Origin of the sequence: Mycolicibacterium sichuanense, assembly GCF_033741125.1 — a bacterium.
Taxonomy (GTDB): domain Bacteria; phylum Actinomycetota; class Actinomycetes; order Mycobacteriales; family Mycobacteriaceae; genus Mycobacterium.
The window spans coordinates 343950-389194 of the sequence record NZ_JAWQPU010000007.1 but is presented as its reverse complement, the minus strand read 5'-3'; the positions used below and the strand labels follow the sequence as shown (position 1 = coordinate 389194).

46 protein-coding genes (1 of these 46 only partly in view) are annotated in these 45245 nt (G+C 67.4%); 32 read left to right on the top strand and 14 right to left on the bottom strand.

All coding sequences use genetic code 11. The features are described from left to right. Positions 1–265: 265 nt before the first annotated feature. Positions 266–1279, top strand: coding sequence for a serine hydrolase domain-containing protein (locus tag SBI80_RS22420; protein ID WP_318977022.1), 1014 nt, complete (start codon positions 266–268; stop codon positions 1277–1279). A gap of 69 nt (positions 1280–1348) precedes the next feature. Here the strand turns inward: SBI80_RS22420 and SBI80_RS22415 are convergent, their stop codons facing one another. Next, on the bottom strand, positions 1349–2029 hold the full coding sequence (locus SBI80_RS22415) for a CPBP family intramembrane glutamic endopeptidase (RefSeq protein ID WP_318977021.1): 681 nt from the start codon (positions 2027–2029) through the stop codon (positions 1349–1351). 508 nt (positions 2030–2537) lie between these two features. Then, positions 2538–3356: a helix-turn-helix transcriptional regulator gene (locus tag SBI80_RS22410; protein ID WP_318977020.1), complete on the bottom strand. Its 819-nt coding sequence runs from the start codon at positions 3354–3356 to the stop codon at positions 2538–2540. An 86-nt stretch (positions 3357–3442) separates the two neighbouring features. Between SBI80_RS22410 and SBI80_RS22405 the strand changes: the two genes are divergently transcribed. The 4 genes from SBI80_RS22405 to SBI80_RS22390 all read left to right on the top strand — a co-directional run bounded on the left by SBI80_RS22405 (position 3443) and on the right by SBI80_RS22390 (position 8270). Next, positions 3443–4183 carry an SDR family oxidoreductase gene (locus SBI80_RS22405; protein ID WP_318977019.1) on the top strand — a complete coding sequence of 247 codons (741 nt, stop codon included), beginning with the start codon at positions 3443–3445 and terminating at the stop codon, positions 4181–4183. A 259-nt stretch (positions 4184–4442) separates the two neighbouring features. Then, positions 4443–5096, top strand: a complete 654-nt coding sequence (locus SBI80_RS22400) for a (2Fe-2S)-binding protein (protein ID WP_318977018.1) — start codon at positions 4443–4445, stop codon at positions 5094–5096. Position 5097: 1 nt separating this feature from the next. Beyond that, entirely contained in the window at positions 5098–6075 is a 978-nt protein-coding gene (locus SBI80_RS22395; RefSeq protein WP_413232777.1) for an FAD binding domain-containing protein, read from the top strand. Further along, positions 6072–8270, top strand: a complete 2199-nt coding sequence (locus SBI80_RS22390) for a xanthine dehydrogenase family protein molybdopterin-binding subunit (RefSeq protein WP_318977016.1) — start codon at positions 6072–6074, stop codon at positions 8268–8270. Before SBI80_RS22395 ends, SBI80_RS22390 begins: the two co-directional genes overlap by 4 nt. A gap of 19 nt (positions 8271–8289) precedes the next feature. Here SBI80_RS22390 and SBI80_RS22385 read toward each other — a convergent pair whose 3' ends face one another. Beyond that, the gene (locus SBI80_RS22385) at positions 8290–8931 is read right to left on the bottom strand and encodes a TetR/AcrR family transcriptional regulator (RefSeq protein ID WP_318977015.1); all 642 of its coding nucleotides are present in this window, start codon (positions 8929–8931) and stop codon (positions 8290–8292) included. 86 nt (positions 8932–9017) lie between these two features. On the opposite strand from SBI80_RS22385, the gene SBI80_RS22380 reads away from it, so the two are divergent. After that, the gene (locus tag SBI80_RS22380; protein ID WP_318977014.1) at positions 9018–9383 is read left to right on the top strand and encodes a hypothetical protein; all 366 of its coding nucleotides are present in this window, start codon (positions 9018–9020) and stop codon (positions 9381–9383) included. A 9-nt stretch (positions 9384–9392) separates the two neighbouring features. Here SBI80_RS22380 and SBI80_RS22375 read toward each other — a convergent pair whose 3' ends face one another. Next, the gene (locus tag SBI80_RS22375) at positions 9393–9824 is read right to left on the bottom strand and encodes a MarR family winged helix-turn-helix transcriptional regulator (RefSeq protein ID WP_318977013.1); all 432 of its coding nucleotides are present in this window, start codon (positions 9822–9824) and stop codon (positions 9393–9395) included. Between the two features lie 68 nt (positions 9825–9892). Between SBI80_RS22375 and SBI80_RS22370 the strand changes: the two genes are divergently transcribed. Continuing rightward, positions 9893–10897, top strand: a complete 1005-nt coding sequence (locus SBI80_RS22370; RefSeq protein ID WP_318977012.1) for an amidohydrolase family protein — start codon at positions 9893–9895, stop codon at positions 10895–10897. A gap of 629 nt (positions 10898–11526) precedes the next feature. Here SBI80_RS22370 and SBI80_RS22365 read toward each other — a convergent pair. After that, a complete protein-coding gene (locus SBI80_RS22365) occupies positions 11527–12468 on the bottom strand; it encodes an SDR family oxidoreductase (protein WP_318977045.1) in 942 nt (313 codons plus the stop codon). A gap of 181 nt (positions 12469–12649) precedes the next feature. Between SBI80_RS22365 and SBI80_RS22360 the strand changes: the two genes are divergently transcribed. Further along, complete coding sequence (locus SBI80_RS22360; RefSeq protein WP_318977044.1) at positions 12650–13519, top strand: helix-turn-helix transcriptional regulator; 870 nt, start codon at positions 12650–12652, stop codon at positions 13517–13519. 13 nt (positions 13520–13532) lie between these two features. Here the strand turns inward: SBI80_RS22360 and SBI80_RS22355 are convergent, their stop codons facing one another. Continuing rightward, positions 13533–14435 (bottom strand): helix-turn-helix transcriptional regulator, encoded by a 903-nt coding sequence (locus SBI80_RS22355; RefSeq protein ID WP_318977011.1) that lies wholly within the window; start codon positions 14433–14435, stop codon positions 13533–13535. A 763-nt stretch (positions 14436–15198) separates the two neighbouring features. Here SBI80_RS22355 and SBI80_RS22350 point away from each other — a divergent pair. Continuing rightward, entirely contained in the window at positions 15199–15387 is a 189-nt protein-coding gene (locus SBI80_RS22350; RefSeq protein WP_318977010.1) for a hypothetical protein, read from the top strand. 335 nt (positions 15388–15722) lie between these two features. Beyond that, complete coding sequence (gene lysE, locus SBI80_RS22345) at positions 15723–16322, top strand: L-lysine exporter (protein ID WP_318977009.1); 600 nt, start codon at positions 15723–15725, stop codon at positions 16320–16322. A 9-nt stretch (positions 16323–16331) separates the two neighbouring features. Here the strand turns inward: lysE and SBI80_RS22340 are convergent, their stop codons facing one another. Together SBI80_RS22340 and SBI80_RS22335 are read right to left on the bottom strand one after the other, a co-directional pair. Further along, the gene (locus SBI80_RS22340; protein WP_318977008.1) at positions 16332–16571 is read right to left on the bottom strand and encodes a hypothetical protein; all 240 of its coding nucleotides are present in this window, start codon (positions 16569–16571) and stop codon (positions 16332–16334) included. Between the two features lie 48 nt (positions 16572–16619). Further along, positions 16620–16964 carry a deoxyribodipyrimidine photolyase gene (locus SBI80_RS22335; protein ID WP_318977007.1) on the bottom strand — a complete coding sequence of 115 codons (345 nt, stop codon included), beginning with the start codon at positions 16962–16964 and terminating at the stop codon, positions 16620–16622. Positions 16965–17026: 62 nt separating this feature from the next. Between SBI80_RS22335 and SBI80_RS22330 the strand changes: the two genes are divergently transcribed. From SBI80_RS22330 to SBI80_RS22270, 13 genes are all read left to right on the top strand, one after another. Then, a complete protein-coding gene (locus SBI80_RS22330) occupies positions 17027–18121 on the top strand; it encodes a phenylacetate--CoA ligase family protein (RefSeq protein ID WP_318977006.1) in 1095 nt (364 codons plus the stop codon). A 2-nt stretch (positions 18122–18123) separates the two neighbouring features. Next, a complete protein-coding gene (locus tag SBI80_RS22325; protein WP_413232776.1) occupies positions 18124–19491 on the top strand; it encodes an aldehyde dehydrogenase family protein in 1368 nt (455 codons plus the stop codon). Between the two features lie 74 nt (positions 19492–19565). Further along, a complete protein-coding gene (locus SBI80_RS22320) occupies positions 19566–20210 on the top strand; it encodes a hypothetical protein (protein WP_318977005.1) in 645 nt (214 codons plus the stop codon). A gap of 68 nt (positions 20211–20278) precedes the next feature. Next, entirely contained in the window at positions 20279–21259 is a 981-nt protein-coding gene (locus SBI80_RS22315) for an ABC transporter substrate-binding protein (RefSeq protein WP_318977004.1), read from the top strand. A 12-nt stretch (positions 21260–21271) separates the two neighbouring features. Beyond that, entirely contained in the window at positions 21272–21964 is a 693-nt protein-coding gene (locus tag SBI80_RS22310; protein WP_318977003.1) for a queuosine precursor transporter, read from the top strand. Beyond that, positions 21964–22590: a 5-oxoprolinase subunit B family protein gene (locus tag SBI80_RS22305; protein ID WP_318977002.1), complete on the top strand. Its 627-nt coding sequence runs from the start codon at positions 21964–21966 to the stop codon at positions 22588–22590. The genes SBI80_RS22310 and SBI80_RS22305 overlap by 1 nt, the downstream gene beginning before the upstream one ends. A gap of 7 nt (positions 22591–22597) precedes the next feature. Next, the gene (locus tag SBI80_RS22300) at positions 22598–23476 is read left to right on the top strand and encodes a 5-oxoprolinase subunit C family protein (RefSeq protein ID WP_318977001.1); all 879 of its coding nucleotides are present in this window, start codon (positions 22598–22600) and stop codon (positions 23474–23476) included. A gap of 9 nt (positions 23477–23485) precedes the next feature. Then, a complete protein-coding gene (locus tag SBI80_RS22295; protein ID WP_318977000.1) occupies positions 23486–24031 on the top strand; it encodes a GNAT family N-acetyltransferase in 546 nt (181 codons plus the stop codon). A 151-nt stretch (positions 24032–24182) separates the two neighbouring features. Continuing rightward, the gene (locus SBI80_RS22290; RefSeq protein WP_318976999.1) at positions 24183–25331 is read left to right on the top strand and encodes a uroporphyrinogen-III synthase; all 1149 of its coding nucleotides are present in this window, start codon (positions 24183–24185) and stop codon (positions 25329–25331) included. Next, entirely contained in the window at positions 25328–26017 is a 690-nt protein-coding gene (locus SBI80_RS22285) for a sirohydrochlorin chelatase (protein WP_318976998.1), read from the top strand. The genes SBI80_RS22290 and SBI80_RS22285 overlap by 4 nt, the downstream gene beginning before the upstream one ends. Before the next feature lie 70 nt (positions 26018–26087). Next, on the top strand, positions 26088–26711 hold the full coding sequence (locus SBI80_RS22280; RefSeq protein WP_489685611.1) for a TetR/AcrR family transcriptional regulator: 624 nt from the start codon (positions 26088–26090) through the stop codon (positions 26709–26711). Positions 26712–26775: 64 nt separating this feature from the next. Continuing rightward, a complete protein-coding gene (locus SBI80_RS22275; RefSeq protein WP_318976997.1) occupies positions 26776–28662 on the top strand; it encodes a S9 family peptidase in 1887 nt (628 codons plus the stop codon). Next, complete coding sequence (locus tag SBI80_RS22270; RefSeq protein WP_318976996.1) at positions 28659–29528, top strand: hypothetical protein; 870 nt, start codon at positions 28659–28661, stop codon at positions 29526–29528. Before SBI80_RS22275 ends, SBI80_RS22270 begins: the two co-directional genes overlap by 4 nt. On the opposite strand, the gene nirD is transcribed toward SBI80_RS22270, so the two are convergent. From nirD to SBI80_RS22250, 4 genes are all read right to left on the bottom strand, one after another. After that, the gene (gene nirD, locus SBI80_RS22265) at positions 29525–29878 is read right to left on the bottom strand and encodes a nitrite reductase small subunit NirD (protein WP_318976995.1); all 354 of its coding nucleotides are present in this window, start codon (positions 29876–29878) and stop codon (positions 29525–29527) included. The genes SBI80_RS22270 and nirD overlap by 4 nt on opposite strands. Continuing rightward, positions 29875–32403, bottom strand: a complete 2529-nt coding sequence (nirB, locus tag SBI80_RS22260; RefSeq protein ID WP_318976994.1) for a nitrite reductase large subunit NirB — start codon at positions 32401–32403, stop codon at positions 29875–29877. Before nirB ends, nirD begins: the two co-directional genes overlap by 4 nt. 108 nt (positions 32404–32511) lie before the next feature. Continuing rightward, entirely contained in the window at positions 32512–32892 is a 381-nt protein-coding gene (locus SBI80_RS22255) for a hypothetical protein (RefSeq protein ID WP_318976993.1), read from the bottom strand. 54 nt (positions 32893–32946) lie between these two features. Beyond that, complete coding sequence (locus tag SBI80_RS22250; RefSeq protein ID WP_318976992.1) at positions 32947–33708, bottom strand: isocitrate lyase/PEP mutase family protein; 762 nt, start codon at positions 33706–33708, stop codon at positions 32947–32949. An 81-nt stretch (positions 33709–33789) separates the two neighbouring features. Between SBI80_RS22250 and SBI80_RS22245 the strand changes: the two genes are divergently transcribed. From SBI80_RS22245 to SBI80_RS22225, 5 genes are all read left to right on the top strand, one after another. Further along, positions 33790–34119 (top strand): Rv0250c family protein, encoded by a 330-nt coding sequence (locus SBI80_RS22245; protein WP_489685610.1) that lies wholly within the window; start codon positions 33790–33792, stop codon positions 34117–34119. A gap of 48 nt (positions 34120–34167) precedes the next feature. Then, positions 34168–34989, top strand: a complete 822-nt coding sequence (locus SBI80_RS22240) for a succinate dehydrogenase subunit SdhC (RefSeq protein WP_318976990.1) — start codon at positions 34168–34170, stop codon at positions 34987–34989. A gap of 47 nt (positions 34990–35036) precedes the next feature. Beyond that, positions 35037–36959 carry a fumarate reductase/succinate dehydrogenase flavoprotein subunit gene (locus tag SBI80_RS22235; protein WP_318976989.1) on the top strand — a complete coding sequence of 641 codons (1923 nt, stop codon included), beginning with the start codon at positions 35037–35039 and terminating at the stop codon, positions 36957–36959. Between the two features lies 1 nt (position 36960). After that, positions 36961–37710: a succinate dehydrogenase/fumarate reductase iron-sulfur subunit gene (locus SBI80_RS22230; RefSeq protein WP_318976988.1), complete on the top strand. Its 750-nt coding sequence runs from the start codon at positions 36961–36963 to the stop codon at positions 37708–37710. A gap of 75 nt (positions 37711–37785) precedes the next feature. Next, a complete protein-coding gene (locus tag SBI80_RS22225) occupies positions 37786–37947 on the top strand; it encodes a hypothetical protein (protein ID WP_318976987.1) in 162 nt (53 codons plus the stop codon). A gap of 7 nt (positions 37948–37954) precedes the next feature. On the opposite strand, the gene SBI80_RS22220 is transcribed toward SBI80_RS22225, so the two are convergent. Continuing rightward, on the bottom strand, positions 37955–38449 hold the full coding sequence (locus tag SBI80_RS22220; protein WP_318976986.1) for a flavin reductase family protein: 495 nt from the start codon (positions 38447–38449) through the stop codon (positions 37955–37957). Between the two features lie 173 nt (positions 38450–38622). On the opposite strand from SBI80_RS22220, the gene SBI80_RS22215 reads away from it, so the two are divergent. From SBI80_RS22215 to SBI80_RS22200, 4 genes are all read left to right on the top strand, one after another. Further along, positions 38623–40356 carry an AMP-binding protein gene (locus tag SBI80_RS22215; RefSeq protein WP_318976985.1) on the top strand — a complete coding sequence of 578 codons (1734 nt, stop codon included), beginning with the start codon at positions 38623–38625 and terminating at the stop codon, positions 40354–40356. A 28-nt stretch (positions 40357–40384) separates the two neighbouring features. Beyond that, positions 40385–41035, top strand: coding sequence for a GAP family protein (locus SBI80_RS22210; RefSeq protein WP_318976984.1), 651 nt, complete (start codon positions 40385–40387; stop codon positions 41033–41035). A gap of 147 nt (positions 41036–41182) precedes the next feature. Further along, positions 41183–42262 carry a PE-PPE domain-containing protein gene (locus tag SBI80_RS22205; RefSeq protein WP_318976983.1) on the top strand — a complete coding sequence of 360 codons (1080 nt, stop codon included), beginning with the start codon at positions 41183–41185 and terminating at the stop codon, positions 42260–42262. Positions 42263–42304: 42 nt separating this feature from the next. Then, the gene (locus SBI80_RS22200; RefSeq protein WP_318976982.1) at positions 42305–43897 is read left to right on the top strand and encodes an HNH endonuclease signature motif containing protein; all 1593 of its coding nucleotides are present in this window, start codon (positions 42305–42307) and stop codon (positions 43895–43897) included. A gap of 3 nt (positions 43898–43900) precedes the next feature. Here the strand turns inward: SBI80_RS22200 and SBI80_RS22195 are convergent, their stop codons facing one another. Continuing rightward, positions 43901–45245, bottom strand: partial view of an MMPL/RND family transporter gene (locus SBI80_RS22195; protein WP_318977041.1) — the 3' end only. It continues 1676 nt past the right edge of the window; the window shows 1345 of its 3021 coding nt (coding positions 1677–3021); its start codon lies off the right edge, out of view; it ends in the stop codon at positions 43901–43903.

Below are 45245 nucleotides of genomic sequence, written 5' to 3'. Positions count from 1 at the left end.
GACGCGCCGTGGGTTTCCCCGGCGACTGTTCCTTCGGCATACCTGCATCCTCGTTTCCAAGGTCAGGAGCCTCCGGGATTTCCAGGGCGTTTCAGATTGGCTTCCCACGGTGCGAATCGCCAAACTCCCAACCGCGAAGATGGCCGTCCGAACGCAGGACGTCGCGGTCCACTACAGTCACGCTGCATGGCATCGCGTCTGTACCGCGCCGGGCATGCGGCCATCCGAACTAGCCAAACCGGGCTTGGCGCAACGGGTTGCCGTCGTGAGTAGTGAGGCGCGGGAGGCTCCGGCACTCGGACCAGCAAGGGGTGACCGGTCGCTGATCGAGCGGATCGAACCCCTGGCACGAGCCGCCGGAGTTCGCGACCGCATCAGCGTCGTTCACCTTCGAGACGGCGTACACCGTGCTGCGCACTTTGGGGCGGGGCCCGATACCGAATACGAAATCGGCTCCATCACCAAGACGATGACTTCGCTGCTCTTCGCCGACGCCGTCGACAACGGCAGGTTGAAGGCCGACACCGCGGTTGGAAGCCTGCTCGACCTGGGCAGCAGTCACGCCGCCGGGATCACACTCGAAGAACTCGCCAGCCACCGCTCGGGGCTGCCGCGAATCGCCGACGGATTGAGAGACCGCGCCAAGGCGATCGTTGCCGTCCTGCGCCACCGCAACCCCTACACCGCCGACCTCCCCAGACTGCTCACCCACGCGCGGGCGGCCAAGCTCACCGCGAGGAGCCAGTTCTCGTACTCCAACCTCGGCGCGGCACTACTCGGCCAAGCGCTCGCCACCCATGCCGCAACCGACTACCCAGACGTGCTGGACCGTCACCTGTTCACCCGCATCGGCATGACGCACTCGACCGTCCCCTTGACCAGTCGCGACCTACCCGTGTGCGCAGTCACCGGGTGGAACGCGAACGGTACGCGCGAGCAGGCATGGACATTGGGCGCTTATGCACCCGCTGGAGGAGTGCGCTCGACGCCGGCCGACATGGCCAGCTACGCACAGGCATTGCTCGATCGCACGGCGCCGGGGCTCGGCGCCCTGGAACCCCGTTGGGCAGCTGATGGCCAGAGCAGGGTGGGGTACGCGTGGCTCACCGATCGCATCGACGGGGTGGACGTCACCTGGCACAACGGCGCGACGGGAGGCTTCGCCAGCATGCTGGCCCTCGACCGCGACCATTCCGCGGCGGTGATCGTGCTGGCGAACACCGCCGTTGCAGTCGATGACATCGCGATCGCCCTCCTACTAGATGCACGCGGCGGGTAGCGATTCGCCATCGGTCGGTTCCCGTCAATCACGTCGTTCTGGCCGTCGTCCTCGAGCAAGGCGATGGGGTCAGAAACCCAAGCCTTGGAGGATGAACGAGGAGGAGTTGTACGTGGCATGCACGATGAGGCTTGGCCAGATCGATCCGGTGCGCCAGTAGAGGTAGGTGCTACCGAGCGACATGGCGGCGGCGGAGACGAAGACCACGTTGGGACCGTGGGCGAGGGCGAAGATCAGGGTGGTGCCGATGATCATGACCCAGGGTCCCCAACGGCGCAGGAAGCTCGCGACCACCCCGCGAAAGAGCAGTTCCTCACCGATCGGCTCGATGATGCCGCCGAGCAGCATGACGCCGAGGAAGGAAGCCGGGCCTCCAGTGACGGCCGAGTGGTAGTCGGCCTGCGTGTCGTCGTCCGGGAACAAGGGCGTGAGCACGAGAATCGAGAGCAGCGATGCCACGCCCATGGACACCAGCCCGACCCCAACCCCGACGAACAGCCAGGCGGGGCGCACGCGCCGAAACCCAAACGCACTCAGCGGTATACGCCCTACGAAGAGTGCGGCTGCGAGGGCCAGCGCCGGGACAATGGCCGACAAGGCGAGCTGAGCCAGACCGGACGGCTTCGGCGGAAGGGCGAGCAGATAGAGGCCAAGGCCCCCGGCGAGGTAGAGCACGACGGCGGTAACGCCCGCGGCGATGAGCTCGGGCCAGCCGACGGTCCGAGTGCGGGGTACGGCGGTGGTGGTCACGGTTCGTTCCTGTCATCTGGGAAGTGTTGGCTTCTTGCGGTCACCGAACCCAGTGAACGACCTGCCCTTGGGTCAGGGTCAAGTCCAGAGTCCTCTCAGGACTCGTCGCGACGCTGGATCATCGAGTGGGCGAGGGCAAGCGCTCGGAGTTGCCCCCCGTTGAACGCCACCGCGGCGGCCAAACGGAGCGCCTCCTGGGCGAGGGAAAGAAACCCTGATAGAAGAGGGGGCGACGCTCAGTTGGTCGAGCGATCGTCGCCATCGGTTCGCCGCTATCGAGGGTGCGGCCGAGGCAGCGGTGGTAATCACTAACAGGTGGCTGCACCGAAAGTGACCCAAAGTCCGGATGCCGGGACAACCACCGCGTGACCCGCGGATAGAAGACTTGCGATCGGTGCAATACGTTTTTGCATTGCCATGGGCCTGGACCTACATGGTCAGCGTCGTCATGGATGACGCCGGCGTGCGGCGCGCCCCCGTGATGACGCGTTCGACTCTCTTCTCCGGTTCACAATCTCGACAGGGTCGATAGTGCCGACTGCGTTCGCGTGCCGGGCTCGGCGGTGAAGAGCACCAACGAGGTGTCCGAGTCCGGAATCGCGAGTAAATCGCAGTGCATCTCGATCGGCCCCACGACTGAGTGCTTCATCCTCTTGATCTGATGACGTGGTAGCACTACGTCGACCTGGTGCCACAGATCCTCGAATTCCGAACTCCGAAGACGTAACTCAGCGATCAAACTGCTGATGCCGTCGTCGCGTGGATATCGTGTCGCGGCCAGGCGCAATTGACTCACGGCGAAGCGTGCGAAATCTTCGCTGCCCGTGACCCCGAAATGGCGCCGAGAGACGTCTGGCTGAAGAAAGAAGTTCCTCATCAAATTGCGCTCGCTAGACGTCCGCGAGAACGGATCCCCAAACAGAGCGGTCGCCAATTCATTGCAACCGACGAGGTCATACTTTGCGTCCAGGACGAGCACCGCTGTACCAGGCATGCGGTGGATCAGCTCCGGGATCCCAGGAGCCGAGCGCCTGGTCATGCGTCCGTCACGTTCAACACGTCCGGAAAGGCTCAACAAGAGGGACCGCTCGTCTTGATCCAGTTGCAGCGCGCGGCTGAGACCGTCGAGCACTCCCCCCGACGGCCGGGACGCTCGAGCTTGCTCAAGGCGGGTGTAGTACGACGCCGAAATGTGCGCCATTGCCGCGACTTCCTCACGCCGCAGGCCGGCAGTACGCCGTCGGCCATCGTTCGGCAACCCGACGTCGGAAGGCGTGAGTCGAGCCCGTCGGTCCCGCAGGAACCGAGCCAGTGGCCGTTGATCCATGACCCCATGATGCCTCTGACGCAGGCCTGATGGCTGACACAACCTGTGTCTGGTTCGCCGAGTGCCGCCCAGCCACAGTGGAGCACATGAACACCACACCGAACGTCGCTCTCGTCACCGGCGGCAACAAGGGAATCGGCCTGCACATCGTTCGACAGCTGGCCGAACGCGGCGTACACGTCTACCTGGGGGCACGGGACCCAGCACGAGGACGAGCCGCAGCGACGAAGCTCGCGGAATCAGGACTCGACGTCGAGTTCCTCCACCTCGACGTCACCGACCAGGCGGTCGTCGCCGCAGCGGCCCACTACGTCGACCAAACCGACGGCCACCTGGACATCCTGATCAACAACGCCGCCATCACCAGCGGAATGGACCCGGCGTCGAAAGTGACCACTCAGGACCTACGCCGGACATTCGAAACCAACCTGTTCGGAGTCGCGACTGTCACCAACCAATTCTTGCCGCTGCTCAAACGATCGACCTCCCCACGAGTCGTCAACGTCTCGAGCGCAATGGGATCAATCGCCCTGATAGCCGACCCGCAAATCGAAATCACCAAGCTGAATGAAGCCGCCTACCAGATTTCCAAGGCAGCGTTGAACGCCCTCACAGTCCTGTACGCCAACGAACTGCGCCCCGACGGCGTGAAGGTGAACGCGGTATGTCCGGGATACCGCGCCACAGAGCTCAACGGTGGACAGCCCACCCCGGGTGCAGGCAACCCTGCAGACGGAGCAACAGTCGCCGTGACCATGGCCCTCATCGCGAACGACGGACCGACAGGTCAGTTCACCGGTGATACCGGTGAGCAGTACCCGTGGTGAGGAAACATCCAATCCATGTCGAAAGGGCTCGACACCTGACAGCCTGCAACGCCACTGTCAGCCCGATCAGCCTGACATCTGCTGCGGTCGACGCCGATGCAGCAGCCCATCGATACGCGCCGCCGCCGACGACGACGGCCGGCGCCGAAGCCGGATCACCGGATCAGCTATCCGCGGACAACCCGTCTCTGAACGACAGCTCGACGGGCGGGAATCGTGGTTAGCACTTCGACGCGCTGCAGCCCAAGACGGAGAAACGATGCCCGAGAACCCTATCGACAATCGCCCCGAAGCTAAACATGAATCGGCCATCCCTAACGAGCCGTTTGGAGTATCGCGGCGCAGTTTCATCGGGTGGACCGGCACCGCTGTCGTGGTATCGGTGGGCGGTACCGTCCTGGTATCGCGGCTCGCCGACCGCAGCCCAGAGTCTGCTGCTACTGCGACCGACATTCCGGTGACGTTACGTGTGAATGACACCGAGCACACAGTCAACCTTGATTCGCGAACGACGTTACTGGACGCACTGCGCGATCGCATTGGACTGACCGGCACCAAGAAGGGATGCGACCACGGGCAATGCGGTGCTTGCACGGTGCACGTCGACGGACGGCGGGTACTGTCGTGCCTGACCTTGGCGGCAACCGTGCAACGCCGCGCGGTCATGACCATCGAAGGCCTCGCCGACGGCGATGAGTTGCATCCCGTACAGCAGGCCTTCATCGACAACGACGCACTTCAGTGCGGTTTCTGCACACCCGGCCAGATCATGTCCGCCGTGGCCGTCATCGAGGGCGGACTCACCGGCACCGACGAAGAGATCCGCGAGCAGATGTCGGGCAACATTTGCCGCTGCAGCGCTTACCCATTCATCGTCGAAGCCGTCAAGGCGGCCAACGATCGGATGTCCTGATATGCGACCCTATGGCTATACCGTGGTCGATTCGGTGGCTGCAGCTACCGCCCACGGCGGCTCGGCCAAGGCGTATCTCGCCGGTGGCACGACCCTGGTCGACCTGATGAAGTTGGAGGTTCTGACCCCCGAGCAGGTAATCGACATCAACGGCTTGCCCTTGACCGGCATTACGGTCGGCACCGCCGGCCTGCGTATCGGTGCACTGGAACGCATGAACGACGTCGCCGAACATCCGTCCGTGCGACGCGATTTCAGCCTGGTCAGCCGAGCGCTGGAACTGAGCGCCTCCCCACAATTGCGCAACATGGCCAGCATGGGTGGAAACCTGTTGCAGCGCACTCGATGCAGCTACTTCCGCGATGTATCGATGCCATGCAACAAGCGCAAGCCCGGGACCGGCTGCCCGGCCATCGCCGGCTACAACCGCGCCCACGCCGTGCTCGGTACCAGTGACGCCTGTGTCGCCACCCACGCCAGTGACGTCGCCGTCGCACTGGTGGCCGCCGAGGCAGCGGTGGAACTGAGCGGTTCAGACGGTGAGCGCAGCGTCGCCCTCGAACAGTTCTACCGCAAGCCCGGCGCGACACCGGAGGTGGAAAGTAATTTGAAGCCGGGAGAACTGATCACCGCCATCACCGCACCCCCGTTTCCCGCGGGCACCAGGACGGGCTACCTCAAGGTGCGCGATCGCCAGTCCTACGAATTCGCGCTGACCTCCGTGGCCGTCGCGATCACCCTGCGTGACAACGTCATCACCCGCGCTCGCCTGGCCGCCGGTGGGGTGGCCACGGTGCCATGGCGGCTGCCTGACGTGGAGAAGGTGCTGACGAACCGGCCCGCCACCTTGGCCACCATCGAGGCTGCCGCCCAAGCAGCGGCCACCGACGCGCGACCGCTGAGCCACAACGGTTTCAAGACTCATCTGTTGCGCCGAGCGATCGTCCGAGCCCTTACCGACGTCACGGGCATCGCATGACCCCGTCACCGCTGGGCGGCGAAATCTCCCGCGTCGACGGGCGGGCCAAGACGACCGGTGCGGCGCGGTACTCGGCGGACTACCGGGAGCCCGATCTGGTCCACGCCGTGCTGGTGTCGGCCACCACCGGCTTGGGCACCATCACCGCGATGGACACCGACGCGGCAACGCGTGCACCGGGTGTCCTCGCGGTGTACACCCCGTTCGCTCCGCTGCGACTGCAGCCTGTCGCCGAAGATGCGCTCGGCGAGAAGTACCGTCCGCTACAAGACCGTGAGGTGCGTTTTCACGGCCAGGCCATCGGTGTGGTGGTTGCCGACACCTTCGAACATGCGCGCGATGCGGCAGCCATGATCACCGTCGACTATCAGTCCCGAACTCCCAGAACATCTCTCGCCGATGCCGGGCCAGGGGTCAGCATTGCCGTGCCGGAATCGGGCAACAAGACCATCCTGGCGCCGGGGATCGCCTCGATCGAGGCCGCGCTACGCGACAGTGAGATCACCGTCGAGACCACCGTCACCCAACTGGCCCAGCATGCCGCGGCGATGGAACCGCACGCGTCCGTGGCGGTCTGGCGCCAAAACGTCCTGACGCTCTACACAGGCACGCAGTTTCCCGGCCGGGCCATCGCCGGCATCACCGGCGCGCTCGGGCTGACGCCCGAGCAGCTGCGGATCATCTCGACATACGTCGGTGGCGGCTTCGGCAGCCGCGTGCTCCCGTGGTCGGACGTCATCCTGGGCGCAGCGGCGGCCCGTGAGCTGAACCGTCCGATCAAGTTGATCTTGACCCGCAGCCAGGTCTTCACCATCGTCGGGCACCGCTCGGCGGTTCGCCAGCGAGTGCGCCTGGGTGCGCGCGCCGACGGGACACTCACGGCGGTCAGCCACGAATCCGACGCCGAGGCCCCAGCGGTGGGCGGCTGGCCCATGCGCACCGCTGCCGAGACCACCGCGGCGCTGTACCGCACCCCGAATCTGCATGTGGACCAACGCCAGGTCACTCTGGACACTCCGCCGAGCTGGGCGATGCGGGCGCCCAATGAGGCGCCCGGAGCGTTTGCGATCGAAACCGCGATGGATGAACTGGCGGTGGCGACCGGCGTCGACCCGGTGCAGTTACGGATGCGCAACTACGCGACGACGCTGCCCGGCACCAATCGCCGTTGGACCAGCAAAAGACTCGATGAATGCTACCGACTCGGCGCCAGTCGATTCGGCTGGGAACGCCGCGCCACCACCCCCGCAACGATCCGCGACGGCCAGTGGCTGATCGGCACGGGGATGGCTACGGCGATCTACCCGGCCGCCGGCCGTTCAGCGAACGCGGTTCGGGTGGGGTTTCGCGATGACGGCACCGTACTGGCGTCGACGAGCATCATGGACATCGGCACGGGTGCCGCGACCGCACTGGCGATCGTCATCGCCGACGCGGTCGGCCTGCCGGTGGACCGTATCGTCACCGAGGTGGGGGACACCATCCTGCCGCCCGGGCCCGGCGCCGTCGGCTCCCGCGCAACCGGCAGCATGGCTCCGACGGCCCGGACCGCCGCACGGGCCGCGATCGACAATCTCGTCAGGGTCGCCTCGACGAATCCAGCTTCGCCGCTGGCAGATTCGGGCGCACCAGTGTCCTACGCTGCCGGCACGCTGCGAGCGGGCAACGCGCGCATCGGTTTCGCTGATCTGCTACAGAGGATGCGAATGCCTGGAATCGACGCCATCCACAGCAGCGACGACAGCATTTCTCCCCAGTTCGCGGCCCATGGATTCGGGGCGCACTTCTGCGAGGTGCGGGTCAACTCGTTGACGGGGGAAACGCGCGTCGCCAGATTCACCACCGTCGTGGACATCGGTCGGGTGATCAACGCCAAGGCCGCCCGCAGCCAGGTGGTCGGAGGCGTCATCTTCGGCATCGGGCACGCCTTACTGGAGGCCGATCCGATAGACCCTTCGGGCCGCTTGGCGGCGACCAACCTGGCCGACTACGTCGTTCCGGTCAACGCCGACGTTCCGTTCGTCGACGCGGTATGCCTCGACGGCGACGACCCCGATTTCAGCGACGTCGGAGCGCGGGGCGTCGGCGAACTAGGCGCCGTGGGATCTTCGGCAGCAATAGGCAATGCCGTATACAACGCCACCGGTATCCGTGTCCGTGACCTGCCCATTCACCCGGAGGCCCTGCTGCGCTGATGACCTCACCCAAACACGGCTACGAACTCGATTCGGGATCAGCGGCAGGCCCGGGTTGCGCCGCCAGACTACGTCCGACGCCATTGGCGACCTCCGCGGCGAGTTCGTCGACCGCGATATCGCGGGCCGTCGAGAACGCCATCATCGCGGTACCCCGCAACAGACCGATGATCGCCACCGCCGCGACGGTCGGGTTCGTCTCCCGACGAATCGACCTGTCGGTCAACCCCTCCCTGATGTGCCGTTCGAGAAGCTCGCGAAACCACGCATCACGCTGGGCGAACAACGGTTGCAGCGACGGCTCCGCCCCGGTCGACTCGGCCCACAGCTTCAAGAAGGCCTCCGACCGCGGCGATCGCTCGTGCATTCCCCTCAGGTACGCCTCGACGAACTCGATCAAGCGCCCCAACCCGTCGGAGGATTCGGTCGGCACGTCGAACTGCTGGGTGTACTGGAGGAGCTCCTCGAGCAACCGCGCCCTGCTGCCGAAATGGTGATTGACGATGCCGCGGCTGTACCCGGCGGCTTCGCCAACGGCCGCCACCGTCAGCGCTCGCGACCCGTGCACCGCGACCAGTGCCGTCGCGGCGTCGAGCACTCGCTGCCGCGTCGCAGCGCGGCGCTCGGCTTGAGTCCGCCGGGCCGCACGATCGGTTTTCATGGCGGTCATTCTTGCCCACCGCCCGTCGGTGGGTTCCCGTATGTTGCGTGTCGACTAGCAAGTAAGTACCGACTAGAGGAGTTCCCATGTCAGTTCTCGATGCATCCGATCTCGAGCGTTTCGTCGCCGCCGATCCCAACGGCCCGGTGGTGATGCTGAACCTGTTGCAATTCGTGCCGGACGGCACTGCCCGGTACCTGCAGTACATCGAGCGATTCACGACTTCCGGACTCAACGAGCGGTACGGGGTCACGATCATCTACGCCGGCGCCGGCCACCCCTCCCTAGTCGCGACGGAACTCGGCGACTGGGACATGGTGCTGCTGGTCAGCTACCCCACTCGGCAGAGCTTCGTCGACATGGTCAACGACCCCGAATACGTGGCCTTCGAGCACCTGCGAACCGAGGCACTCGCGCGCGCCGTCCTGCAGCCGACCGTCCCGGCCATGTGACCCGGGTGGCTACTCGGCGTCGTTGAGGATGTCGAAGCACTCCAGCAAGGTGGTGATCTGTCGAGCGGTCAGCCGCCCGAGGCGATCGTGGAGCATGGGTTGCACACGCCCCTCCACCTCGGAGATGGCGACCTCGGCCGCCGGCGTGAGGTTGAGGTAGGACCGCCTCGAGTCGGCGGGGTCTACGGCCCGTACCACCAATCCGGCTTTGGCCAGCTTGGTCACCGCGCGACTGACCACCGACGCGTGCAGGCCCAGATCTCGAACGAGGTCGCCCGGTGCGTCCACGCCGAGTTCGATCGACCGGAGTATCAGGAAATCGACGAGGTCCAGTTTCGCCACTGCCGCAACGTGCGTTCGAGCAGCACCCAAGACCGATTTGTTCAGTCGATACAGCGCATCGAGTAGTCGCATCTCGACGGCGCGTTGATCCCTGGTCACCGGCATCACCATATCAATGCAATCTGTCAACTATTGACTTTCGTCAACTATTTGCCCACCCTGATGGAATGCCCGCGACACCACCCGCCTCTGCCCGGATAGACCTCCATCACCATGCGATTCCGCCGCAACTGTTCGGCGGAGACGTCGCGGGCGCGTTGACCGCGAATTCGGGCTGGAAGTTCACGGAGGACTCGCCGGCCTGGAGTCCCGGCGCGAGCCTTGCGTTCATGGACGCCATGGGGATATCCACGGCGATCCTGTCCCTTCCCAATGACATCGAGTCCTACCTACCGGCAATGACCCGCCGTGGGTTCGCTCGCGAGATCAACACGTTCTGTCGGCAGGTCGCCGACGAGCATCCCGGCCGCTTCGGCTTCTTCGCCCACCTGCCAACGCCGACCGACCCGGACGCGGCGCTCGAGGAGGTGGCCTATGCGCTGGACGTGCTGGGCGCGGACGGCGTCACCGTGACCAATGTCTACGGAACCGGCGAGAACGCCCGGTCGCTCGGTGACGCCGTGTTCGAACCGTTGTGGGCCGAACTCGACCGGAGGAAGGCCGTCGTGTTTCTCCACGGCGAACAGACCCCCGGGCGCAACCCAGCACCGAACGAGTTCCTGACGGTACCGGTGGTGGAGGTGCCCAACGAGACCTACAAGGCCGCGGCCGACCTCGTCACGAGCGGGCGCAAGCGTCAGTTCCCGAATGTGCGAATCATCCTGTCGCACTCCGGCGGAAGCACGCCTTTCCTCGCGTCCCGGGTGGCCGGACTGTGTGCGTTCCACACGGACTGCGATCTCAGCGCCGACGAGATCATCGCCGACTTTCGCACCTTCTACTACGAGACCGCTCTCTCGGGATTCGAAACGAACCTCGTGGCCCTGGAGAACTTCGTACCGGTGGACCACATCCTGTTCGGCACGGACTTCCCGGCGGTTAGCCCGTCGGCTGCGGCCTGGTACACGCGCAACGTCGACGCTTACTTCGCCTACAGACCCGACGCACTGGCAACCGTGATGGAAGGCAACGCGCGCGAACTGCTTTCGCGGGCCGTATCGAACTTAGCGTGACGAATCGACCGCACTCCGGTCACGTCGGCCCGACAGTCGCACTGATCCACCCATCGTCCCCGGACTCCGAACGTGCAATCATGCTGTGCGACACGAGGGATTCGACTGCGTGCCGACTCCGTCGATCTCGACCCGCACGGTCTGGCCGGACAATAGAGGATTGCCGGTGTTCTCGGCCACGCCCGCGGCGGCTATCCGCGAGGACGGTGCTGTCCCGTCCCGACGCTGGAGGTGATCAGAACCCGGATCGCCAGGATGGCGAGGTGCACCCGCAAAAGACATCCCGGTTGCTCGACATGATTGACCGGCAACGCACAACCGGTATCACGGTGTTGTTGTGCCTAAAGCAACATGCAGTTCCGTCCGTACATCGTCTTGCGGTATCCATCGCCATTGCTCGGTGTTAGTCGCAGGCGTCACGGCGGCGTGTCGTCGGTGGCCGGTCATCCACCGTGCGACAGGAAGGGCGTACGTGGGCGCCGCGATGGTGGCAGCGATTGGAGGACGGGGTTACATCGCGGCCGCCCGGTGTCTTCTCTTGCGCCTTTCGGTTGCCGCGGTGCTTGCGGTGATCGGTGTGTAATCGCGGTGGCGAACGCTGGGGCGGCCGATCAAGCCTGACAAGCGGCTCAGCGGGCGGCGAATTGAACGCCGACGAGTTCCTCCGACTTTTCCCAGACTCGCGCGGCCTCCTCCTCGTCGCGAGCGGGCCGGTAGACCTGCTGTTCGGCGGCCGGCCCCGACAAGTGAAGAAAACCACTGGGTCCGTAGAATTTACCGCCTTCGGCCTGCGGATGCGTCGCTGCATACAGGGCGGGGAGCATTCCCTCTTCAGCCGACCGGTTCAGCAGGCCGAGTCGAGCGAACACCTTCACCATCCGGAAACCGGCCGTGTCACGGGAACGGCCCATATGCGGCTGTGCCTTCAGAAGATTGGTAGGAGTCACCCCGGGGTGGGATGCATTACTCGTGATGCCCCACTCAGCGGAGCTGCTGCGCCGATCGAGTTCCAGGCCGAACATCAGATTCGCGATCTTGGACTGGCTATACGCCTTGGAGTCCGAATAGGAGCGTTCGAAGTTGAGGTCGTCCCAATTGATCCCGTTCGTCTGCGCCGAGACACTCGACTGAGTGGTGACACGCGCGTTGCCGGCGCTCAGCAGGGGCAGCAGCCGGGCAGTGAGCGCAAAGTGTCCCAGATGGTTGGTCCCCCACTGGAGTTCGAAGCCATCCGCGGTGGTCTGTCGGTCGGGTGGGCTCATGACCCCGGCGTTGTTTATCAGTACGTTGATTGGGCGTCCGACGCTCATCAGACTCTGAGCGAGATCGGCGACGGACCGCAGAGACGACAGGTCCAGCGGAAGCATCTGAATGTTCGCTCCGGGAGCCACGGCGCGGATCTCGCGGAGCGCCCTGTCTCCCTTGGCGAGGTTGCGCACCGGAAGCACCAGGTCGGCGCCGGCGCGGGCCAGTGTGGTGGCGAGGGCATACCCAATGCCGTCGGTCCCACCCGTTATCACCGCTAGACGCCCGCGCATATCTGGAACGAAAGCCTCTGTTTTCCTGCTCATTCCGCTCTCCTCGGCTTCGCCCATCCGTACTGATGTCCCGACTATGTCACGCTGCGGGAAACGGGTTCAGGCCGCGCTTATCCCCTGACTGACGGTCCCCCGGTCGGCGTCCACGGATGGCGGATCCGCGGACGCGCAGGTCCTTCCACGGTTCTGTAAGGGGCCGCATCATCGACACGTGATGTCCCTGGATGTCGATTTCGACCGCTTGGCGGAGTTGCTGCGAGCGCGGCGCCGAGCTCTGCAGCCCGAGGACGTCGGATTCACCCGTGGTAGGCGCCGGCGCACTCCCGGGCTTCGTCGCGAGGAAGTCGCAGAGCTCTGCTCGATATCGACCACCTATTACAGTCGGCTTGAACGGCCCCGGGCCGGCAGCGCGACCGGACCTCGCCCGTCGCCCGCCACTTTGGCCAGTATTGCGCGGGGTCTTCGGTTCACACGTGAAGAACGTGACGCGTTGTTCGCGGCGGCAGGCTATGCCGCCGGGATGGACGTGGGCTACGCCCACGTCCATCCCGGAGTGATGCTGTTGCTCGACAGGCTCGCCGACACACCCGCGCACTCCGTCGGTCCGATAGGCGAGGTGTTATGGCAGACACCAGCTTCCAAAGCGTTGATCGGGGATCTGAGCAGACATACCGGGCGGGCCCGCAGCGGTTACTATCGCTGGTTTCTCGACCCCAGCGAGCGGCAACGCTACGCGCCGATCGGTCACCGTGCGATCAGTGTGGAGATCGCGGGCGAACTGCGACGTGCACAATCGAGTACGCGAGTCAGCCAGTCCGTGACCGATCTGGCCATCGTATTACTGAGCCGCAGTCCGGAATTCGCGACACTATGGAGGGGTGAGGACCTGGGAGACCAACCGTTCACCATCGAGCGGCGTTGCTTCATCCATCCATCTCTGGGTCCGCTCGAGTTGCAGCGCGAGGTCCTTGTCCTGGCCGACGGTAGCCAGCGGGTCATCATCTACCATGCGGCTCCGGGTTCAGCCGATGAAACAACGTTGCAGCTGTTGTCGGTCATCGGCAACCACCGATTCGACTGCTGATACACCAGATCATTCACGGCCTGCCGTTGACATCCTGGCGTCGGACCGGCGCTTCGGCAGGGCTGACGTAGGTTGGAGCGTCACGCTGGTATTCGTGTGGCGCGGCACAGAGTGCTGCGAATTTGGCCCGGCTTTCGGTCGCGGAGTCGGCGGTGAACACGAGCAACGTGTGCGAGTGCGCCACATCGTGGAGAACTTGGCACTGAAGATCCAGAACGCCCAACCGCGGGTGCACAATCCGCTTGTCCAGCTCATGAGATTGATCGACGTGGTGTTGCGCCCACTGCTCTGCGAACTCCGGGCTGCGCTGGAGTAGCGCGTCGATGATCTGGGCGGCCCGGGACGTCGCTCCGTCACGGACATATGCAATGCGGGCGCTCGCGACGAAGGACCTCCCGACCTTCGGGTGATCCTCGACCGGATACACGCCACGCGCGGCCTCGTCGGTGAACCACCGGTAGAGGACGCTGCGGTACAGTCCTTCGTAGCGTGTCTCGTCGCCGAGAAGTGCTCGGGCAGGCGGGGTTTGGACCAGAGTCTCCCCCGATGCCGACATCACCTGCGCCGGCGTGTCCTGTAGGCGATCCAATATGCGCATCATTGCCGCGCTGACCTCGGTGCCGACTGGTGTGCGCGCAGGCGCATTGTGTCCTGCCAGGCGGAACAGGTGATCACGCTCGTCCAGCGAGAGACGTAGTGCCTTGGCCAACGAGGCCACAACCTCCACCGAAGGTTGCGAAGCCCGCTGCTGTTCCATCCGGGAGTAGTAGTCAGTGGAAATCATCGCCAGCGACGCGACCTCCTCGCGACGTAGTCCGCTGGTGCGACGTCGCAGGCCGCTGGGCAACCCGATGTCTTCAGGAGTCAGCGCCATTCGCCGGTTACGGAGGAATTCGGCAAGTTGCGGTTGATCCATGTTCCCATTCTTCCTGCTCCCCAGTTGGACATCCAGGGACTCGCACACCCCCGGTGGTCGACCCGTCGACGGCACACGGAGAGATGTCATCCGCGGACCGACCGGCCCCTGGTAGGCCCTGCAATTGCGCTTTCAATACCGGCATGACACTTCGTGAGACGTCGTCTGCCCACCATCGGCACACCGCAGTTCACATTGGCGAGCCCATTCACCGCCCACACCATGAAAACGCACCGGCGACTCGGCGCGGCGACGCGGCCGCCCTGTTCCGTGCGTGGCTGCGGCACCCACTGCGCACCGCGGCGATCGCACCGTCGAGCGCTGCCCTGACTCGACTGATGACCAAGGATGTCGCCGCGTCGGATCGTGTGGTCGAACTCGGGCCCGGCACCGGTGTTTTTACCGACTCCTGGCAGCTGACCGATCGCCCCGGAGATCGATGCCGTCGTCAGCGGCCTGCCGCTGTTGTCCATGCCTGCCGATGCGGTCGCAGGAGTACTCGCAACGGCGGTATCGGCACTGCGACCACGGGGACGTTTCCATCAGTTCACCTACGGACCGACCAGTCCCGTCCGTCCGAATCTGCTTGCAGCACTCCGCTTGCGCGCGACACGGATCGGCTGGACGCCACGCAATCTTCCGCCAGCCTCGGTGTACCGGATCGAACGCCAGTCCGAGAATCAAGGGCATTCGCAAAGTGTTCCTGCTGCATTGGAATCAACTCGCCCTCTCACGATTCGGCGATACCCTCATCGGTTCGGCAATGATGACGCGTAGCGTCAACCTGGCCAGCGAGAACGCGCAGGACCGCAACGTCCTCCAGATTGCCGTGGTCGCAGCGGCGTGCATCGGCGTCTACCTGGCCGCGACCAGCGCCTGGGCGATGTCCGACAACTCGGACTCACCATCGACTGTGTTCGACGAGGCATTCCGCGCACTCGATCACATCTGAACAATCCAGGCACGACCGGGCACCATCTGATCCTCGAAGCACTCTGCTGGAGCCGTACGGTAGGGATCCCGGCCGTCACGCATCACAGCTTGCGCGCGCGGTAGAGGTGTCATCGCCCAGTAACCAGTAAGTGGATCCCATGACTCCGGGCCATCGATCACCCGCCTAATCCATGATTCACGCGATGTTCCTACAAGAAACATGACGCCCACGTCGAGAACCCACAGGCGAAGGCGACCGCACCGCGAGGCAAGCCTGTCGAGAGATCAAAACTACTAATGCAAATGAAGAATCTTTAGTTGTACTTCATCGGCGCACCGCCATAGCGTCGACGCATGAGCTCGCCGCTGGCCATCGGATTCCTCACCTCGATCGCGCTGATTGCCGCCATCGGCGCGCAGAACGCGTTCGTGTTGCGCCAGGGCATCCGCCGCGAGCACGTCCTGCCGGTGGTGGTCCTGTGCATACTTTCCGACGCCGTGCTGATCGCGGCGGGCATCGCGGGCGTTGGCGCGCTCGTCGGGGCACACCCCCGTGCACTGGACGTCGCCAAGTTCGGCGGCGCCGCATTCCTGATCTGCTACGGACTGCTGGCGGCACGACGGGCGTGGAAACCCGCCGGCCTGAGCCCCTCGGACGCCGCACCGGCCAGGCTCTCCGCCGTGCTGCTGACCTGCGCTGCGCTGACTTTCCTCAATCCGCACGTGTACCTCGATACCGTGGTGCTGCTCGGAGCGCTGGCCAACGAGCACGGCGACCAGCGATGGCCCTTTGGCGCCGGCGCGGTCACGGCGAGCGCAGTCTGGTTCACCGGCCTCGGGTTCGGCGCCCGCCGGCTGGCGGGGCTCTTCGCAACACCTCGCACGTGGCGGGTGCTGGACGGCCTCATCGCCGCGACCATGCTCGCCCTAGGCGCGTCCCTCGCCGCGTCCTGAGGACCCGCCTCACGGCCCGAGGACGATGCCGAACCCGCCGCCGGTGAAGCACGCCGAACTGCTGCACCAAGTGCCATAGGAACCCAAGCTCGACCTGACCGGCGGCGCACCGTGAGTGCCGCGGATGTCGCCCTGGGCGCACACGACCGTGCCGCTGGAGTCGTTGCAGTCGGCCGCGGCCTCGGGCGCGCCGACCAGCGCAAGCCCGGCGAGCATCGCCACTGAGGACACGATCCCGATCGAACGCATGTGGTCTCTCCTAGGTGCACCCTCCAGCATGTACCGCGAACCGGTGCGTCAGCTCTTCTTGCTGGGAATGACGATCACCACGATCAACGTGATGATGCTGAAGAACAGTCCGAGGATGCCCCAACCGATCGCACTGCGACCCTTGGTGCCCGCGATCACCGCACAGATGACGGCGGCGATGATGCTGCCGATCGCGACGAAGATCCCCTTGATGCCGCGCAGGATGAACCCGGCCGCCTCGACGTTGTCCGAAGCCATTAGTACGACGCTGTGCAACACGACGGCCACCTCCACCAAACCGTCGACGACGGTCGCCGACGTCCACCGATTACCCCGGCTCTGCCGATCGAACCCCGACCCGGGCACCTGGGTCCGCGTATTCAGCTGCCTCACAGCGACTCCGCATTTCATCTTGGCGCCGGACGGCGTTCACCGAGACGCCCCACGATGAGCCGGTGACCGAGATCGACCTCACGTTGCTCGACGTGCCCCGGCACGACCCGATCCGCCACGCCGACGCCTACCTGCAGGCCGCCATCGCGTGGCACTTCGGACCCGATACCGGCTCACCGTTCTGGTTGCGCACCGCCGAGCAGCTGGACTTCGACCCCGTGACCGACGTCCGCACCTACTCCGACCTACGCCGGTTTCCCAACGTGCTCGACGAATTACGGAGTGTGCCAGTCGAAGACCTGATCCCCCGCGGATACGGCCACCCGCTGCCCGTCCCGCGGGTCTACGAGTCGGGCGGGACGACGGGTGCGCCGAAGCGGACCGCCCAGCTGCCGGACTGGGTGGAACAGGTCACCCGCTGGCAGGTGGAGGACTTCACCGCCGGCGGCTTCGTCCCCGGCGCCGGGCTGGTGTGCATGATGCCAAGCGGCCCCCACGGCGTCGGGCACTTCGACCGCGCGGTCGCCGAACGCCTCGGTTCGACGTTTCACTCCATCGACCTCGATCCGCGCTGGGTGAAGAAACTGGTCGCCAGGGCCGCGACCGGGGAGGTGGCCGCCTACGTCGAGCACGTCGTCGAGCAGGCGAGGTTCATCCTGGCGACCCAGACCGTCGCCAACCTGCACACCACCCCTCCCCTACTGGAGGCCATCGCGCGCGACGGCGCCTTGGTCGACCTGGTGAACGAGAAGATCCGCTACGTCCTGCTCAGCGGCGCCCACGTCGACCTCGACACCCTCGACATCCTGCGCGAGGTGTTCCCGGGCACCGCGATCACGACGGTTTTCGGAAGCACGATGATCCTGTCCCAGGCCGCCACCAGGGCCACCGACGACGGCGGGTTCGTCTTCGACCCGCGGTCGCCCTACGTGGTGTTCTGGGTGGTCGATCCCGACACCGGCGAGCAGGTCGCCCACGGAGAGCGCGGGCAGGTGGTGATGAACCACGTCGGCAAGGGGATGTTCCTGCCCAACAACCTGGAGCGGGATACCGCAATCCGCGTTCCTGGGCCCGCCGGTCAGATCGGCGACTCGATCGGCGAGGTGGCACCGGTGGCGGTCTTCGATGGGGAACCCGTCGTCGAAGGCGTCTACTGAGCGTGGACCTCGTCAAGCTCGATGCGCTCGGCCCTGACGGCGAACGACGCACGCGCAGAACCGAACTCATCACCGACACCCGTGGTGATCCGGTGGCCGAACTTGCGATGGTGCCGCCGCTCTACGTCACCCGCACGGTCGACGCGCAGCGTCGGGCGCACCCCCTCGGGCCGCACGACCGCGAGGCGGCGCTCGCCAAGGCCGCCGAGCTGTTCCGATCCTCGCGCATCGCCGGGCTGGAGTTCGACGATTACGTCACGGCGACCTGCCGGGTGAGCGGGTTGCCGATGACCGTGGCCCGCGACGGTGGACACGTCGTCGCACGCTCACTCGCGACGGTGTTCGAGGCCACCCGACCCGCACGGCCGACCGGTGCCCAGCTGGACTGGCGCGACGTCGGCCCGGAGGGCGGATCGGTATGGGCGCGCCGGGGCGAGGTACTCGCCGTCCATGCCCCTGGCAACGCACCGGGAGTGCACGGACTGTGGCCCGAGGCCCTCGCACTGGGCTACCGCGTCACGGTCCGGCCGTCGCGACGCGAACCGTTCACCGCACACCGCCTTGTCCTCGCGTTGCGGCAGGCCGGTTTTCGCGACGTGGACGCCGCCTTCCTGCCGACCGACCACGCCGGGGCCGACGAACTCGTCCGCACCGCGGATCTTGCCCTGGTCTACGGCGGCCAGGAAGTTGCCGAGCGGTTCGCCAACGACCCGACGGTGCTGGTGAACGGTCCGGGCCGAACCAAGATCCTGATCACCGCGGAATGCGACTGGCGCCCACACCTCGACGTCATCGTCGAGTCGATCGCCGGACTCGGCGGAATGGCCTGCGTCAACGCCACTTCCGTGTTGTGCGAGGGCGATCCCGAACCACTGGCCCGGGCCATCGCCGAACGGTTGGAAGCCATCGAACCGTTGCCGAACCTCGACGAGCGCGCGGTGTTGCCCACCGTGCCGATCGCCACCGCCCGCGCCCTCGCCGCACACCTGGCCCGCTGCGCCGTGGCCACCGAACCCCTGCTGGGCGCCGACCAGGTGGTGGCCGACCTCGGCGACGGATACGCCGCGTTGCGCCCCGCCGTCCACCTGACCCGTCGTCCCGCCGCGAACGCCGTCGACGTCGAACTGCCGTTTCCGTGTGTGTGGGTATCGGGCTGGTCGAGGGAAGATGGGCTGGAACGATTGCGAAATTCTCTGCTGGTGAACGTGATTGGAACCGACGACACCCTGCTCGACGAGCTGCTCGCCGAGCCGACGATCACCAACGTCTATCGCGGTGACGTCACCACCCAGTACGGCAAGCCGCACATCCCGCACGACGGGTTCCTCGCGGACTTCCTGATGCGCAACAAGGGATTCATCCGGACGTAGCCTGAGCGCCGACCCAGGGTCGGACGCAGCGTGTGGACTGGCACCGTCCGATGACCGCGCCGGAAGGAACCGACATGACAGAGCACGACACGATCCTCGACGAGGAGCACACGGACTCCGCGCCCGCCCGGGACGTCGAGGTCATCGAGATCGTCCACGACCGGGGCATCGCCGTCCGGAATCTGCTGGAGCGCCAACTCGGCGCGGGCCAGGCCCTCGGTGCCCACCTCGTCGGCGCCACGACCGACGCCTCCGTCGCCATCGCCCATGCGCCGGCCGGCGTCATCGACGAGATCCGTGGCGGTGCCACCCTGCCTGCCGCGCTCGCCCACACCCGCAGCGAGGTGGGCGGTGTCGTCAACCGCACCGGCACCCGGGTCCGAGCGGCGATCGGCGAGTACGTCGGACACCAGGCGACCCTGCCCAACGCCTTCGTCGCCGGTGCCTCCGACGTCGCCGAGACCGTGCTGCGCGCTCAGGGCAACGTGGCGGCCACGGCCATCGACTCCGCGTTCACCGTCGCGGCGACCGCCACCCGTGGCGGCAACCTCCGCGACGCCGTCGACCGCGAGCGACGCGACCTCGCGGCGCAGGTCGACGCCGCGCGCGCCGACGTCGCGGCCTCGTGGGAACGCGCGGCCGAGGAGATCCGGGCGGCCGTCGAGGATTACGTCGAGGACGACGCCGAGTACCTGGAGCCGTTCTCCGACGAGGGCTAGCGGCGCCACGTCGCGCGGGCGAACCCTGTTCGACGGCCATTCCAGCGAACACCGATTACGCTCGGCGCGTGCCATCGAACTGGTCTCGACGGAGTTTCCTCGCCGTCACCGCGGGACTCGCCGTCACCGCCGCCGCCTGCCGCTCGGAGAAGCCGGGAACGGTGGCCGGCGACGGGTCGGTCACCGTCCCACACGTCTTCGGCAAGACCAAGATTCCCGCACCACCCAAGCGCGTCGTCAGCGCCGGCTTCACCGAACAGGACGACCTGCTGGCCCTCGGCGTCGTCCCCGTCGCCATCACCGACTGGTTCGGCGGTGAGCCCTTCGCCACATGGCCATGGGCGCAGCCCAAACTCGGTGCCGCGCAACCGGCGGTGCTGAACCTCACCGACGGCATCCAGGTCGATCAGATCGCCACGCTGAAGCCAGATCTCGTCGTCGCCATCAACGCCGGGCTCGACCAGGACACCTACACCAAGCTGTCCGCGATCGCGCCGACCGTCGCGCAATCCGGGCAGAGCGCCTTCTTCGAACCGTGGAAGACCCAGGCGAACACGATCGGGCAGGCCGTGTTCAAGTTCGACGACATGGCCAAGCTCGTCGCCGACGTCGACGCCAAGTTCGCCGACATCGGCAAGAACCACCCGAAGTTCAACGGCAAGAAGATCGTCGTCGTCAGCGCCAAGGCGTACCAGGATCAGTACGACCTCACCCCGCCCGGTTGGCGCACCGAATTCCTCACCCAGATGGGCTTCACCACGCCCGACGCGCTGCAGAACCACGTCGCCGACGACCGCGCCAGAGTGCCGAAGGACCAGCTCGCCGCGGTGCTGGACGCCGCCGACGTCGTCGTGTGGAAGACCGAGAGCGACGAGGAGCAGGCCGCGCTGACTGCCGATCCGATGTTCGCCGCGCTGAAGTCGACCCGAAGCGGCACCAACGTGTTCACGGGCAAGGACCTCGCCGGGGCACTCGCCTTCAGCTCGGTGCTGTCCTACCCGGTGGTCGCCGAGCGCTTACCACCGATGATCTCCAAGGTGCTCACCTGACAAGATGACCGGGTGACCAGCCAGACACCCGAGAAATCGCATCTACCCACAGGATTCGCACAGGTCGGTTCGGCCTACTATCCGATCCTCGTCGCGGTCTTCACGGCGCTGGTGATCATCTCCAACGTCACCGCCACCAAGGGCGTGGCCTTCGGGCCGGTCATCACCGACGGCGGGTTCATCGTGTTCCCGCTGACCTACGTCATCGGGGACGTGCTCTCGGAGGTGTACGGGTTCAAGGCGGCGCGGCGCGCCATCTTCCTCGGCTTCTCGATGAACATCCTGGCCGCCCTGGCTTTCTGGGTGACGATCTACCTGCCCGCCGCCGACTTCTACGAGAACCAGGCCGCCCTGGAGAACGTCGTGCACGCCTACACCCAGCTGATCATCGCGGGACTCGCGGGCTTCATCGTCGGGCAGACCATCAACGCCTGGGTCGTGGTGGCGATCAAACAGCGCACCAAGGAGAAGCACCTGTGGGCCCGGTTGGTCGGGTCGACGTTCGCCGGCCAGCTCGGTGACACCCTGGTCTTCTGCAGCATCGCCGCGGGCGCCATCGGCATCACCACCTTCCGCGACTTCGCCGTCTACACCGCGCTCGGCTGGCTCTACAAGACCGCCGTCGAGATCGTCATGCTGCCCATCACCTACCGCGTGATCGCCGTCATCAAGCGCAAGGAGCCGACCTACGAGCCGGCGGTCTGATGACGGCCGTCCACGACTGCGGGGACCGCGCGCTGCTGCTCGACGTCGACGGCATCGACGAGGTGCTGTCCTGGTGCGATGCCCTTCGGGCTGCCGAGCTTCCCGGTGTGGTCGACGTCGTGCCCGCCGCGCGGACCGTGTTGGTGACGCTCGACGACCCGGCGCGGCTGGCGCCGATCAGGGCACGATTGGAGACCCTGCACGTACCGCGATGCCCGGCCGACACCCCGCCCGCCGGGCATCGCGCCGACGTGACGATCGACGTCGTCTACGACGGTGAGGACCTCGCCGAGGTGGCGCGGCTGACCGGCCTGACCACCGACGAGGTCGTCGTGGTGCACACCGCCGCCCCGATGCGGGTCGGGTTCGGCGGTTTCGCTCCCGGTTTCGCCTACCTGGTCGGCGGTGACGAACGGTTGCACGTCCCACGACGTGCCGAGCCCCGCACCCGCGTGCCCGCCGGATCCGTCGGTCTGGCAGGTGAATTCAGCGGCGTCTACCCCAGGGAGTCACCGGGCGGTTGGCAGCTGGTCGGCCACACCGATGCGGTGCTGTGGGACGTCGACCGCGACCCGCCCGCGTTGCTGGTCCCCGGCACGTGGGTTCACTTCCGGGCGATCGGGTGAGTGCTCCGTGCCCACGCTGGAGATCCTGACCACCGGCCCCCTCGCATTGGTCGAGGACCTGGGCCGGCCGGGCCTGGCGCACCTGGGAGTCACCCGCTCGGGGGCGGCCGACCGGCGCTCCCATGCGCTGGCCAACCGGCTGGTGGCCAACCCCTCCGACCGGGCCACCATCGAGATCGCGTTCGGCGGATTCTCGGCCCGCGTGCACGGCGGGGACGTCGCGGTCGCCGTCACGGGCGCCGACGCCAACCCCGCCGCCGACGGAGTTGCGTTCGGCCTCAACAGCGTTCGACACGTCCGCGACGGTCAGGTGATCACGCTCACCGCGCCACGCCGCGGCCTACGCAACTATCTGGCGGTGCGTGGCGGCATCGACGTCACGCCGACACTGGGGTCCAGGAGTCACGACGTGCTGTCGGGGATCGGGCCGCCACCGCTGCGAGCTGGTGACGTGCTGCCGATCGGGGCGCACACCGAGGAGTTTCCGGAGCTGGACCAGGCACCGGTGGCCGAGATCGGCGAGGACGTGCTCGAACTCGCCGTGGTCCGCGGCCCGCGCGCCGGCTGGTTCACCGACGCGGAGGCATTGACGGGCACGGACTGGGTGGCGTCGGACCGCAGTGACCGGGTGGGGATCCGGTTGACCGGACGCCCGCTGCACCACCGCTGGCCCGACCGCCAGCTGCCCAGCGAGGGTGCCGTGCGTGGCTCGATTCAGGTGCCGCCCAACGGTTTGCCCGTGATTCTCGGCCCCGACCATCCGGTGACCGGAGGCTATCCCGTGATCGGCGTCGTGGTGGATCGCGACCTGGATGCGATCGCGCAGGTGCGACCAGGTCAGCACGTGCGGATGCAGTGGTCGCGGCGCGGACCGTCTGCCTGGTAGGAACGAGGTGTGCTGCACACCGCGCGCCTGGTTCACACCTCCGATCTCGACGACGAGACCCGCGAGGACGCCCACCGCATGCTGGTCGGTGCGTTCGGGGACGGCGAGATCGACTTCGCCGACGACGACTGGGAGCACGCCCTCGGCGGGATGCACGCGCTGATCTGCGTGCGTGGCGCACTGATCGCTCACGGCGCCGTGGTGCAACGACGGGTGATCCACCGGGGTGCGGCCCTGCGCTGCGGCTACCTGGAGGCGGTCGCGGTGCGGGAAGACTGGCGCGGTCAGGGCCTGGCGTCGGCTGTGATGGACGCCCTCGAACAGGTGCTGCGGGGCGCCTACCAGCTTGGCGCGCTGAGTGCCTCGGAGGCGGGCCGGCCGCTCTACGCGTCGCGGGGCTGGCTGCCCTGGCAAGGCCGGACGTCGACGCTGAGCCCGCACGGGGTGGTGCCCACCCCTGGCGACGACGCCTCGATCTTCGTGTTCCCGGTCAGCGTCGAGCTCGACATCACCGGCGAGTTGACGTGCGACCATCGCGACGGCGACCCATGGTGAGATGCCTGGCGGGCAGCCCTCTGCCACCTCACCACCGGGCCGGGCCCGGGGTGAGGCGAATTTCACGGCTGGGTCATGGGCGACGTGTCGCGACATCACTGGGCAATGCCTAGGTAACCGCCGCGAAACACCGAGTGCATTCACTGGGGGCATGCGTGACCCCGATTGGGCCCCCCTCACCGGATTCCGGGTGGCGGTGACCTCAGCCCGACGTGCCGACGAGCTGAGCACGCTGTTGCGCCGCCGAGGCGCGACCGTGACCAGTGCGGCCGCCATCGCGATGGTTCCGCTACCCGACGACGACGAGCTCCACCAGAACACCGAGGCCCTGATCGCCAGACCGCCGGACGTCGTGGTGGCCACCACGGGCATCGGCTTGCGCGGCTGGATCGCCGCCGCCGACGGCTGGGGCGTGGCGGCCGACCTGACGGCCGCCCTCGGCAAGGCCCGCGTCGTCTCTCGCGGACCCAAGGCCACCGGCGCCCTGCGTGCCGCCGGACTCCCCGAGGAGTGGTCCCCGGACTCGGAGTCCTCCCGCGAGGTGCTGCAGTACCTGCGGGCCGGCGGCATCGCGGGCCTGCGGATCGCCGTGCAGCTGCATGGCGCCACCGCGGACTGGGATCCCTTTCCCGAGTTCTGCGACGAGCTGCGCAACGCGGGGGCCGAGGTCGTGCCGATCCACGTGTACCGCTGGCGCCCCGCACCCCGGGAGGGCGCGTTCGACGCGCTGGTCGGCGGTATTGCCGAGCATCGCTTCGACGCCGTCAGCTTCACCTCGGCGCCCGCGGTGGCCTCGATGCTTATGCGCGCCGCCGAGCTCGGGATGGAGAACGAGGTGCTGGCGGCGCTGCGCACCGACGTACATGCCATGTGCGTCGGCCCGGTGACGGCCCGGCCTCTGGTGCGGCTCGGCGTGCCGACCTCGGCGCCCGAACGGATGCGCCTCGGTGCGCTGGCCCGCCACATCACCGACGAGCTGCCACTGCTGCAGTCGCGGACGGTCGCGGTGGCCGGGCACGTGCTCGAGATCCGCGGGACCTGCGTGCTGGTCGACGGGGTGGTCAAGGAACTTCCGCCGGCGGGCATGGCGACGATCCGCGCGCTGGCACAGCGACCGGGCAACGTGGTCTCGCGGGCTGACCTGCTTGGCGTCCTGCCCGGCGGCGGCACCGACACCCACGCCGTCGAGACGGCCGTCCTTCGGTTGCGAACGGCATTGGGCGACAAGAACATCGTCACGACCGTGGTGAAGCGCGGCTATCGCCTCGCCGTCGACGACGAGCCGGCGGGTGCATCGTGAACCCGCTACTGGTCGCCCACGGCACCCGCAAGGGCCAGGGCGTGGCCATGATCGCGGACCTGGCCGAGCGGGTCGGCACTCGACTCGGCCGACGCGTGCACACCGCGTTCGTCGACGTGCTGGGGCCGACTCCGGCCGAGGTGCTGTCGGCACTGCCGGACGGGCCGGCCGTCGTCGTTCCGGCGTTCCTGGCCAGTGGCTACCACGTCCGGGTCGACATCCCGACGTTCGTCGCGGGCAGTGGACATCCCGACGTCACCGTCACAGATGCCCTCGGGCCCTCGCCGAACGTGGTCAGGATCGTCACCGATCGACTCGTCGAAACCGGTTGGCAGCCGGGTGATTCGGTGATCCTGGCCGCGGCCGGCACCTCCGATCCTCGCGCGCTGCGGGATCTGCGGATCACCGCAGCCATGCTGTCGGCCGCGATCGGCGACCGGGTCGAACTCGCCTATGCCGCGACCGGTGAGCCACGGGTCGCCGACGCCGTGGCCGCGCTGCGCGCCAGGGGCGCCCGGCGGGTGGTCGTCGCGTCGTACCTGTTGGCCGACGGCCTCTTTCAGGACCGGCTCCGAGCGTCCGGCGCCGACGTCGTGACCGGGCCACTGGGCCCGCACCCCGGCATGGCGCGGCTGATCACCAGCCGGTTCCGCCGCGCCCTGCTACCCGTCGCCGCGTCCGCCTGACCAGCCTTCCTTGACGCTCGTCACTTGGTGACATACCGTCGCGGGTGTCACTAAGTGACAGAAGCGGGAGGTGATCCGGATCGACGACAGGCAGGCGCAGACTCGGCTGACCATCTCCAGACTTGCCGCCGCCCTGTTCTGGGAGCGGGGGGTGGCGGCCACTAGCGGTGACGACATCGCCGCGGCCGCAGGGCTTTCCACGCGCACCATTTGGCGGCACTTCCGTACCAAGGAAAGCTGCGTGGAACCGCTGCTGGCCAAGTCCACGCACCGCTTCCTCGACATGCTCGACCGGTGGCCGCCCGCGCTGTCGCTCGGCCAGCACCTGGCCGCCGACGCCATCGCGCACCCCTTCTCACCCCAGGACGTCGAAGACGAGATCGCCGCGATGCGCATCAGCACGCTGACCGACACCGAACCCGCGATGCGGACCGCCTACCTGATGGTGCACGACGAACTCGAGCGTGGCTTCATCCCGGTGATCGCCAAGCGGCTCGGGCTGGCCGACGACGACCTCACCGTCCGGCTCTGCGCGGCCGCGGTCACCGGGGCCTTCCGCGTCATCGACGAGGACGTCAGCAGGGCCATCGTCCTCGAGGGCCGATCCGTGACCCAGGACGAGGCGCTGGCCCTGATCGACCGCGCCATCCTCGACGCCACCAACGGTCGCCTGGGCGGACCCGTCACGGCGTAGCCAGCACGAGAACAGCTCCGGCACGCCATCCGACGTGCCGCGACCCACCATGCAAGGAGCAGCCATGACCACGCCACCAGCCGAACGACTCTCGGTCGAAGACCTGTTCAGTCCGCCCGAGCGCGCGGGCGCGACCATCTCACCGGACGGTGCCCGGATCGCGTACCTGGCGCCCTGGCGCAACCGCCTCAACGTCTGGATTCAGAACGCCGACGGCACCGGCGAACCCCGACGCGTCACCTCCGATGAAACCCGCAGCGTAATTCCGTACCAGTGGACCGACGATCCCCGCTGGCTGCTGTACATGCAGGACTCCGGCGGTGACGAGAACTGGCACCTCTACCGCGTCGATCTGGACGACGAAGACGCTGCCGCAGTCGATCTCACCCCGTTTCCCGGCGTTCGGGCGACGTGCCAGCTGCCGGGCGGGCTTGCCGGCAAGGCGATCGTCTCGATGAACTCCCGGACCCCCGAACTGCTGGATGCCTACGAACTGGACATCGCCAGCGGCGAGCTGGTGCTCCTGGCGCAGAACCCCGGACACGTCTCCGGCTGGCTGAGCGGGCACCACGGCGAACTGTTCGCCTCGAGCACCGCCCCCGACGGCAACGTCGAACTCTCGCAATGGGATTCGTCGACCGCCACCCTGCGTCGCATCACGGTGTACGACGGAGCCGACAACCCGGTGGGCATCCATCCGGTGGAGGTCACCCCCGACGGCACCGGGCTGTGGCTGGGGTCCAACCGGGGCAGCGACCGCACCCGACTGGTCCGGCTAGACGCCGCGACCGGTGCGGAGGTCGAGGTCGACAGCCACCCCCGGTTCGACCTCGGCGGTCAGCTCGGGCTGCCACCACCACTCATCCTCGACCGGCGCACCGGCGCACTGCTCGGCGCCCGGTATGCCGCCGAGCGGCAGGTCATCCATGCCCTCGACCCCCACTTCGCGGAGGTGCTGAAGAATTTGGAGGCCCTCTCCGAGGGTGACCTTGCCTCGATCTCGTCCGACGACGAGGGTCGGCGCTGGGTGGTCGGCTTCACCCACGACCGGGATCCGGGGGTCACCTACTTCTACGACCACGCGACGGGGGAGAGCCGGCTGCTCTTCCGGGCCCATCCGCACCTGGATCCCGAGACGCTGGCGCCGATGCGCCCCGTCACGATCACCGCGCGCGACGGTTTGGCGCTGCACTCCTATCTGACGCTGCCGGTTGGCCTCGAACCGGTCGGCCTGCCGCTGGTCCTGCTGGTCCACGGCGGCCCCTGGGCGCGCGACGCCTGGGGCTTCCAGCCCGACGTCCAGCTCTTGGCCAACCGCGGATACGCGTTGCTGCAGGTCAACTTTCGGGGTTCGACCGGGTACGGCAAGGCCTTCGTCACGGCGGCGATCGGCCAGTTCGCCGGCACGATGCACGACGACCTCGTCGATGCCGTGGACTGGGCGGTGGAGCAGGGTTACGCCGACCGCACCCGGGTCGCCATCTTCGGCGGCTCCTACGGGGGTTATGCCACGCTGGTCGGTCTGACGTTCACCCCCGAGGTGTTCGCCGCGGGCATCGACTACGTCGGCATCTCGAATCTCGCCAACTTCATGCGCACCCTGCCGGCCATCGCCAGACCGCATCTGGCCAGCAACTGGCACCGCTTCGTCGGCGACCCGTCCGACCCGGCGCAAGAGGCCGACATGCTGGCCCGCTCGCCCATCACCCGGGTCGACCGGATCGAGGCACCACTGCTGGTCATCCAGGGGGCCAACGACTCTCGCGTCGTGCAGGCCGAATCCGACAACCTGGTGCAGGCACTGCGGGACCGCGGCGTCGAGGTGGAGTACCTGCTCAAGCAGGACGAGGGGCACGGCTTCCTCAACCCCGACAACCAGATCGACATGTACGGCGCGGTCGAGCGGTTCCTGGCCCGGCACCTCGGCGGGCGGTGGACGATGGAGCCATGACGCGCGACGCCGTCCTGGACACCTACCGCTACCTGCGCGGGGGCATGGCGGTGATGATCGTCCTGCTCGGCGCCGCGATCCTCATCGAACGGCTGCACGCCACCTGCTGGCAGACCTCGATCAGCGCCTACTACTTCACCTCGGCACACGCGGTGTTCATCGCGGCACTGTGCGCGCTGGGCGCCATGCTGATCGTCTACCGCGGCAGCAGCGACACCGAGGACGTCCTGCTGAACCTGGCGGGCATCCTGGCGTTCATCGTCGCGATGGTGCCCACCTCGCGCCCCGTGCTGCTCTGCGGCGGCGCCGATCTGGGCATCGGAAGCCAGTCGGCGATCCCGAACGCCTGGGCCGTCGTCATCGCCCTGGCCGTCTCCCGGGCCGCGTCGTGGTGGATGTACCGGCACACCGGCACTGGGCCGTCGCGCAGCCCGCTCGGCACCGCCGCCCTCTGGGTGCAACGCGCCCTGCTGGCGGTGGGACTGGTCGCCCTCGCGGCGTTCCCCGCGTGGTTCCGCACCAACGCGCACGGCATCGCAGCCGTCGCGATGTTCGCCTCGATCATCGCGACCGTGGTGATCACGGCCTTCGTCGCCGGCAACCAGGACGCCGACAAGTGTCCGCACCGCCGGCGCTACCAGCGCGTCTACCAGGCGATCTCGTGGGCCATGGCGGTCACGCTGGTGGTGGCGGTCTGCCTGCACCAAGTGCTGGACGGCTTCAACCACGCGATCATCGGCGTCGAGACCGCACTCATCGCCGAGTTCGCCATCTACTGGCTGGTGCAGACCATCGAACTGTGGGGCACCCCGACCAGGGCCACGCTGATTGCGGCGCCGGACAACCGCGTGCTGCGGGCGCTCTAGCCGCCGATCTCGACCTCGCCGTCGCGCACCCTGGTCCGGAAGACCGGGAGTGCGACGCTCGGATCATCCAGGCAGACACCGTCGTCGAGCGCGAACGCCTGCTTCTTGATCGGCGACTGCACGCAGACCCGGCCAACGCGATCGCCGAGGATGCCGCGCGACATCACGGCCGCGCCGGAGAATGGGTCGACGTTGCCGACCGCGCGCAGCGAGCCATCGTCGAGGCGGAACAGCGCCACCTGCACCCCCTCGGGGAGCAGCACTCCCACACCCCGGCCGGGTAGGAGGCGGTCGTAGGGACAGGCCGGCGTCCAGACGCCGACGGCACTGGCGTCGTCGAGGAGTGTCATGCCGACTCCGATCTGTGAATCGCCGGGATGCCAAGCACCGTCGGCACCTTGCGTCCCGACTTCTCGGTGAACTCGATGGTGGGGTCCGGTTCCCCGGGAGCGTTGACGAACGAGACGAACCGCGAGAGCTTGTCCGGATCGTCCAGAACGGCCTTCCACTCGCAGGCGTAGCCGTCGACGTGTCGGGCGACCGCATCCTCGAATTCCGCGGCCAGACCGAGCGAGTCGTGGCAGACCACGTCGCGGAGATGGTCGAGCCCGCCCTCAAGGCTCTCCAGCCACGGGGCCGTGCGCTGCAGCCGGTCGGCCGTACGGATGTAGAACATCAGGAAGCGGTCTACGTAGCGGACCAGCGTCTCGCCATCCAGATCGCCGGCCAGCAGCTGCGCGTGTTTCGGTGTGGCTCCGCCATTTCCACAGACGTACAGGTTCCAGCCCGTCTCCGTGGCGATGACGCCGACGTCCTTGCCCCTGGCCTCGGCGCACTCGCGCGCACATCCCGAGACGCCCATCTTGATCTTGTGCGGGGCGCGCAGGCCTCGGTAGCGCAGTTCGAGGTCGATCGCCATCTGCACCGAATCCTGCTGGCCGTAGCGGCACCAGTCGCTGCCGACGCAGCTCTTCACCGTGCGCAGCGACTTGCCATACGCCTGGCCCGATTCCATCCCGCCGTCGACCAGCCTGCGCCAGATCTCGGGCAGCTGGTCGACCGTCGCACCGAACATGTCGATGCGCTGGCCACCGGTGATCTTGGTGTACAGCCCGAAGTCGCGGGCGATCTCGCCGATCAGGATGAGCTGGTCGGCCGTGATGTCGCCACCGGGCACCCGCGGCACCACGGAGTAACTGCCGTTGCGTTGGATGTTGGCCAGGAAGTGGTCGTTGGAGTCCTGTAGCGACGCCTGCTCGCCGTCGAGGATGTGATCGGAACTGGTCGACGCCAGGATCGAGGCGACGACGGGTTTGCATATGTCGCAACCCCTTCCGCTGCCGTAGCGCGCGATCAAGCCGGAGAAGGTGCGGATGCCCGAGGCCGCGACGATCTCGAACAACTCGGCCCGCGACTGACCGAAGTGTTCGCACAGCGCCTTGCTCTGCTCGACGCCCTCGGCCTCGAGCAGTTGCTTCAGCAGCGGGACGCACGATCCGCACGACGTGCCCGCCTTCGTGCACCCCTTGAGGGCCGGCACGTCGGTGCAGCCGCCGATGATCGCTGCGGAGAGGTCGCCCTTGGTCACGTCGTTGCACGAACAGATCTGCGCGGCGTCCGGCAGCGAACCGACTCCGAAACCGGTTGCGCCAGAACCGGATCCAGTCGGGGTGATGATTGCCAGCGGATCACCGGGCAACCGTTCGCCGACCATCGGCCGCAGCATGCCGTAGGCGCTGGCGTCGCCAACCAGGACGCCGCCGAGCAACGTCGCGGCATCGTCGGAGAGGACGAGCTTGGCGTAGGTCTGCTTGACCGCGTCGTTGACCACCACCTCGAGGCAGTTCGGAGTGGTGCCCATCGCGTCACCGAAGCTCGCCACGTCGACGCCGAGCAGCTTGAGCTTGGTGGACACATCGGCCTCGCCGAACTCGGCGGTGCCACCGAGCAGGCGATCGGCCACCACCTCCGCGCTGGTGTAGCCAGGCCCGACCAGGCCGTAGCATCGGCCCTCGATGGCGGCCACCTCGCCGATGGCGTACACACTGGGATCGGCCGTGCGGCAACCGGAGTCGGTGAGGATGCCACCGCGTTCGGCGATCGGCAGACCGGCCGCGCGGCCCAGCTCGTCACGCGGCCGCACACCGGCGGCGAAGATGACCAGCCCGGCATCGATCGCGGTGCCGTCACTGAGATCGACCACGACGCCCTGCTCGGCACGCTCGATCGAGTCGGTGCCCACGTCGACGTGGACGGTGATGCCCAGTGCAGACACCATGCGATTCAGCAGCGCACCGCCCGCCTCGTCGAGCTGCTGGCCCATCAACCGCGGAAACCGCTCGACGATGTGCGGTGTCATGCCGAACCGACGCAACGCATTCGCCGCCTCGAGGCCAAGCAGCCCACCACCGATGACCACACCCGTCGCGCCGTCACCCGCACGCAGCGCGTCGGCTCGGATCGCGTCGAGATCCTCGAGGGTCCGGTAGACGTGGCAGTTCTGCAGATCGTGGCCAGGCACCGGTGGCACGAAGGCATACGAGCCGGTGGCCAGCACCAGGGCGTCATACGGGATGCGGCGCCCGAGCACCGTGGTGACGAACTTGCCTGCCGTGTCGATCTTGGTGACGCGATCGCGCAGGATCAGCTCCACACGCTCGTCACCGTCGTAGTCGTTGCCGGGCAAGGCAAGCCGGGCACGGTCCCAGTGCTCGGTGTACCCCGTCAGACCGACGCGGTCGTAGGCCGCGTCGCGCTCCTCGGCCAGGACGGTGACCCACCAGCGGTCCTCGACGTCGCGCGCGCGCAGCGCCTCCACGAAGCGGTGCCCGACCATGCCGTGGCCGACGACGACGACACGCTTCTGCGAGAACATGCCGACACGGTAGGCAGCCGAGATTGCGGCCATGTCGCCGTGCGTGAAGCAGCCGTCACGGTGTGCTCACGCGCGTCGAAGGCCCGGTGTGAGGCTCGAGCTCGAGACTCAGACGTGGCCGGCGTTGGTCGGCGTCGTGGTGCCGTAGGGATTCGAGATGGTCGGGGGTGTCGTGGTGGTCGAGTCGTCGGCGGTGGGCTCGTCGGCGGTGGTCGGGGCACCGGTGACCACGGGCAGGCCGCCGTCCTGGCTGGTCTGCACGCTTGGCGGGGCGTAGCTCGTCGTCGACGAGGACGTGGTGAACGCCGACGCCGACGTGGTGTCCGTCGTCGCCGCCGGTGGCGGGGTGAACCGCGGGGCGTGAGCGGCATCGGCCGTCCGAAGCACCGCGACCACCAGCACGACGATCAGCGCCGCGGCTGCCGCGCCGGCCGCCCAGATCACCCCGGGGTGCTCGTGCCAGTCCCACCGCTCGTCCTCGTCGTCCACGGCGTGGATCGTAGGGCCATGGCATGAACTACGTCCGCCAGGCCAGATGGCTCCTCACGTCCGCCAGCGCCCCAGCAGCGTCTCCGCATGCCCCGAAAGCACCCGCTGGAAGAACGGGCCGAAGCTGATCCGGCCCACCCCGAGCGGGCCGAAGGACGCGGGATCGTCGGTGTCGGGCAGCGCGATCGCGTTGACCGGCAGGGGGAGCTCCGAGGTCAGGCGGCGCATCGTCTCCGGATCGTGCCTGCCCACCGGGTAGAGGCTGTCGGCCCCTGCCTCGGCGGCGAGTTTCAGGCGCGCGACGGCCCGGTCGACGCGATCGGCATCCTCACCGTCGTTGCGGATGAACAGATCCGTGCGGGCGTTGATCACCACCGGCACCCCCGCCGCGTCGGCGGCCGCCCGCAGCTCCCCGACCAGTGCCGCGTGTTCCTCCGGCGTGCGCAGTCGCTTGCCCTCCCGGTGGACGGTGTCCTCGACGTTCAACCCGACCGCACCGGCCGCGAGCAAGCCCTCGATGAGGCGCTGTGGCGCCTCGCCGTAACCCGATTCGACGTCGACCGAGATCGGGACGTCGACGGCGCCGGTGATCTGCGCGACGCGCGCGGTCAGATCCGCGAACGACATGCCCTCGCCGTCGTCCTTGCCGACCGAATCGGCCACCGGATGACTGCCGATCGTCAATGCGGCAAACCCCGCGTCGACGGCCAGCGTCGCCGACCACGCGTCCCACACCGTGGGCAGAACCACCGGGTCACCCGGCACGTGAAGCGCCTTCAGCGCGGCCGCGCGCTCCTGCAAGACCTCTTTCGACACTCTCCAACCTCCACTCTCGGACGTGACCTGTCTCACTCTCGAGTCCAACTGTGACTAGCATCGATTGTCGTACTGTGATCCATGACACCCTTCAGCCCAAGGAGGTCAACTCCGTTGTCCACTACCACCGAACTCGACCAGCTACACGAGCTGATCGGCGGCCTACGCCGCTGCGTGACGTCACTCGCCTCACGTTACGGCGACAGCACGGCGATGCGCCGGATCGTCAACGACGCCGAGCGCATCCTCAACGACGTCGACCGACTCGACATCGACGCCGAGGAGTTGAACCTCGTTCGCGGGGTGAGCCAGCACCACCGCACGCTCGAGAAGATCGGCATCCCGGACACGCAGTACGCCAGCGACTTCTGGCAGGACGTCGACGACGAGGGCCTCGGGGGCACGCGCTAGACCACCGATCGACCAGATTCCGACACCACACGATGAAGTGAGGACCCCTTGAGCGCACCCACCGCCGACCGCCACGGCACAGGTGTCTTCTCACCGACGCGAGCGCAGATCTCGCAACGCACGCTGCGGACCGATCAGTGGTGGCGTTCGCCGCTCATCACGGACCTGGGATTCGCGGCGTTCGTGATCTACGCGACCGTGCGGGCGTTCCTCCAGAACAACTACTACGTCGCCGAATACCACTATCTGACGCCGTTCTACTCGCCGTGCATCAGCAAGGGCTGCACCCCGGAGGCCAGTCACTTCTGGCCGCAGATCCTGCCCGACGTGTGGTGGCTGCCGTATGCCGCACTGTCGCTGCCGTTCCTGCTGCTGTTCCGGTTGACCTGCTACTACTACCGCGGCGCCTACTACCGGTCGGTCTGGCAGTCGCCGACGGCCTGTGCGGTGGCCGAACCGCACGCCAAGTACACCGGCGAGACGCGGCTCCCGCTGATCATCCAGAACACCCACCGGTACTTCTTCTACATCGCCGCCATCATCTCGGTGATCAACACCTACGACGCGATCAACGCCTTCCAGTCGCCGTCGGGCTTCGGATTCGGTTTGGGCAACGTCATTCTCGTCGTCAACGTCGTCATGCTGTGGGTGTACACGCTGTCCTGCCACTCCTGCCGCCACGTCGTGGGCGGCAGGCTCAAGCACTTCTCCAAGCACCCCGTGCGCTACTGGATGTGGGGCCAGGTCAGCAGGCTCAACACCCGGCACAAGCTGTATGCGTGGGTCACGCTCGGCACGCTGATGCTGACCGACTTCTACGTCATGCTGGTGGCCAGCGGCACCATCTCCGACCTCAGGTTCGTCGGTTGATCCTGCAGTCCGACAACGCAATTCACGAGCTAGCGAGGAACACATAGATGGCTGCTGAAGTCGAACGGCACGAATACGACGTGGTCGTGATCGGCGCCGGCGGCGCTGGACTGCGCGCGGTGATCGAGGCCCGCGAGCGCGGCCTGCGCGTCGCGGTGGTGACCAAGTCCCTGTTCGGCAAGGCGCACACCGTGATGGCCGAGGGCGGCTGCGCGGCGGCGATGCGCAACGTCAACACCAAGGACTCCTGGCAGGTGCACTTCGGCGACACCATGCGCGGCGGCAAGTTCCTCAACAACTGGCGGATGGCCGAACTGCACGCGCAGGAGGCCCCCGACCGGGTGTGGGAGCTGGAGACCTACGGGGCGCTCTTCGACCGCACCAAGGACGGCAAGATCAGCCAGCGCAACTTTGGCGGGCACACCTACCCGCGGCTGGCCCACGTCGGCGATCGCACCGGTCTGGAGATCATCCGCACCCTGCAGCAGAAGATCGTCTCGCTGCAGCAGGAGGACAAGCGCGAACTGGGTGACTACGACGCCCGCATCCGGGTCTTCCACGAAACCTCGATCACCGACCTGATCCTCGACGACGGCAAGGTGGCGGGCGCCTTCGGGTACTACCGCGAGACCGGCAAGTTCGTGCTGTTCGAGGCGCCGGCCGTGGTGCTGGCGACCGGCGGCATCGGCAAGTCGTTCAAGGTGTCGTCGAACTCCTGGGAGTACACCGGCGACGGGCATGCACTGGCCCTGCGCGCGGGCTCGGGTCTGATCAACATGGAGTTCATCCAGTTCCACCCGACCGGCATGGTCTGGCCGCTGTCGGTGAAGGGCATCCTCGTCACCGAGGGGGTGCGCGGCGACGGCGGAGTGCTGAAGAACTCCGAGGGCAAGCGGTTCATGTTCGACTACATCCCCGACGTCTTCAAGGGCCAGTACGCCGAGACCGAGGAGGAGGCCGACCAGTGGCTCAAGGACAACGACTCCGCCCGTCGCACCCCTGACCTGCTGCCGCGCGACGAGGTCGCCCGCGCCATCAACGAAGAGGTCAAGGCCGGCCGCGGCACGCCCCACGGCGGCGTGTACCTCGACATCGCCTCGCGCATGCCGGCCGAGGAGATCAAGCGGCGGCTGCCCTCGATGTACCACCAGTTCATCGAGCTGGCCGAGGTCGACATCACCAAGGACGAGATGGAGGTCGGGCCGACCTGCCACTACGTGATGGGTGGCATCGAGGTCGACCCCGACAGCGGCGGTGCGGCGACCCCCGGCCTGTTCGCAGCCGGCGAGTGCTCAGGCGGCATGCACGGGTCCAATCGGCTCGGCGGCAACTCGCTGTCGGATCTGCTGGTGTTCGGCCGGCGGGCCGGGTTGGGTGCCGCGGACTACGTGCGGGGACTGCCGGAGCGGCCGAAGGTGTCCGCCCAGGCCATCGACGACGCCGCCACGCTGGCGCTGTCGCCGTTCGACGCACACGAGAACCCGGAGAACCCGTACACGCTGCATGCCGAACTGCAGCAGTCGATGAACGATCTGGCCGGCATCATCCGCAAGGAGGGTGAGCTGCAGGAGGCCTTGGTCAAGATCAACGAGCTGAAGTCCCGGTACGCCAACGTCACCGTGGAGGGCGGCCGGGTGTTCAACCCCGGCTGGCACCTGGCCATCGACATGCGCAACATGCTGCTGGTCAGCGAGTGCGTCGCCAAGGCGGCGCTGCAGCGCACCGAGAGCCGCGGTGGGCACACCCGCGACGACTTCCCGCAAATGGACGCGGCGTGGCGCAACAAGATCCTGGTGTGCAAGGTCGACCAGGTCGGCGCGGGCACCGAGGCGGTCGTCCCCGAGGTCACCGTGACGCCCGAGCAGCAGCCTCCGATGCGGCCGGATCTGCTTGCGACCTTCGAGCTGACCGAACTCGAGAAGTACTACACCGACGATCAATTGGCCGAGCACCCCGAACGGAAGGCCTGACATGGCGGCATACGACGCGAAGCTGCGAGTGTGGCGCGGCGACGACGACGGCGGGGAATTGAAGGACTACACGGTCGAGGTCAACGACGGCGAGGTAGTGCTCGACATCATCCATCGCTTGCAGGCCACCCAGACACCCGACCTCGCCGTGCGGTGGAATTGCAAGGCCGGCAAGTGCGGTTCCTGTTCGGCGGAGATCAACGGCCGGCCGCGGTTGATGTGCATGACGCGGATGTCGACCTTCGGCGAGGACGAGACCGTCACCGTGACCCCGCTGCGCACCTTCCCGATCATGCGCGACCTGGTCACCGACGTGTCGTTCAACTACGAGAAGGCGCGCCAGATCCCGTCGTTCACCCCACCGAAGGACCTGCAGCCCGGGGAGTACCGGATGCAGCAGGAGGACGTGAACCGCAGCCAGGAGTTCCGCAAGTGCATCGAGTGCTTCCTGTGCCAGAACGTCTGCCACGTGGTGCGCGACCACGAGGAGAACAAGGAGAACTTCGCGGGTCCGCGGTTCCACATGCGCATCGCCGAGCTCGACATGCATCCCCTGGACGTCGCCGACCGCAAGGACATGGCCCAGGAGGAGTTCGGCCTCGGCCTGTGCAACATCACCAAGTGCTGCACCGAGGTCTGCCCGGAACACATCAAGATCACCGACAACGCCCTGATTCCGATGAAGGAGCGCGTCGCCGACCGCAAGTACGACCCGATCGTCTGGTTGGGCAACAAGCTCTTCAAGAGATGAACCACGGCCGGCACCAGGCGGCGTAGTCTCGGAAAGAGCGGCAAGAAGCCTATTCAGCGACGAAGGGGCAATCTGGTGAAAACTGGAGAAATCAAGAGCGTCAACGACATTCGCACGGCCATCCGCGAGTTGACAGCGCGTGCCGAGCTGGCCCGCAAGGAGGACAGGCGCGACGACGCAGCCGAGCTCGACAAGCGGATCCAGCGCTACCGCGAGGAGCTCGGCGCCCGACCGTAGCCGGTCATCAGCCGCCCAGGCGGCGAAACGCGCTGCGGTGGAACACGATCGGCGCTTCGATGTCCGGATCGTCGTGCACGGTGATGTCGTGGACCCTCAGCACCACGATCGTGTGATCGCCAGCGGGCACCAGCTGCTCGATGGCACTCTCCAGCCACACGCTGGTGCCATGGATGAACACCGCACCCCGGTCGGACGACCGCGTGTCCAGCCCCGCGAAGCGGTCACCCGTCTTGGCCGCCAATGTCTTCGCCGCCGCGTCATGCGACTCCCCGAGCACGCTGATTCCCAGGTAGGGCAAATCAACCAGCTTGGGCCACGTCGTCGAGCTGTTCTGCACGCAGAACGCCACCAGCGGCGGATCCAGCGACACCGGGACGAAGGTGCTGGCGGCCAAGCCGACGCGCACGCCGTCGACCTCGGCGGCGATCGCGATCACGCCCGACGGAAAGTGCCCGTACGCCTCACGCAACGAGGTCGGGCTCAGGTCGGTGCCGCTCATGACAACTCCATCTCTACGAGTATCCGGGTCGGTCGCCATTGTCGTCGCGAAGACGGTTCGCGGCCATGGTCAGGATCGACGTGAACACAAGCGGCCAAACCTCGCCTTCACAGCGTTCCGGGAGGCGCACCGCAAGATCACACGGCCGAATACCTGGCGGTAATCTGACGCGCATGCCCCAGCCGACTCTCCTCTCCCTGCTGCGCGAGCGTGCCGGCCTCCAGCCCGACGACAAGGCGTTCACCTACACCGACTACGACCAGGACTGGGCCGGCGTCGCCGAGACCCTGACCTGGGCGCAGGCCTACCGCCGCACCATCAACGTCGCCACCGAGGTGGCTCGCCACGGTGCCGTCGGCGACCGTGCGGTGATCCTGGCCCCGCAGGGGTTGGACTACATCGCCGCCTTCCTCGGCGCGATGCAGGCCGGGCTGATCGCCGTCCCGCTGTCGGTGCCGTCGTTCGGCGCGCACGACGAACGCGTGAGTGCGGTGCTGGCCGACACGTCGCCGACCGTCATCCTGACCACCAAGGCCGTGGCGCCCAGCGTCACCGAGTACCTCGGCGACTCGACCAGCGACGTGGAGCCGGTGGTGATCGCCGTCGACGGCCTCGACCTGGACGGACGCAACGGGTCCGGCCCCCGCATCAAGGATGCGCCGGAGACCGCCTACCTGCAGTACACCTCCGGCTCGACGCGACTGCCGGCCGGTGTGATGATCTCGCACCGCAATCTGCAGGCCAACTTCGAGCAGCTGATGGCCCACTACTTCGTCCAGTACGGGGGCATCGCGCCGCCGGACACCACCATCGTGTCCTGGCTACCCTTCTACCACGACATGGGCCTGATCCTCGGCGTCTGCGGACCGATCCTCGGCGGGTACCGCAGCGAACTGACCAGCCCGATCGCCTTCCTGCAGCGACCCGCCCGGTGGGTGCAGGCGCTGGCCACCCATCCCCACGTCTTCTCGGCCGGGCCCAACTTCGCCTTCGAACTCGCGGTCCGCAAGACCACCGACGACGACCTGGCCGGGCTCGACCTGAGCGGCGTGCTCAGCCTGGTCAGCGGCGCCGAGCGGGTGCACCCCGCCACGCTGAACCGCTTCGTCGAGCGGTTCGCCAAGTTCGGCTTCCGCGAGGACATGATGCGGCCCTCCTACGGCCTGGCCGAGGCGACCGTGTATGTCGCCAGCCGGTCGTCGGGGCAGCCGCCGGAGATCGTGCAGTTCGACACCGACCAGCTGGCCGACGGCACCGCGGCCCGCGTCGCCAGCGGAACCCCGCTGATCAGCTACGGGGTGCCGGACTCCCCCTACGTCCGGATCGTCGACCCCGAGGCCGGCGTCGAGTGCCCCGCGGGGGGCGTCGGCGAGATCTGGGTCAACGGCGACAACGTCGCCCAGGGGTACTGGCGCAAGCCCGAAGAGACCGCGCGGACCTTCGGCGGCACGCTGACCTCGCCCACCGAGGGCACGCCGGAAGGGCCATGGCTGCGGACCGGTGACCTGGGCTTCATCTCCGAGGACGAGATGTTCATCGTCGGCAGGATGAAGGACCTGCTGATCGTCTACGGGCGCAACCACTACCCCGAAGACATCGAGGCCACGGTCCAGGAGATCACCGGAGGCCGCGTCGCAGCGATCCCGGTGTCGGTGGACCACGAGGAGAAGCTCGTCACCATCATCGAAATCAAGAAGCGCGGCGACTCCGAAGCGGAGGCGATGGCCAAGCTCGGCGCCGTCAAGAACGACGTCACGGCCGCCATCTCGGCGCACCACGGCCTCAACGCCGCCGACCTGGTGCTGGTGCCCCCTGGCTCGATTCCCACCACCACCAGCGGCAAGGTGCGTCGCGCCGCGTGCGTCGAGCAGTACCGCGCCGGGCAGTTCACAAGGGTGGACGCCTAGCCGGTCCGCGGGATCCGGCGTCGACCCGATGTGGCTGACCCTGCTGGTGATGGCGGTCGCCGTCAGCCTGGAACCCTTCCGCATCGGCATGACGGTGCTGATGCTCAACCGGCCGCGGCCGCTGCGGCAACTGGTCGCGTTCCTCTGCGGCGGTTTCGCGATGGGCGTCTCGGTCGGCCTGCTCGTCCTATTCGTACTGCGGCCGGCGTTGCTGGGGTCGCGGCACTTCACCCTGCCCAAGGTGCAGATCGTGATCGGCGTATTGGCGCTGCTAGTGGCCGCCATCCTGGCCACCGGGGTCCGGCTCCCGGGCACCGACGAGGAGGGCCGGCTGGCGACGTGGGGCCGCCGGCTGGCCAACGGCAGCTCGCTATGGGTGGCCGCGCTGGCTGGTCTGGGCATCGCGCTGCCGTCCGTCGACTACCTGGCGGCGCTCGCCGTCATCCTTGCCTCGGGAGCTTGCGCAACGACACAGCTAGGGGCGCTAGTGGCGTTCAACGTCGTCGCATTCGCCCTGGTCGAGATCCCGCTGGTCGCCTACCTGGTGGCGCCGGACCCGACGCGCACGGCGATGGACGGCCTGCACCGGTGGCTGCGGTCGCGGCGCCGCCGCGACGTGGCCGCGCTGTTGGCGGGGATCGGTGTGCTCCTGGTCATCGCCGGATCGGTCGGCCTGTAGCGCCCTCCTGCAGATGATTCACAGCACGTCGCCACACCTCGGGTGGTGCGCCACGCATCGGGCTGCAGTAACGTGGCAGACGAAAACCGGTCATTGATCGCGGTTTTCGTGGCCGCATCGGCATCCGGGCGATCCAGGAAGAAGACTTTGAGACGACTACTCGCAGGAGCGCTGGCGCTGGGAGTCGTCGGTTCGGCAGGTGGATTCGGTACCGGCGTGGCGATCGCCGATCCTGCTCCCTTCGCCCCGTACCCGACGCCGTCGCCCGTGGGTGACGCCTCCACTGCGCAGGTCGTCTACGCCCTCGGTGGTGCACGTCCGCCTGGCATCCCGTGGGTGGACTACACCAACCGCGCCGGCAACGAGTACTTCCCCGGCGCCAAGCGCGACCTCATCGACTATCCGGCCGGTGCGCCGTTCAGCTGGGTGCCGTCGATGCTGCTGCCGCAGGGTTACTCCCCGGACCGGGTGTCCATCGGCGTGGCCGCCAAGGACGCAACCAACAGCCTGGACAAGGCGGTCCGCGGCGGCGATCAGCCAGCCGCGGCCGTCGGCCTGTCGCAGGGCACCCTGGCGCTGGACCAGGAGCAGGTGCGGCTGGCGAACGACCCGAAGGCGCCGCCGCGCGACAAGCTGCAGTTCACCACGATCGGCGACCCGACGGGCTACCACGCCTTCGGCAAGAGCTTCCTGGCCGGCATGTTCCCGCCAGGCAGCTACATCCCGTTCATCGACTACACGATGCCCAAGCAGGTCGACAGCCAGTACGACTCCAACCGCGTGGTGGCGACCTACGACGGGCTCTCGGACTTCCCGGACCGTCCGGACAACCTGATCTCGGGTCTCAACGCGTTCGCCGCCTCGGCGATCGTGCACACCCCGGCCGCGTTCACCGGTCCCGGTGACGTGCCGCCGCAGAACATGCGCACCACGGTGAACTCCAAGGGCGCGACCACCACCACGTACCTGATCCCGGTGAACCACCTGCCGTTGACGCTGCCGCTGCGCTACCTCGGCATGTCCGACGGCTTCGTCGACCAGATCGACAGCGTGCTGCAGCCGATCGTCGACTCGGGGTACTCGCGCTACGACGACCCGAACAACCGGCCGGTGTCGGTGGACCCGGTGCACGGCATGGACCCGATCGGCATCCTCGATCCGGCCACGAAGGACACCATCGAGGGCACGTTCGCCCAAGTGCGCAGCTTCCTGCCGCCCCTGCCCTGACGGGTGCGCAACATGTCGTAGGTTGGTGGCATACTCGAACACATGTTCGAGACGCGATCGCCGGTTGCGCTCATCGGGGTGCTCGAGGACTGCCACCGGCGCGAGTCCGCGGTGATCGCGGCCCGCATGTCGGCGATCGGGGAACTACTGCGTCACCGGACTGCCGAGGCCGAGGACTCCCCGGCTGCGGATGACCCTGGGTATGCGGTCATCACGGGCTTCGCCCGCACCGCCGCCGAGGTGGCCGCCGTGATGAATCTGGCCCCGTTGACCGCCAGCACCATGGTGGGTCACGCCGAGGCCCTCGACACCCGCCTGCCGGAGATCGCCGCGCTGCTGGCCCAAGGCCGGATCGACTGGCGCACGACACATCTGCTCGTCAGCCGCACCGAGCTCGTCGACCGGGAGATGATGCCGATGCTCGACCGGTTGCTGGCCGACCGCATCGAAGCCTGGCAGTCCTGGTCGCGCCGGCGGGTCGTCAACGCGGTCGACGCTGCCGTGCACCAGCTGGACTCCGCCAGCGTCAAGGAGCGTCGCGTCACCGCCGACACCGCGCGCCACGTCACCGTCAGCAGCCAGCCCAACGGCATGGCCCACCTGCGCGGCACCCTTCCCGCCACCGCCGCGGCCGTCTTCGACAGGCGGCTCACCGAACTCGCCGGGGCGGTCTGCCCAGCCGACCCGCGCACCCTCGACCAGAGGCGCGCCGACGCCCTTGTGGCGCTCGGTGACGGGCGCGAGCTGACCTGCGAGTGCACCCTGCGCGACTGCCCCAGGCGCGTCGTCGACGGCCCGGCTCGACCCTCGAGATTCGTCATCAACGTCATCGCCACCGAGGACACCGTGTTCGGGCGCGGTGCACGACCGGGTTACCTCGACGGTTACGGAGTGATCGACGCCGACGAGGTCCGTCGACTGGCCGACCACGCTGCCGTGCGCACGGTCGGCGAACCATCCGCCGACGGTGCGGCTGCGCGGAGTTACCAACCCGGCGCCGCGCTCGCACGGTTCGTCCGCTGCCGCGACCTCACGTGCAGGTTCCCGGGTTGCGATCGCCCCGCCTGGCGCGCGGACATCGACCACACCGTGCCCTTCGACCACGCCTACCCGCACATCGGCGGGCAGACCACACCGCGCAACACCAAGTGCTACTGCCGAGAACATCACCGGCTCAAGACCTTTCACGGTGGGCCGGCCGGCTGGCGCGACGAGCAGCTGTCCGACGGCACCGTCGTGCTCACCTCACCCACCGGCCGGGTCTACCGCACCACGCCAGCAGGCGTCGACCTGTTCCCCGATCTGGCACCGGCCTGCGCCGAACCCAAACCTCGCCGGCGCAGCCGTCGCAGGGAGAAGGGCGCGGACACGAGTAGGCGGCGCAACGAGCTTCAAGCTCGACGCCCCGTCAACGCCGAGACCCGCCGCTGCAACCGGGCCAGGGCCCACGAGATCGACCTTCGCGCGTGGCGCAACGACGTCCGCCGACGGCTGCTGGTGTTCAAGGGCGGCCATCCCAGCACCAGCCCGTGGTGCACGTGGGCCAACGACCACAGCGAAGACCAGGACATCGGCGCCGACTGGCTGCCGCCACCACCGACGCACACCGACGACGGCGGCGCGCCGCCGTTCTGACCGTCAGTCGGCGACGGCGTCGAACACCGTCTTGCGTTCCTCCGGCTCCTCGCGGAGATCCTTCTCCCACGGGCGAGACGGCCACCAGCTGGCGCGGCCCAGCAGCGCGGCGATCGAGGGCACGGTGATGCTGCGCACCAGGAACGTATCGACGAGGATGCCGATGCCGATGACGAAGCCGCCCTGCACGACGACGCCAATGCTGGAGAACAGCAGCCCGAACATCGACGCCGCGAAGATCAGCCCCGCCGCGGTGATGACGCCGCCGGTGGACCGCACCGTCCGGATCACCCCCGAGCGCACGCCCATCCCGGATTCCTCGCGCAGCCGCGAGGCCAGCAGCATGTTGTAGTCGGCACCCACCGCTACCAGCACCACGAACGCCAAACCTGGCACGCTCCAATGCAATTGCTGCCCGAGGATGACTTGGAAGAACAGCACCCCGATGCCGAGGGCGGACAGGTAGGACAGCACAACCGACCCCACCAGGTACAGCGGCGCCACCACCGCCCGCAACAGCAGCGTCAGGATCAGCAGCACCACGATCACCGTCACCGAGACGATCAGCTTGATGTCGTGGTCGTAGTAGTCGCGGGTGTCGCGCAGCGTGACCGGATACCCGGACATCGAGATCGACGCATCCGACAGCGAGGTATTCGGTTGAGCGCCCTTGGCCGTCGCCAGGATGGTGTTGACCTGATCCATGGCCTCGGTGCTGAACGGGTTGAGGTCGGTCTGCACGAAGTACCGCACCGAGTGCCCGTCGGGCGAGATGAACAGCCGGGCCATCTTCTTGAAGTCGTCGGTGCCCAGCACCTGCGCCGGGATGTTGAACCCGGCCATCGATGGGTCGGAGGCGTTCTGCCCCATCGACATCAGGAAGCTCGACGCCTGGTCGAGTCCAACGCCCATCCGCTTGGTCTGATCCACCAGCAGCTGCACGCCGTCGGCGATCTGACGGCTGGCCCCGGCCAGGTCGTTGGCCTTCTTCTGCACCGTGCCCACCTGAACGCGGGCACTGCGGGCGTCGGTGACGCCCAGCTTGTTCAGGGCGACGGTCGCGTTCTCCAGCGACGAGCTCAACGTGTCGACGGTGTCGGAGAGCTTGTCCAGCGGCCCGGTGTTCTGCAGCTGCTTGGCCAGCGTCACCATCTTCTGCAGCGACCCGTCGTCACGGGCGGCCTGCAGCCGGTAGAACTGCCCCCGCGCGGTGATGCAGACCGGGTTGGCGTTGCACACCGGGCTGGCGTCCAGCGACGCGATCACCGGATCGAGCCACGCGAAGTCGGCGTTGTAGTTCGCGAAGCTGGTCTCCATCAGCTGTCCGAGTTGGCGGATGCCCGCGATG

Excerpts from the sequence above, each read along its gene's own strand:
- SBI80_RS22320 (WP_318977005.1), top strand. The coding sequence starts at position 19,566 with ATGACAGAGCACGACACGATCCTCGACGAGGAGCACACGGACTCCGCG.
- nirD (WP_318976995.1), bottom strand. The coding sequence starts at position 29,878 with ATGACACTCCTCGACGACGCCAGTGCCGTCGGCGTCTGGACGCCGGCC.
- SBI80_RS22390 (WP_318977016.1), top strand. The coding sequence starts at position 6,072 with ATGACCCCGTCACCGCTGGGCGGCGAAATCTCCCGCGTCGACGGGCGG.
- SBI80_RS22235 (WP_318976989.1), top strand. The coding sequence starts at position 35,037 with ATGGCTGCTGAAGTCGAACGGCACGAATACGACGTGGTCGTGATCGGC.
- SBI80_RS22405 (WP_318977019.1), top strand. The coding sequence starts at position 3,443 with ATGAACACCACACCGAACGTCGCTCTCGTCACCGGCGGCAACAAGGGA.
- nirB (WP_318976994.1), bottom strand. The coding sequence starts at position 32,403 with ATGTTCTCGCAGAAGCGTGTCGTCGTCGTCGGCCACGGCATGGTCGGG.
- SBI80_RS22370 (WP_318977012.1), top strand. The coding sequence starts at position 9,893 with ATGCCCGCGACACCACCCGCCTCTGCCCGGATAGACCTCCATCACCAT.
- SBI80_RS22340 (WP_318977008.1), bottom strand. The coding sequence starts at position 16,571 with ATGCGTTCGATCGGGATCGTGTCCTCAGTGGCGATGCTCGCCGGGCTT.
- SBI80_RS22215 (WP_318976985.1), top strand. The coding sequence starts at position 38,623 with ATGCCCCAGCCGACTCTCCTCTCCCTGCTGCGCGAGCGTGCCGGCCTC.
- SBI80_RS22200 (WP_318976982.1), top strand. The coding sequence starts at position 42,305 with ATGTTCGAGACGCGATCGCCGGTTGCGCTCATCGGGGTGCTCGAGGAC.
- SBI80_RS22305 (WP_318977002.1), top strand. The coding sequence starts at position 21,964 with ATGACGGCCGTCCACGACTGCGGGGACCGCGCGCTGCTGCTCGACGTC.
- SBI80_RS22395 (WP_413232777.1), top strand. The coding sequence starts at position 5,098 with ATGCGACCCTATGGCTATACCGTGGTCGATTCGGTGGCTGCAGCTACC.
- SBI80_RS22400 (WP_318977018.1), top strand. The coding sequence starts at position 4,443 with ATGCCCGAGAACCCTATCGACAATCGCCCCGAAGCTAAACATGAATCG.
- SBI80_RS22245 (WP_489685610.1), top strand. The coding sequence starts at position 33,790 with ATGACACCCTTCAGCCCAAGGAGGTCAACTCCGTTGTCCACTACCACC.
- SBI80_RS22230 (WP_318976988.1), top strand. The coding sequence starts at position 36,961 with ATGGCGGCATACGACGCGAAGCTGCGAGTGTGGCGCGGCGACGACGAC.
- SBI80_RS22270 (WP_318976996.1), top strand. The coding sequence starts at position 28,659 with ATGACGCGCGACGCCGTCCTGGACACCTACCGCTACCTGCGCGGGGGC.
- SBI80_RS22210 (WP_318976984.1), top strand. The coding sequence starts at position 40,385 with ATGTGGCTGACCCTGCTGGTGATGGCGGTCGCCGTCAGCCTGGAACCC.
- SBI80_RS22290 (WP_318976999.1), top strand. The coding sequence starts at position 24,183 with ATGCGTGACCCCGATTGGGCCCCCCTCACCGGATTCCGGGTGGCGGTG.
- SBI80_RS22350 (WP_318977010.1), top strand. The coding sequence starts at position 15,199 with ATGATGACGCGTAGCGTCAACCTGGCCAGCGAGAACGCGCAGGACCGC.
- lysE (WP_318977009.1), top strand. The coding sequence starts at position 15,723 with ATGAGCTCGCCGCTGGCCATCGGATTCCTCACCTCGATCGCGCTGATT.
- SBI80_RS22220 (WP_318976986.1), bottom strand. The coding sequence starts at position 38,449 with ATGAGCGGCACCGACCTGAGCCCGACCTCGTTGCGTGAGGCGTACGGG.
- SBI80_RS22355 (WP_318977011.1), bottom strand. The coding sequence starts at position 14,435 with ATGGATCAACCGCAACTTGCCGAATTCCTCCGTAACCGGCGAATGGCG.
- SBI80_RS22380 (WP_318977014.1), top strand. The coding sequence starts at position 9,018 with ATGTCAGTTCTCGATGCATCCGATCTCGAGCGTTTCGTCGCCGCCGAT.
- SBI80_RS22410 (WP_318977020.1), bottom strand. The coding sequence starts at position 3,356 with ATGGATCAACGGCCACTGGCTCGGTTCCTGCGGGACCGACGGGCTCGA.
- SBI80_RS22360 (WP_318977044.1), top strand. The coding sequence starts at position 12,650 with ATGTCCCTGGATGTCGATTTCGACCGCTTGGCGGAGTTGCTGCGAGCG.
- SBI80_RS22365 (WP_318977045.1), bottom strand. The coding sequence starts at position 12,468 with ATGAGCAGGAAAACAGAGGCTTTCGTTCCAGATATGCGCGGGCGTCTA.
- SBI80_RS22385 (WP_318977015.1), bottom strand. The coding sequence starts at position 8,931 with ATGAAAACCGATCGTGCGGCCCGGCGGACTCAAGCCGAGCGCCGCGCT.
- SBI80_RS22275 (WP_318976997.1), top strand. The coding sequence starts at position 26,776 with ATGACCACGCCACCAGCCGAACGACTCTCGGTCGAAGACCTGTTCAGT.